The organism is Microlunatus sp. YIM B11417, from assembly GCF_059617205.1.
Map to the genome: position 1 here is coordinate 894168 of NZ_JCAMPJ010000002.1, position 53929 is coordinate 948096.

Below are 53929 nucleotides of genomic sequence, written 5' to 3' on the forward strand. Positions count from 1 at the left end.
GCGACCAGCTCGCGGCGGACCGGCTCCGGTCCGAGCACGTCGACCGAGGCACCGAAGCCGGCCAGTTGCTCGGCGACGGACCGTACCGTGTGGGCGGCCACGACCAGCCTGGTCCGTCCCTCGGCCTCCGCTTCCGTACGGCAGTGCTGGCCGAAGATCCGCTGCAGCACCGGCACCAGGCGGTCCTCGACCTCGATCGTGGCGGCGACCAGGGACCGGCGCCGCTCGAGCTCCTCGGACAACTCCTGCCAGGCGGCGGCGAGGTCGAAGTCGACCGGCCGGTCGGCGGGCTCGTCGGTCGGGCGTACGTCGACCATCCGGTCCACCCGGTAGGTCCGGCGACCGCGTTCGGTCCCGGCGATCAGGTACCAGAGATCGCCCTTGGCGACCACGCCCCACGGACCGACGACCCGCTCCCGGCCCTGATAGCCGAAACGCACCTTGCGGCGCCGGACCACTGCCCGCTGCAGCACCGCGACCGGCTCCGGCCGATCCCGCCGCCGCTCGCCCCAGCCCGCCGGGTCGACCGCGACCGCCTCGGCCGCCTGCTCCGCCTCGGCCCGGAACGTCGCCGGCAACGCCCGGGTCAGCTTGCGCAGCGCGGTCCGGATCTCCGGCGTCAGCGACGCCGCCGGCCCGAGCAGCAGGAACAACGCCTGCGCCTCGGTCTCGGTCAACCCACTGAGATCGGTCCGCGCCCCACCCACCAGCGACCAGCCGCCGCCGCGCCCCGGCTGCGGATAGACCGGCACCCCGGCCGTCGACAGCGCCTCCAGATCACGCCGGGCCGTGGCCACCGAGACCTCGAGCTCGGCCGCAACCTCCGCCGCCGTCACCCGCCCGCGGGACTGCATCAGCAACAGTGTCGCGACCAGCCGATCAGCACGCATGCCCCCAGCATCGCCGACAAAGTGCTCACCCGCTGCCCCCTTCTTCATTCCGCCGACCGGTCACAAAAGCAGCGGTTTCGGCGGCGTGTCGCTGCGGAAGTGACCGGTCGGCGGGAAGGGGGAACGGGGGTGAGCACTTTCCTTGGGTCCGCGGCATCTGCGGTGCGAGGTCCCGGGTCCCAGGACTGAATCGATATCGCGGGTCCGAAGCTCACACTGGGCGCTCGCTGCCGAGCTGAGGCGCTCGTCGGGTGCGGGACGCGAGGCGTGGGGAGGACGCGGGTCGGGGCGGGGACCGGAACGCCAGTGATCGGGTGCCGGTCGGCAGGGTGGGGTCGGGGCGCGGCACACGGGGTGGTGTGCGGGAGGTGCCGAAGGCCGGGTGGACACGGACACGGCTCGGTCGCGAGGGGGTGCGGGCTGGCGGGGAGCAGGCATCTGTGTGGAACATTGAGCGCACCAGACGCGGCCGAATGTTCCACGTTCCCGTTGGCCGCGCTGAGCGGGGACGGGCCTTCGGTCCCTACCGCGACCGGTCACCCGCAGTGACGCGGCAAGGAACGGCCGCGGTTGGGACCTTCGGCTCGTCGGTGCGGGTTACTGGTAGAGGACCTTGGCGATCTTGGGGTCGTCCAGGTTGGTCTTGTCGTACCAGTACGAGCCGGTGTCGATCACCTTCTCCGGCGTCTGGCCCTCGATCGCCTTCACCGCCGACTCGACGGTGGTCCGGCCGATGCCGATCGGGTCCTGGGTGATCGCGCCGGCCATCACGCCGCTCTTGATCGCGTCGATCTGCGCCTTGCCGGAATCGAAGCCGACGATGGTGAGCTTGCCCGGCTCCAGGTTGAGCTCACCGACGGCGTTGACGATGCCGATCGCCGAGCCCTCGTTGGTGCCGTACAGACCCTTCAGATCGGGGTGCGCCGCGATCATGGACTTCGCGATGTCGGACGACTTCAGATGATCACCGTCGCCGTACTGGGTGTCGACGATCTCGATCTTGGGGTACTTCTCCTTCATCCGATTGATGAAGCCGTCCCGCCGCTCGACGGCGGTCGAGTTGACCTGGCTGTGCGCGACGACGGCGATCTTGCCGGCCTCGCCGATCAGGCCGGCCATGTGGTCGGCGGCCAGCGCTCCGGCGGCCTCGCTGTCGGTCTTGGAGATGTTCAGCGGGACGTCCGAATCGCAGCCGGCGTCGAACTCGACGACCGGGATGTTCGCCTGCTTGGCCTGGTCCATCAGCGGGATGCAGGCCTTCGGGTCCAAGGCCGCGAAGCCGATCGCGCCCGGCTTCCGGTCGATCGCCGCCTGGAACATCTGCAGTTGCGCGTCCACCTCGGTCTCGGCGGCCGGGCCCTCGAAGGTCAACTGGTAGCCGAGTTCGTCCGCCTTCTCCTGTGCGCCCTGCTTCACCGCCTGCCAGAACTGATGCTGGAAGCCCTTGGAGATCAGGGCGATCGACTTCTTGTCACCGCCGCCCGCACCGGGATCGCTGCCCTCGGTCACGGTCGAACCGCTGGTGCAACCCGCCACCGACGCCAGCAGTACGGCCAGCCCCGCCACGATGGTTCGTCGCAGATTCATCGCCAACTCCTTTGTTTGGTACGTTCTCTCGTCAACCCGTGCTGCTGCGCCGCTGCCGCAGCGAGTCGGTGAACACGGCGACCAGGATCACCAGCCCGACCACGACGTTCTGCCATTCCGGCTGGATGGCGAGGATCCGCAGTCCGTTGATCAGCACCGACATGATCAGCGCTCCGATCAGCGTACCGACAATCGATCCGCGGCCGCCGAGCAGCGAGGTGCCGCCGATGATCACGGCGGCGATCGCCTGCAGCTCGTACCCGACGCCGAGCTGCGGCTGGGCCGAGTTGAGCCGGGCCGCGATCACCACGCCGGCGACGCCGGTGAACAGCCCGGCCAGGCTGTAGATCATGATCTTCCAGGCCCGGGTGTTGATGCCCGACAGCCGGGTCGCCTCCTCGTTGCTCCCGATCGCGTACGTGTAGCGGCCGAGGATCGTCTGGCTCAGGATCACCCAGGCCAGCGCGGCCATCGCGAACAGGATGACCACCGCCATCGGCAGGGCGACGCCCGGGATGGCCACCGCCAGCGCGATCTCGCGGAAGCCCGGGACGCCGCTGAAGTAGATCGGCCGGACGCCCGAGACGACCAGGGCCAGGCCCTGCGCCACCAGCATCATGGCCAGCGTCGCGATGAACGGCGGCAACCGCAGCAGGGTGATGTTGACGCCGTTGAGGAAGCCCATCAGGGCGCCGGTCAGGATGCCGCCGATCACGCCGAGCGGCAGCGGCAGCCCGGCGTTGACGATCAGGATCCCGGTCACCACGGAGCAGAGCGTCATCCCGGTGCCGATGGACAGGTCGATCCCGCCGGTGATGATCACGAACGTGGTGCCGAGGGCGAGGATCCCGATCACGGCGGTGGAGAGCAGGATGCCGACGATGTTGCTGACCGTGAAGAAGTTGCCGCTGGCGATCGAGAAGAAGATCACCAGCACGATCAGCGAGCCGAACGCCAGCAGTTGCTGCAGGCCGCGCCGGAGCAGTCCGGGGGAGGAGGCTCGCCGGCCCTGTTCCAGGGCGGCGGTGTCGGCGTCCAACGGGGTGCTCACCGGTAGTCCTCCTTCTGCTGCGCGGGTTCGGTGGGTTCGGCCGGTCCGGGCTCGACGGCCTCGATGGTCGCCGGCCCGTGGAACTTGGTGGCCAGCTCCATGATCGACTCCGAGTCGGCCTCGGCGTTGTCCAGGACGCCGGTGATCCGGCCGGCGGCCATCACGGCGATCCGGTGCGACAGCCGCAGCACCTCGGGCAGTTCGGAGGAGATCACGATGATCGACTTGCCCTGCTCGGCGAGCTCGTTGAGCAGCCGGTAGATCTCCTCCTTGGCGCCGACGTCGATGCCCCGGGTCGGTTCGTCGAAGATCAGCACGTCGCAGTCGCGGGCCAGCCACTTGGCGATCACGATCTTCTGCTGGTTGCCGCCGGACAGGTTGAGTGCCGCCGTGTCGATCGACGGCGTCTTGATCCGGAGCAGGTCGACGTAACGGCGCGAGGTGCGCCGGCCCCGGCCGGCGGCGACGAAGCCGAGCGCGTTGGTGTAGTCCCGCAGCGAGGCGAGCAGCACGTTGGAGTTCACCGTCCGCTCCAGCAGCAGCCCGTAGCGCTTGCGGTCCTCGGACAGGTAGCCGATGCCGTGCCGGACCGCGTCGGCCGGGTGATTGATCCGGACCGGGCGGCCGCCGACCAGGATCCGGCCGCCGCTGTGCCGGTCGGCGCCGATGATCGCCCGCGCGGTCTCGGTCCGACCCGCCCCGACCAGGCCGGCGAAGCCGAGGATCTCGCCGCGACGGACCGCGAAGGACACGTCGCGGAGCAGCCGCGGCGTCGACAGCCCGATCACCTCCAGGCCGTACTCCTCGGTCGCCGGCGCCGATTCCGGCCGGGTGTTGGCCGTGATGGTCCGGCCGACCATCTCGGAGATGATCATGGTGTCGTCGACCTCGTCCATCCGGTGGTCGGCGACGTGCCGGCCGTCCCGGAGGATGGTGACCCGGCCGGCGATCCGGCGCAGTTCCTCCATCCGGTGCGAGATGTAGATGATCCCGACGCCGCTGTCGGCCAGGGTCCGGATCAGGCCGAACAGGACGTCGGTCTCCGCGTCCGACAGGGCCGACGTCGGCTCGTCCATGATCAGCACCCGGGTGGCCGGGAACGACATCGCCTTGGCGATCTCCACCATCTGCTGCTGGGCGACCGTGAGCGACCCGACCGGCGCCCGCGGATCCAGCACGATCCCGGTCCGGTGCAACAGCCGGGCGGTCTCGGCGATCAGCTTTCGCTCGCTGGTGAAGACGCCGCCGGCCCGCGGCTCCCGGCCGATGTAGATGTTCTGCGCCACCGTGAGATGCGGCATCAGGTTCATCTCCTGATGGATGATGCTGATCCCCAGGTGCTGCGCGGCCCGTGGGCTGTTGATCATGACCGGCCTGCCGTCGAGCATGATCGCCCCGGCGTCGGCGGTGTAGCCGCCGGACAGGATCTTCATCAGGGTGGACTTGCCGGCACCGTTCTCGCCGACCAGCGCCAGCACCTCGCCGGCGTCGAGCTGGAACGACACGTCGGCCAGCGCCTGCACACCGGGGAAACTCTTCGAGATCGACGTGACCTCGAGCAGTCGACTCACGGAATCACTCCCACCTGCGTCCCCGGGGCGGCCTGACGTATGTCAACGTATCAACGAACGTCGGAATCTCGTAGAGGAGTGGACATGCTGAAGAACCTCGATCCGTTGCTGACCGGACGGTTGCTCAAGCACCTGGACCAGCTGGGGCATGGCGACGTGTTCGGCCTGGTGGACCGTAACTTCCCGGCCTACCGGTACGACCGCCCGGTGATCGATCTGCGCGCCGCGACCACCGAGACCGCCGCCGCCGCGCTGCTCAGCGTGTTCCCGCTGGACTCCTACGTCGATCACCCGGTCCGCCGGATGGAGATCGATGATCAACCGGACGTGATCAACGAGGCCGCGGCCGCACTGCAGCAGGCCGCCGACGCCGCCGAGGGGGCCGCCGTCTCGATCCAGTCGGTGGAGCGGTTCGAGTTCTACCGCCAGGCGGCCGAGGCCCGCTTCTTCGTCCAGACCGGCGAGACGATCCCGTACGCCTGCTACCTGCTCAAGAAGGGCGTCGTCTAAAGGGGTACTGGCGTTACCCGGAACGCCAGGGACTTCCCGGCTCGGGGCGCACGATCTTGACTGGTGCCACGGATTTCGACGAAGGGATCACCACCCATGTCCACCTGGCTCATCACCGGCTGCTCCACCGGCCTCGGCCGCGCCCTCGCCGAGGCGACGCTCGCCGCCGGGCACAACGTCGTGGTCACGGCGCGGGACCCGGCAGCGGTCGCCGACCTGGCCGACGCCCATCCCGACACCGCGCTCGCGGTTGCCCTCGACGTGACCGATCCCGTCCAGCGGGCGGAGGCCGTGCGGCAGGCCGAGGAACGGTTCGGCGGCGTCGACGTCCTGGTCAACAACGCCGGCTACGGCCTTCGGGCCGCGGTCGAGGAGGCGGCCGAGGACGACGTCGAGCGGCTGTTCGCCACCCACGTGTACGGTCCGGTCGCGTTGATCAAGGCCGTCCTGCCCGGGATGCGGGCCCGCCGCAGCGGTGCGGTCGTCAACGTGTCCTCGATCGGCGCCCGGATCTCCCCGGTCGGCTCCGGCTACTACTCGGCCGCCAAGTCCGCTCTGGAAGGGATCACCCGGTCGCTGCGCGGCGAGGTGGCCCCGCTCGGGATCACCGCGATGGTGGTCGAGCCGGGCGGCTTCCGGACCGACTTCGCGGGCCGGTCCTTGACCCAGTCCGCCGAACCGATCGGCGACTACGCCGACACGGCCGGCCGGCGGCGGAAGGAGCACGACACCGTGCACGGGACGCAGCCCGGCGACCCGGCGAAGGCCGCGCGGGCGATCATGGAAGCGGTCGGTGCGCCCGAACCGCCCGCCCTGCTGCTGCTCGGCACCGACGCACTGACCGCGATCCGCGGTGTGCTGCGGGCGGAGCTGGCCGAGATCGACCGCTGGCAGGACCTGAGTGCCGGCACCGACTACTGAGCCCGCGCCGGCCGGCTCGGTCGGCCGGTCGTTGATCATGGTGCTCGGGCTGCTCACCGTGTTCGGCCCGATCTCGATGGACCTCTACCTGCCGGTGCTGCCGGCGCTCGGCGTCGAACTCGGCGCCTCGACCTCGTTGACCCAGGTGACGATCACCGCCTGCCTGGCCGGGCTGGCCTCCGGCCAGTTGCTGGTCGGCCCGCTGTCGGACCGGTTCGGCCGGCGCCGCCCGCTGCTGATCGGCGTCGGCGTGTACATCCTCGCCTCGCTGCTCTGCGCGGTCAGCCCGAACGTCGAACTGTTGATCTTGGCCCGGCTGCTGCAGGGCCTGGCCGGTTCGACCGGGATGGTGATCGCGCAGGCGTCCGGGCGTGATCATTTCGAGGGCCCGCGGCTGGTCCGCTACTACGGCAACCTGGCCGTGCTGACCGGCGTCGCCGCGATCATCGGCCCGCTGCTCGGCGGCTTCCTGGCCGTGATCACCGACTGGCGTGGCATCTTCACCGTGCTGGCCGGCCTCGGCGGCGCGATCTGGCTCGCCGCCATGATCAATTTCACCGAGTCGCTGCCGACGGAGCGACGGACCGCGGGCGGGGCGGACCTGCGGGCCGGGCTGCGCCGGTTGATCACCGACCCCGGCTTCGTCGGACCGGCGCTGATCGTCGGACTGATCAGCGGCACCCTGTTCGCGTACCTCGGCGGCGCGACGTTCGTGCTGCAGGACGGCTACCGGCTGACCCCGCAGCAGTATTCGTACGTCTTCGCCGCCGGCTCCCTCGCACTGGTGATCGGGGGTTTCCTGTCCGGTCGGCTGAGCGCCCGGCACGGGCCGCGCACCCTGCTCCCGTACGGCCTCGTGCTGTCCGCGGCCGGTGGAGCCGGGATCCTGGGCACCGCCCTGCTCGGCCTGCCGCTGCCGGTCATGATCATCTCGATCGTGGCGCTGACCGGCGGTGCCGGGGTCACCAGTCCGCCGGCGACCGCCCTCGCCCTGGCCGGCCACCCGCGGATCGCCGGCACCGCGGCGTCGCTGCTCGGCCTGACCCGGTACGCGATCGGTGCCGTCGCTGCTCCGCTGGCCGGAGTGGCCGGCGGCACGTCCGCCGTACCGCTCGGCCTGATCGCCCTCGGCTGCACGACGTTGGCCGGACTGGCCGCCCTGCTGCTGCGCGGGCGGCCGTGAGCGGCTGACGCCTGTCGGTCCGCTCAAGCCGGCGGGCCGGCGGCCACCTCGCGCACCATGACGCAGTTGCCCAGGCCTTTCGGCCGGTCGTAGCTGAAACCCTCGCGCTCGTACATCGCTCGGGTGCCGTTGTAGAGGAACGACGAGTTCTTCTTCCGGACTCCGCGGGTGTCGTGCGGGTAGCCTTCGACGATGCCGCCGCCGGCCCGGGCGATCAGGTCCACCGCGCCGCGCAGGGCGAGCGCCGCCAGACCCCGGCCGCGCTGGCCCCGCTCGACCAGGATGCAGGTGATCCGGTAGTCGGGGAGTCGGGTGGCCGTGGCGAGATACTCCTTGCGGTGATGGATGCCGGGCAGCTCCTCGGGCGTGCCGTACTCGGCCCAGGCCACGGCCCGCTCGCCGTCGTAGACCAGCGCCGCGTGGGCGATCCCGTCGGCCACCAGCCGCTCCTTGCGTGTCCGGGCGTCCACACCGACGTCCTCCGCGCAGGCGGGATGGAACTTCGTGCACCAGCAGCCGGCGAACATGCCGCCGTTGCGTTCGACGAGGGCGGCGAAGTCGGCGAACGTCTCCGGAGTGAGCGCCTTGATCGTGAAGTCGGCCATGGCGGCACGGTAGAACCGATTCCGGACGTTCGGCGTCCGATTACGGATCAGGCCGGATCGATCGTGAGCAGGCCGCCGACCGGGACCTCGACGGACCAGGGGCCCGGCACCAGCCGAAGTCGATCTTGACTCAGCCGCCGGCCCTGGCAGTCCTGCACGGTGGCGACGACGTCGCGCTCGTCCGGGCTGATCAACGCCACCTGGGCGGAGGGATCGGCGTTGGCCAGCAGCAGCCGCTTCCCGGTGGGCAGCTGAACCGGCAGCGGGGCGTAGCGGCCGACGATCTCCAGCGTCGGGCCGGCGGCGGTGACCACGGGATAGACCAGGTCTGGGCGGGACGGCGCGAAGTGGCCGTGCTGCAGAACGTCGGCGTGTTCCGTGACGAAGCCCAGCCAGAACCGCATCACGGCCAGTTGGTCCGGGGTCTGCTCGGTGAGATCGACCGAGATCTGCGGTACGGCGAACAGGGTGTTGATCAACTGCACCGCGACCTGCTCCGGCCGCTCGGTGGGGTGCCACATCATCATGTCGGCATGGACCGCCAGCGGACCTGCGATCAGCCGAAGATCAACAGTGCGCTGCCGGTTGTGCGCCGCGCTGAGCGGGCAGTCGCCGGCCCTGATCATGGACGCGTGCCGCCACAGCCCCGGGCTCACGTACGGCTGCCGCAGTTCGACCATCGGCGCCTTGCCGGTCGCGTGCAGACGATCATGGAGCTCCGCCAGCAATCGGTCGACGCCCTCGGTGACGGTGGCACAGTCGGCCTCCGGTCCGGCCGGCGGCGGGTTCTCGACGGCGAACTGGTCGACGAAGTCGATCTTGAGACCGTCCATGCCCCACTCGGTCACGGCCCGGCTCAACCGGTCCGTGATCATGGTCCGGATCGTCGGATAGCGCGGATCGACGACGCCGGCGTCCATGGCGTCCCGCTCCGCCAGCAGGTACGGCTGCACGGTCGGCCACAGCGCGGTCTGCCGGCCGACGAACGGGATCGCGTACCAGAGCAGGTAGGTGAGCCCGGCCCGGTGCACGGCGTCGACGTGCCCGGCCAGGTCCGGGAACGCGGCCGCCGACGGCTCCCACTCGCCGACGAACCCGTACCCGCGGCCGCGGTCGGTGCTGTGCCAGCCGTCGTCGACGATGATCATCGTGCAGCCGAGATCGCCTGCCGGAGCCGCCTGCCGTTCGACGCTGGCCGCGGAGACGTGCTGGTGCATCGTGTACCAGGTCGAGTAGACCGGCGTCCGGGCCGCGACCGGAGCCTCCTCGGCCGGATACCGTTCCCGCCACCAGTCGGCGACGCCGGCCAGGGTGTCGGCGAAGTGCCGGCCGCTGCGGTCGAGCCGCAGCACCAGGCCGGACTCGGGCGTTGCGGTCTGCTCCACCCAGAACCCGAACTCGCCGGTCTCCTCGATCACCCCGGACCGGATCCGGACCGGCGCGACCGCCTCGGCGACCGCGGCCGTACAGAGGGAGCGGTCGCCGGTCCCGATCAGGGACGCGACCGGCGCGCCCTTCTCCAACGCCGAGGTCCGCGGACTGCGCCAGTACGGCGGCAGCCCACGGTCGCTGCTGTCCGGAGTCCAATAGGCGACGACGTCGGTGGCCGACTGTTGCCAGGCGGCCCGGATCACCGTGGTCCCGCGCGGCGTCAGCCGGACCTCGGCCACGCCCGGCCCGGCCGGGACGACCACGGCCTCGACCTCCGACCGACTGGTGACCTCGAGCTCGAGCGACCCACCGGGCCCGAGGTCCACCGCGACCTTCCGCTGTCGTTCCGGACCCTCGTCACCCGTCCCGTTCGCGGTCCCGTCGTGCGGTTGCCAAGGCTTGGTGCTGGTCATCGCCGTCCTCGCGTCGCCGAAAGAGTTGCCCAGGTTACGGAAAGACGCCGACGGCCCGGAAGACATAGGGTCGAGGGGAGAGATCACCGGCAGCTCCCACTCCGACCACGGTGAGGTGGATTTCCGTGAACGATCATGCCGCTCAGCACGAACCTGCGGATCTGGCCGGACTGGCCACCGAACTGCTGACCCAGGCCGGTTCGGCCACGGCCCGCCGGGCTTCCCGGACGTTGATCTCCGGCGCGGCCCAGCGGGCGACGCTGACCGCCCTGCTCAAGGACGCCGAACTGGGCGAGCACTTCGCGCCCCCGGCGGCGTCGTTGCAGGTGATCAGCGGGGAGGTGGAGTTGTCCGTCGGCGAGCGGCGCCAGCCGATCCGGGCCGGCGAACTTGTCGCCGTACCGCGGCAGCGACACGGCCTGCGGGCCCTGACCGACGCGGCGATCCTGCTCACCGTCGCGGTCGACTGAGGCCGCTCGCGGCGGTCGCGGGGCGCGGGCGCCGCCCGTCCGGTGCCGCGGGCCCGGTCGATTTGCCCTCGCTGGACGTCTCTGCCAAGATTGTCGGGTTGCTCCGACGGGGTCGCCGGGGTGCGTTGCGCTGCCAGGGGGAGCGTGAGCACCGAACCGTGAGACCTCAAGGCCCGATCCGATTGGGTCGGCGCGTCGACAATCCCGGCAAGGCTGAGCCTAGCCATGCTGTGCCGGGTGCGCGCGACACGCCCGACCTCGGGGGTCGGAGCACGGTGGCAGAACCCAAGCCGGTTAGTACGACAGTAAGGACGATGACGTGGCGGGACAGAAGATCCGCATCAGGCTCAAGGCCTATGACCACGAGGTGATCGACTCCTCGGCGCGCAAGATCGTCGACACGGTGACCCGTACGGGGGCCAAGGTTGCCGGCCCGGTGCCGCTGCCGACCGAGAAGAACGTGTTCTGCGTGATCCGTTCTCCGCACAAGTACAAGGACAGCCGGGAGCACTTCGAGATGCGCACCCACAAGCGGCTGATCGACATCATCGATCCCACCCCGAAGACGGTCGACTCGCTGATGCGGCTCGATCTCCCGGCCGGTGTCGACATCGAGATCAAGCTCTAAGGACTGCAACCGATGACCGCCAAGAATGCAGAACGCAAGGTGAAGGGCCTGCTGGGCACCAAGCTCGGCATGACCCAGCTCTGGGACGAGAACAACCGTGTCGTACCGGTGACCGTGATCCAGGCCGGGCCGTGCGTCGTGACCCAGGTCCGCACCGACGAGTCCGACGGCTACGCCGCCGTCCAGATGGGCTTCGGCGCCGTCAAGGCCAAGCAGGTCACCAAGCCGTCCGCCGGTCACTTCGACCGCGCCGGCGTGACCCCGCGCAAGCACCTGGTCGAGATCCGCACCACCGACGCCGGCGAGTACAGCCTCGGTCAGGAACTGACCGCCGAGGTGTTCGCCAGCGGCGAGGTGCTGGACGTGACCGGCGTCAGCAAGGGCAAGGGCACCGCGGGTGTCATGAAGCGGCACGGCTTCGGCGGCCTGCGGGCCAGCCACGGTGTGCACCGCAAGCACCGCGCGCCCGGCTCCATCGGTGGCTGCGCCACCCCCGGTCGCGTGTTCAAGGGCCTGCGGATGGCCGGCCGGATGGGTGCCGAGCGGGTTACCGTGCAGAACCTCACCGTCCATTCGATCGACACCGAACGCGGCCTGATCCTCATCGAGGGCGCGATCCCGGGCGCTAAGGGCGGCCTCGTCGTCCTGCGCACCGCCGCCAAGAAGGCCGGCAAGGAAGGTGGTGCGGCATGACCGCCGTTCAGAACGAGACCAGGACGATCGACGTGCTCGACGCGTCGGGCGCCAAGGCCGGTTCGGCCGAGCTGCCCGCGGAGCTGTTCGACGTCACCGCCAACATCCCGCTGATCCACCAGGTCGTCACCGCCCAGCTGGCGGCGGCCCGGCAGGGCACCCACTCGACCAAGGGTCGCGGCGAGGTGCGCGGCGGCGGTTCGAAGCCGTACCGGCAGAAGGGCACCGGCCGCGCCCGGCAGGGCTCGATCCGCGCCCCGCAGTACGCGGGTGGCGGCATCGTGCACGGCCCGCAGCCGCGCAGCTACGCGCAGCGGACCCCCAAGAAGATGATCGCCGCCGCACTGCGCGGGGCGCTCTCCGACCGGGCCCGCGGTGGCCGCGTCCACGTCGTCAGCGACCTGGTCTCCGGCGACACCCCGTCCACCAGGACGGCGGTCGCGGCGCTGGCCAAGATCACCCAGACCGACCGGGTGCTCGTGGTGCTGCACCGCGACGACGACCTGGCCTGGCTGAGCCTGCGCAACGTGCCGACCGTGCACGCGCTGGCCGTCGACCAGCTGAACGCGTACGACGTGCTGGTCAACGACTCCGTCGTCTTCACCTCGGCCGCGCTGGCCGCCTATGTCGGCCGCACCTCCGGTGCCGCCGAGGCCGCCGACAGCCAGCCGTACGGTGACGGGTCCTACGTCGGCGACAACCCGCCGGCCGGGTACGACATCAAGGGCAACGAGGACTCCAAGAAGTTCCACACGCCCGAGTCGTCGCACTACGAGCGCACGGTCGCCGAGGTGTGGTTCAACAGCGTCGAGGCCGCTGAGGCCGCAGGCTTCGCCCCGACCAAGGGCGACGCCGGAGCCAAGGAGAAGTCCGAATGAGCAACCCAGTGAAGTACCGCGATCATCGCGACGTGCTGCTCGCTCCGGTCGTGAGCGAGAAGAGCTACGGCCTGCTGGACGAGAACAAGTACACGTTCCAGGTCACCCCGGACGCCAACAAGACCGAGATCAAGATCGCGGTCGAGACGGTGTTCAAGGTGAACGTGATCGGCGTGAACACGATCAACCGCAAGGGCAAGCGTCGCCGCACCCGCAACGGCTGGGGCAAGCGCCCGGACACGAAGCGCGCGATCGTCACCGTCGCCGACGGTGAGAGCATCGACATCTTCTCCGGCGCGGTCTGAGCGAGAGGACGAGACGAGACATGGGAATCCGCAAGTACAAGCCGACGACGCCCGGCCGCCGTGGCGGTAGCGTCGCCGACTTCGTCGAGCTGACTCGCTCCACCCCGGAGAAGTCGCTGCTCGTGCCCAGCCCGAAGACGGGCGGCCGGAACAACACCGGTCGGATCACCACCCGGCACATCGGCGGCGGCCACAAGCAGTCCTACCGGCTGGTCGACTTCCGGCGGTACGACAAGGACGGCGTTCCGGCCAAGGTCGCTCACATCGAGTACGACCCGAACCGCACCGCCCGGATCGCGCTGCTGCACTACGCCGACGGCGAGAAGCGCTACATCATCGCGCCGCAGGGCCTGAACCAGGGTGCCGCGGTCGAGGCCGGCGAGAGCGCCGACATCAAGCCGGGCAACAACCTTCCGCTGCGCAACATCCCGGTCGGCACCACGGTGCACGCCGTGGAGCTGCGCCCGGGCGGCGGGGCCAAGCTGGGCCGGTCCGCCGGCGCCAGCATCCAGCTGGTCGCCCGCGAGGGCAAGAACGCCACGCTGCGGATGCCGTCGGGCGAGATGCGGATGGTTGACGTCCGCTGCCGCGCCACGGTGGGCGAGGTCGGCAACGCCGAGCAGTCCAACATCAACTGGGGCAAGGCGGGTCGCGCCCGGTGGAAGGGCAAGCGCCCGGTCGTCCGCGGTGTCGCGATGAACCCGGTCGACCACCCGCACGGTGGCGGCGAGGGCAAGACCTCCGGTGGTCGTCACCCGGTGTCCCCGTGGGGCAAGCCGGAAGGCCGGACCCGGAACAAGAACAAGGCGAGCAATCGCCAGATCGTCCGCCGTCGTCGCACCGGCAAGAAGCGCTGATCAGGAGTTTGTGAACAATGCCACGCAGCCTGAAGAAGGGTCCCTTCGTGGACGAGCACTTGGCCAAGAAGGTCGAGGCTCAGAACGCCAAGGGCAGCAAGACCGTGATCAGGACCTGGTCCCGGCGCTCGATGATCGTGCCCGACATGATCGGCCACACCATCGCTGTGCACGACGGACGCAAGCACGTTCCGGTCTTCATCAGCGACTCGATGGTGGGTCACAAGCTGGGCGAGTTCGCGCCGACCCGGACCTTCCGGGGCCACGAGAAGGACGACCGGAAGTCCCGGCGGCGGTAAGAGGAGAAGGAATCAATGAGCAACGCAGAGAAGGCCCGGCCGAGCCGCCGCGCCACCCTCCTCGGTGACCGCCCGGGTTCGTACGCGATCGCGAAGCAGGTCCGGATCTCGGCCACGAAGGTGCGCCGGGTCGTCGACCTGGTCCGCGGGCTGCCCGTGAACGAGGCCCTGGCCACGCTGCAGTTCGCCCCGCAGGCGGCGAGCGAGCCGGTGTACAAGGTGGTGGCCAGTGCCGCCGCCAACGCCGAGCAGACCGACAACCTGCGCCGCGACGACCTCTACATCTCGCAGGCGTTCGTCGACGAGGGCATGACGATGCGCCGCATCCGGGCCCGCGCGAAGGGCAGCGCGAGCCGGATCCTGAAGCGGTCCAGCCACATCACCGTGGTAGTCGAGCCCAAGGAAAGCAAGGAGGCCTGAGGACATGGGTCAGAAGATCAATCCGCACGGCTTCCGGCTGGGCATCTCGACCGATCACAAGAGCCGGTGGTACGCCGACAAGCAGTACGCCGACTACGTGGGCGAGGACGTCAAGATCCGCGAGGCGCTGACCAAGGGCCTGGAGCGGGCCGGCATCTCCTCGGTGGAGATCGAGCGGACCCGGGACCGGGTCCGGGTCGACATCTACACCGCGCGGCCGGGCATCGTCATCGGCCGTAACGGCGCCGAGGCGGAGCGGGTCCGCGGGCAGCTGGAGAAGCTGACCGGCAAGCAGGTGCAGCTGAACATCCTCGAGGTCAAGAACACCGAGACCGACGCGCAGCTGGTCGCCCAGGGCGTTGCGGAGCAGCTGGCCTCCCGGGTCGCGTTCCGCCGGGCCATGCGCAAGGCGCAGCAGTCCGCGATGCGGTCCGGCGCCAAGGGCATCCGGATCCAGTGCTCGGGTCGTCTCGGCGGCGCCGAGATGAGCCGGTCCGAGTTCTACCGCGAGGGCCAGGTGCCGCTGCACACGCTGCGGGCCGACATCGACTACGGCTTCTTCGAGGCCCGGACGACCTTCGGCCGGATCGGCGTGAAGGTCTGGATCTACAAGGGCGACGTGGCCGGCACCCGTGCCGAGCGCGCCGCGCAGAAGGCCGCCCGTTCCGCAGCCGGTGGCAACCGCCGCCCGGGCCGCGGTCGCGGTGACCGTCCGTCGCGCGCCGACCGCGTGGAGCGGGGCGGCCGCCGTCGGTCCGACGCCGCCCAGTCCGAGGCGAGCTCCGCGCCGGCTGAGGCCGCGGAGGCCGCGACGACCACCGCAGGACAGGAGGCGTGAGCCATGCTGGTGCCCCGTAAGACGAAGTTCCGCAAGCAGCACCACCCGAAGCGTGGCGGCCAGGCCAAGGGCGGCACGTCCCTGGCGTTCGGCGACTACGGCATCCAGGCGCTGGAAGGCCACTACGTCACCAACCGGCAGATCGAGTCGGCGCGTATCGCGATGACCCGGCACATCAAGCGTGGCGGCAAGGTGTGGATCAACATCTTCCCGGACCGCCCGCTGACCAAGAAGCCGGCCGAGACCCGGATGGGTTCCGGCAAGGGTTCCCCGGAATGGTGGATCGCGAACGTCAAGGCCGGCCGGGTCATGTTCGAGCTGTCGGGCGTGACCGAGGACGTGGCCCGCGAGGCCATGCGGCTGGCGATCCACAAGCTGCCGATGAAGGCGCGTTTCATCAAGCGTGAGGGTGGTGACAACTGATGGCGAAGACCACCACCGCAGCGGAGCTGCGCGGCCTGAGCCGCGGTGACCTCGATCAGAAGGTCAAGGAGCTGAAGGAGGAGCTGTTCACGCTCCGCTTCCAGGCCGCGACCGGACAGCTGGAGTCGCACGGCCGGCTGCGTGCGGTCCGCAAGGACATCGCACGGATCTACACCGTGCTGCAGGAGCGGGTGCTCGGCATCGTCGATGACCCGGACCTGGTGGACGAGGACGATTCGGCCGTGGCCGAGGAGACGGTGAAGGCCTGAGATGAGTGACGTGAACACCGAGAACACCACGGCCGAGGCTCCCGTGCGGGGCCGGCGCAAGGTCCGTGACGGCTACGTCGTCAGCGACAAGATGGACAAGACCGTCGTCGTCGCCGTCGAGGATCGGGTGAAGCACCGCCTGTACGGGAAGGTGCTCCGCCAGACCGCCCGACTGAAGGCCCATGACGAGGAGAACAGTGCCGGCGTCGGCGACCGCGTGCGGATCATGGAGACCCGCCCGCTGTCCGCCACGAAGCGCTGGCGGCTGGTCGCCATCCTCGAAAAGGCCAAGTGATTCGTCCCGCGTTGCGGATGTCTGAAAGAAGGAACGGATGATTCAGCAGGAGTCGCGACTGAAGGTCGCCGACAACACCGGTGCCAAGGAGATCTTGTGCATCCGGGTTCTCGGTGGATCCGGTCGCCGCTACGCCGGGATCGGGGACACCATCGTCGCCACGGTGAAGGACGCCATCCCGGGTGGCAACGTGAAGAAGGGCGAGGTCGTCAAGGCGGTCATCGTCCGTACCGTCAAGCAGCGGCGGCGGGCCGACGGCTCCTACATCCGGTTCGACGAGAACGCCGCCGTGATCTTGAAGGCCGACGGAGACCCGCGGGGCACCCGCATCTTCGGTCCGGTCGGCCGCGAACTCCGCGAGAAGCGCTTCATGCGCATCATCTCGCTCGCGCCTGAGGTGATCTGAGAATGGCTGAGAAGAAGACGACGAACCGCGCGCAGACCAAGCTGCACGTCATCAAGGGCGACCGGGTCAAGGTCATCGCGGGCAAGGACAAGGGCGCCGTCGGCGAGATCATCGCCGTCGACCCCGGCCGGCAGCGGGTGACCGTGTCCGGTGTGAACATCGTCAAGCGGCACCTGCGCGACACGTCCGCGCAGCCGCAGGGCCGGCAGACCACGAAGGGCGGGATCGTCTCCTCGGAGGCTCCGATCCACGCGTCCAACGTGCAGCTGCTGGTCAAGAACGCCGATGGCGACGAGGTCGTCACCCGGGTCGCGTACGAGCGCCAAGAGGTGACCAAGCGTCGCCCGAACGGCGAGGAATACAAGGGCTACCGCAGCGTACGGATCGCGCGGAAGACCGGGGAGGAAATCTGATGAGCGCGACCGCGACCGAGGCCGCCCAGCCGCGGCTGAAGCTGCGCTACCGCGAAGAGATCACCAAGGCGCTGCAGGAGGAGTTCAACTACGCGAACCCGATGCAGCTGCCGCGGCTCCTCAAGGTCGTCGTCAACATGGGCGTCGGCGAGGCGGCTCGGGACTCCAAGCTGATCGACGGTGCGACCCGCGACCTGGCCACGATCACCGGGCAGAAGCCGCAGGTGACCCGGGCCCGCAAGTCCATCGCGCAGTTCAAGCTCCGCGAGGGCATGCCGATCGGTGTCCACGTGACGCTGCGCGGCGACCGGATGTGGGAGTTCGCCGACCGGCTGCTCACCCTGGCGCTGCCCCGGATCCGTGACTTCCGCGGCCTGTCGCCGAAGCAGTTCGACGGCAACGGGAACTACACCTTCGGTCTCACGGAGCAGGTCATGTTCCACGAGATCGACCAGGACAGGATCGACCGGGTCCGCGGCATGGACATCACCTTCGTGACCTCGGCCAAGACCGACGACGAGGGGCGCGCGCTGCTGCGGCAGCTCGGCTTCCCGTTCCGGCAGAACTAAAGGAGATCGGCGATGGCGAAGACCGCGCTGCGCGTCAAGCAGGCCCGGAAGCCGAAGTTCGGCGTCCGTGCGTACACCCGCTGCCAGAAGTGCGGCCGGCCCAAGGCCGTGCTGCGCAAGTTCGGGCTGTGCCGGGTGTGCCTGCGTTCGATGGCGCACAAGGGCGAGCTGCCGGGCATCACGAAGTCGTCCTGGTAAGCCGTACGCCCCTCAACTGACCAACGGCGCAGGTCCCCGGCACCGCCGCGGGAAACCACGCTGAGAAAGAAAAGATGACGTTATGACGATGACAGATCCGATCGCGGACATGTTGACCCGGTTGCGCAACGCCAACCAGGCCTACCTGGACGCGACGACGATGCCGCACAGCAAGATCAAGGTGGGGATCGCGGAGATCCTGGTCAGTGAGGGCTACATCGCCTCGTACTCGGTGGACGACGCCCCGGAGGGCCAGGTCGGCAAGCAGCTGACCCTGACCCTGAAGTACGGGCAGAACCGCGAGCGGTCCATCGCCGGCGTGCGGCGGATCTCCAAGCCGGGTCTGCGGGTGTACGCCAAGTCGACCGGGCTGCCCAAGGTGCTCGGTGGTCTGGGCATCGCCATCATCTCGACCTCCGGCGGTCTGATGACCGACCGGCAGGCACACAGCGCGAGCGTGGGTGGGGAAGTCCTCGCCTACGTCTGGTGACGGAACGAGACAGGAAGGAATCGCCATGTCACGCATTGGCAAGCTGCCGATCACCGTTCCGTCCGGCGTCGAGGTGAACATCGACGGCCAGCAGGTTCAGGTGAAGGGTCCGAAGGGCACCCTGCAGCACAAGGTGGCCGAACCGATCACGGTCGCCCGGAACGACGAGGGCCAGCTCGAGGTCTCCCGGCCGAACGACGAGCGAGTGAGCAAGTCGCTGCACGGCCTGACCCGGACGCTGGTCAGCAACATGGTCACGGGTGTGACCGAAGGCTACGAGAAGAAGCTCGAGATCGTCGGTGTCGGTTACCGGGTGATCTCCAAGGGCCCGGCCGAGCTCGAGTTCGCGCTCGGGTTCAGCCACCCGGTGCACGTGAAGGCGCCGGAGGGCATCACCTTCACCGTCGAGTCGGCGACCAAGTTCGCGGTGCAGGGCATCGACAAGCAGCGGGTCGGCGAGGTCGCAGCCAACATTCGTAAGATCCGCAAGCCGGAGCCGTACAAGGGCAAGGGCGTGCGGTACGCGGGCGAGCACGTCCGCCGCAAGGCTGGAAAGGCTGGTAAGTGATCATGGCTGTTTCGCTGACTCACCGGAAGCACACGGCGAGCAAGACGGCTTCCCGGCTGCGGCGCCAGCTGCGCGTGCGCAAGAAGGTCTTCGGCGACCCGGCCCGTCCGCGGCTGGTCGTCACGAAGTCCGCCCGGCACATCTCGGCTCAGGTGATCGACGACACGGTCGGCCGTACGCTCGCGTCGGCCTCGACCATGGAGGCGACGCTGCGGGCCGCCGACGGCGACAAGTCCGACAAGGCCAAGCAGGTCGGCCAGGCCATCGCCGACCGGGCCAAGGCCGCCGGCGTGACCCAGGTCGTCTTCGACCGGGCCGGTCACAAGTACCACGGCCGGATCGCGGCGCTGGCCGACGGCGCCCGTGACGGCGGCCTCGGGTTCTGAGACACGACGAGAGTAAGGAAGAGCGATGAGTGCACAGCAGCGCCGCGGTGGCGGTGGCGGTGAGCGTCGCGGTCGGGACGATCGTCGTGGCCAGGCGCAGGACAAGAGCAATTACATCGAGAAGGTCGTAGCGATCAACCGGGTCGCCAAGGTCGTCCAGGGCGGTCGCCGGTTCAGCTTCACCGCGCTGGTCGTCGTCGGCGACGGCGACGGCACGGTGGGTGTCGGCTACGGCAAGGCGAAGGAGGTGCCCGCCGCGATCGCGAAGGGTGTCGAGAACGCCAAGAAGCACTTCTTCAAGGTCCCGCGGATCCAGGGCACCATCCCGCACCCGGTGCAGGGCGAGAAGGCGGCCGGCGTGGTCATGCTGCGCCCGGCGTCCCCCGGTACCGGCGTGATCGCGGGCGGTTCCGCCCGCGCGGTGCTGGAGTGCGCCGGCGTCCACGACGTGCTGGCCAAGTCGCTCGGCTCGGCCAACGCGATCAACGTCGTGCACGCCACCGTCGAGGCCCTGCAGTCGCTGGAGGAGCCGGAGCAGGTGGCGAAGCGCCGCGGCAAGTCGGTCGAGGACGTCACCCCGGCCGCCATCCTGAAGGCTCGGGCGGAGGTGCACGCGTAATGCCCAGGCTCAAGGTGACGCAGGAGAAGTCCGGCATCGGCCGGGCACAGAATCAGCGCGACACGCTCCGTTCCCTGGGGCTGAAGCGCATCGGTGACGTCGCCGTGAAGGAAGACCGCCCGGAGATCCGGGGCATGCTCTCCACGGTGACCCATCTGATCAAGGTCGAGGAGGTCGACTGATCATGGCCGAGAAGACTGCAGACAAGAAAGCTGCAGCCGAGGAGGCCCAGGTGCAGGGTGGTACGGGTCTGCGGATCCACCACCTGCGTCCTGCCCCCGGCGCCAAGAAGGCCAAGACGCGGGTCGGCCGCGGCGAGGGCTCGAAGGGCAAGACCGCGGGTCGCGGCACCAAGGGCTCCAAGGCTCGCAACAACATTCGGCCGGGCTTCGAGGGCGGCAACCTGCCGCTGCATCGCAAGATGCCGAAGCTGCGCGGGTTCGTGAACCCGTTCCGGACCGAGTACCAGGTGGTCAACCTGGACCGGCTCAGCGCGCTGTTCCCCCAGGGCGGCACGATCGGTGTCGACGAGCTCGTCGCCGCCGGCGCGGTCCGTCCGGGCCGTCCGGTCAAGGTGCTCGGCACCGGCGAGATCTCGGTCGCGGTGCAGGTGAGCGCGCACGCGTTCTCCGGCTCCGCGAAGGACAAGATCGCGGCCGCCGGAGGCTCGGTCACCGAGCTGTAGTAGGCGCTCGTACACGTGACTTCGGTGCCGGCCGACCCCTTGATAGGGTCGTCCGGTGCCGTTGTCGGTGTTGGCAACGAAGTCGGCGCTGAACTGGCGGCGGTGGACAGAGATTGGGAGGGCGAGGAGTGCTCAAAGCGTTCGCGAACGCATTCCGGAGTCCGGATCTGCGGAAGAAGATCCTCTTCACGCTGGGCATCCTGGCGTTGTTCCGGCTGGGTTCGATCATTCCGGTGCCGAACGTCAACGTGGGTCGGGTCGAGTTCTGCAACAACCAGGCTCAGAGCAGTGACCAGGCGGGCATCTACTCGCTGATCAACCTGTTCTCCGGCGGGGCGTTGCTCCAGTTGGCGATCTTCGCCCTCGGCATCATGCCGTACATCACGGCGAGCATCATTCTGCAGCTGCTCACGGTGGTCATCCCCCGGCTCGAGGCGCTGAAGAAGGAAGGCCAGTCCGGCCAGACGAAGATCACCCAGTACACCCGGTACCTGACCCTGGTGCTGGCGCTGCTGAACTCCACCGCCTTCGTCACGCTGGCGGCGAACGACCAGCTGTTCCCGGGCTGTAGCGGCATCCTCTACTCGACGCCGGCCAGCGATCCGGACGGCTACATCTTCCCGATCGTCGTGATGATCCTGACCATGACGGCCGGCACCTCGATCATCATGTGGATGGGTGAGCTGATCACCGAGCGCGGTGTCGGCAACGGCATGTCCGTGATGATCTTCACCCAGGTCGCGGCCGTCATCCCGACCGCCCTGTGGGGCCTGCGGCTGACCAAGGGCTGGGTCACGTTCCTGGTGGTCATCGCGCTCGGCCTGGTGATCATGGCGGCCGTCGTGTTCATCGAGCAGTCCCAGCGCCGGATCCCGGTGCAGTACGCCAAGCGGATGGTCGGCACCCGGGTGTTCGGCGGTACGTCGACGTACATCCCGATCAAGGTCAACCAGGCCGGCATCATCCCGGTCATCTTCGCGTCGTCGCTGCTCTACCTGCCGACGCTGTACGCCCAGTTCCGGCCGAACACGCCGGAGTCGGAGTGGATCACCGCCAACTTCGTCCGCGGCGACCATCCGGTCTACCTGGTCACGTTCTTCCTGCTGATCATCTTCTTCGCCTACTTCTACGTGTCCATCACCTTCAATCCCGAAGAGGTGTCGGACAACATGAAGAAGTACGGCGGATTCATCCCGGGCATCCGGGCCGGCAAGCCGACCGAGAACTACCTCCGGCACGTGCTGTCCCGGCTGATGTTCCCCGGATCCCTCTATCTGGGCCTGATCGCCCTCATCCCTTCTGCGGCGTTTATCCTTTTCGAGGCCAACCAGAACTTCCCGTTCGGTGGCACCTCGCTTCTGATCATCGTCGGCGTTGGACTGGACACGGTGAAGCAGATCGAAAGCCAGCTCCAGCAACGCAACTATGAAGGGTTCCTACGCTGATGCGTCTGTTGATCATGGGTCCGCCCGGGGCGGGCAAGGGCACACAGGCGAAGCGGATCGGCGAGCACTACGCCGTCCCGGCCATCTCGACCGGCGACATCTTCCGCAGCGAGGTGCAGGCCGAGACCGAGCTCGGCCTGAAGGTGAAGCAGATCCTGGACTCCGGCGGCTACGTCGACGACGAGTTGACCAACCAGATCGTGGCGCACCGGCTGGAACAGCCCGACGTCGATCCCGGCTTCCTGCTGGACGGCTACCCGCGCACGATGCCGCAGGTCGCGGCACTGGACCAGATGCTGACCGAGCACGGCCGCGCCCTGGACGCGGTCCTGGCGCTCGAGGCCGACCTCGACGAGCTGGTCGCCCGGCTGACCAGGCGGGCCGAGATCGAGGGCCGCTCGGACGACTCCGAGGAAGCGATCCGGATCCGGCAGCAGAAGTACATCGACGAGACCGCGCCGCTGCTCCAGGGCTACGCCGAACGGGGCCTGCTGGTCACCGTGAACGGCCTGGGCACCGTCGACGAGGTCTCCGAGCGCATCTTCAAGGCCCTCGCCGACCGCGGCTGACCCCCTCCCGCCCAGCCGCGACCGTTGCCAGCGTCCCGGCTACATGGCGCGATTTCTCTTCGCACGGACCGGTTAAGCGATTGACCGACGCCCAGGTGCCCGTCAGAAGAGAAATCGCGTCAGCGGTGACGTCGGCCTTTCCGTGCACCGAACCGCCCGAGTTGGGGACTCTCGCGACAGCTATCCCTTCAGCGCTCCGCTGGTCAGGCCGCGCATGATCTGGCGGTTCAGGATCACGAACAGGATCAGCAGCCCGAAGACGTTGATGCAGATGCCGGCGAAGAGCGGGCCGTAGTTGACCTGGCCGTACTCGCCGCTGAAGTTGAGCAGGCCGGCCTGGATCGGGCGCAGGTCGGGGTTGGTGGTGAAGGTGAGGGCGATCAGCAGGTCGTTCCAGATCCGGAGGAACTGCACCAGGCCGATGGTGAACAGGGAGTTGCGGACCATCGGCAGCCCGATCGCGAAGAACGAGCGGAGCATGCTGGCGCCGTCGATGGTGGCGGCCTCGAACACCTCCCGCGGGATCGCCCGGAAGTAGGCGGCCATCAGGAACACGGTGAGCGGCATGCCCAGGCCGGTGTAGGTGATGATCATCGGCCAGTAGGTGCCGCTGATGCCCAGCTTGAAGTACGCCATGAAGAGCGGGATCAAGATCATCTGGCCGGGGATCATGATCCCGGAGACGAACAGCAGCAGGGTCAGGTTGCGGCCGCGCCAGCGCATGATCTCGATCGCGAACGCCGCTCCGACACCGAACAACAGGGTCAGCGTGAGCGACGGGGCGGTGACGATTGCCGAGTTGAGAAAGTTGCGGGCGATGTTGCCGGTGGTCCAGGCCTGGACGTAGTTGTCGACGTTGAGCGACTGCGGCAACGCGAAGGTCGACTCCTGGATGAACTCGCGCTGGGTCTTGAAGGAGCTGAGGAACAGCCAGAGCACCGGGTAGATGCCGATCACCATCAGGACGGCGATCCCGATCCAGGCCGGGATGGCGGTACGGAGCCGGCGGGCGGTGAGCCGGCGGCGGCGCGGTGCCGGCGGACGGCGGGTCGTCGCCGGCTGGGCCGGCCGGTCGAGATCGAGCGTGGTCATGATCAGGCCTCCGTCCGGTCCCGGCGGGCCGGGCCGAAGATCACCAGCGTGACGACCAGGCAGATCACCGTCAGCACGACGGCCAGCGTGGAGCCGTACCCGTAGTCCTGGAAGGTGAAGGTCGTCTTGTACATGTAGAGGGTCAGCGGCTGCGTCGACGTCCCCGGTCCGCCGTTGGTCAGGGCGAACACCGAGTCGAACACCTTCAGCGTGCCGTTGAAGCTGAAGATCACCGCCGACAACAGGACCGGCGCCGACAGCGGCAGGATGATCTTGCGGACCAGCTGGAGCCCGTTCGCGCCGTCGATCCGGGCCGACTCGAGCAGTTCCTCCGGGATGTCCAGTAGTCCGGCGTAGAGCAGCACGGCGAAGAAGCCCATCGAGCCCCAGAGTTCCATGATCACGATCACGATGAACGAGGTGTCCGGCTGGCTGAGCCAGTCGACCGACGAGATCCCGAACAGGTTCAGGCCGGCGTTGACCGGGCCGGTCTGCGGCGCCACCTCGAACAGCCGGGTGAACAGCAGGGCGACCGCGACCGTCGGCAGCACGGTGGGGAAGAAGATGATCGCGCGGACGAACGCGGATGATCTTCTGAGCACGAAGACGTAGAACAGGGCCAGCAGATAGCCGAGCAGCACCTGGCCGACCGTCATCACCACCGAGTACTTCAGGCTGAACAGGATCGCGTTGCCGAGTTCGGCGTCGCTGAACAGGGCGGCGAAGTTGCCCAGGCCGACGAAGTCGAAGCCGCGCATGTTGCCCTCGAAGAAGGACAACCCGAACGACCAGACCACCGGCACCAGCTTGACCAGGGTGTAGCAGAGCAGTGCCGGTCCGAGCAGGATCAGCACGGTCTTCTTGTCGGCGAGGACGGATTTCATCTTCCTCAGCGCTTCTTCGCCAGGTCCTCGTCCACGGCAGCCTGTACGGTCTCGGCGAACTGGGCCGCCGTCATCCCGCCGGTGACCAGCGGGACCGCGCTCTCGCCGGCCGCGGCACCGGCACGCTGCCCGAGCGGCTGCTCGAACCAGGTCAGCGTCTCGGTCGTGCCGTTGATGATCTTCTGCAGATCGGCGGTCAGCGGCGGTACGTCCTTGATCGGCTGATTGGTCTTGAAGCCGGAGATCACGCCCTGGTTGTTCATCGCGCTGGAGCCGAAGTTCTCCGCGATGCAGGTCAGCCAGCCGCCGACCTCGTCGTTGTAGAGCTTGGTCGACAGCGCGGTCGGTGCGCCGGTGTTGGCCGGATATTGATCAATGCTGCCGGCGCCGCCCTCGACCGCCGGGAACGGCATGAACCCGATCGCCTCGGCGCCGAGCTTGTTCAGTTCCGGGTCGTTGATGCTGGCCAGCATCCAGCTGCCGTTGTACATCATGCCGGCCTCGCCGGTGAGCAGCTGGTTGGTCGCGGTCTGGATGTCCATGGTCGCGGTGCCCGGGCCGAGATACTTCTGCAGCTGGGCGACCTGCTCGATGCCCGCCACGTACTGCGGATCGGTCAGCTTGGCCTTGCCCTCGCCGACGTCCTTCATCGCGTTCGGGCCGATGGAGCGGAACAGGTAGTTGCCGACCCAGCGCAGGATCGTCCAGGCCTGGTCGCCGGAGACGACGACGGCCTGCTTGCCGGACCCCTTGATCTTGTCCGAGGCGGCAATCAGGTCGGTCCACGTCTTCGGCTCCTCGATGCCGAGGTCGGCGAACATCTTCTTGTTGTAGAAGATCCCCTCGATGTTGAACTGGTACGGCAGCGACGCGAACCGGCCGCCGTAGATGTTCTTCACCGTGGACGCCGCCGCCGGCAGCACGTCGTCGATCACGCCGAGCTCGGTGAGCTTCTTCTCCAGGTCCAGCGTCACCTCGTCGTCGCCGATCGCACCGCCCGGCTTCAGTTCGGAGGTGGACCCGATGAACATCTCCGGCAGCGCATCCTGGCTGGCCAGCAACGTGATCCGCTGGTTCACCTCGCCCTGCGGCAGGGTCTCGATCTTGAGCGGCATCGCCTCCTGCTGGGCGGCGCACTCCTTCTCCGAGAGCCGGGTGATCTCGTCGCGGATCTGCGAGCCCTCGTTGGCCGCCAGGTAGTCGAAGGTCTCGCCGCCGCTCGCCGTACCTCCTCCGCCGCCGCAGGCGACCAGCGAGAAGATCGCTGCCCCCGTCGCGACCGCGAGACCGACTCTGCGCGGGCGCGTCGCCATCAACGTTGAAGACACAGTTCCTCCTTGAATGGTGTGCGTCGGCGATGTGAATATATACGCGGCAACGCATTTTCATGCCCTCTCACGGTATGGCGGTGGCGCTGGCCATGTCAAGGAGAGTTCCGATCCGGCACTATGCTCCCCGGATGAGCGCGTCGATCGCGAGGCAGGGGACCGAGATCCGGCTGGCGGTGTTCCGGCTGTCCAGGCGGCTGCGGTTGGAGAAATCGGACGGCGAACTGAGTGACACCCAGTTCGGCGTGCTCGCGGTGCTCAATCGGCACGGGCCGCACACGCTGTCGTCATTGGCTGAGCGGGAACGGGTCACGGCGCCGTCGATGAACCGGACCGTCAACTATCTGGAGGAACGCGGCTACCTGCGCCGCGACGCCGACACAGACGACCGCCGGCGCTCGAACATCGTGATCACCGACGCCGGCGCCGCTGTGGTCCGGGAGACGATCGCCAAGCGCGACGCCTGGCTCACTTCCCGGATCCGCAAGCTGCCCGCCGAGCAGCGCGCGGTGCTGGTCCAGGCGGCCGAGATCCTCGACCGCCTGGCCACCGAGTAGCCTCCCGATCCCTGAGCTTGTCGGGGGTGAGCCCGGGGTGGCCTGCCCTTCGACAGGCTCAGGGGACGTGGTCCGCGACGATGTGGAGCACCCAGTCCTCCTCGTCGGGTGCACTGACGTCGTGCCGGCCGGCAGTCAGTTCCGCGATGCCGTGGCTCTCCCCGGTGCGCGGGTTGAACCATTCGGCGCGGCCGGCCGGAGTGGTCAGTGCGGCCGTACCACCGCAGGGGAAGTAGAGCAGGTACTCCTCGTCCTCGGCGGCCAGGCAGTAGACAAGATCATCGGCGGTGTCGATCAGGCGATCGTTCGGGCGCATCCGCCAGAACCGGACACCGCGGGACTCGATGAACTCGGCCTGCCGCCTGATGTCGGCGTAGATCGGCGGCACCCCGTCCAGGCCGAACTTGACCGTCTCGCCGAGCTGCCCGCCGATGACGGTCGGGTAGTGCCGGTCGCAGCGGCCCATCGCGTACCCGCCGGTGAGGGCGATCCAGTAGAGCCGCCGTTCCGCGTCGTAGCGTCCGTTGTTGCCGGCGGTCATCTCGCCGATCACGACCGGCCGGCCGAACTTCCACATCAGCTCGCCGAAGGCGTTCATGGCGCGATACCAGTCCCGTTGATCATCCTTCGGGTAGTTCCGCGGGTCCTGGGTGACGATGAAGTTGTTGTACGCGGTCGTCACCATCAGTTCCTGCCGGCCGGCGTCGCCGAACGACTTGAGCCGCCCGTACGGATCGCGCCGGTTCAGGTAGTCGGCCCAGTACGCATACCAGGCGGCGGGGATCGCCGGGTCGATGAAGGCCTGCGGCAGCCGCTCGTCGTTGATCTTGGCCAGATTGCCGTTCTCCGAACCGAGTGACCAGATCACGTTCCAGAAGGCGCCGTAACGGGCCCAGGTGTAGCGGACGTAGCGCCGGGTGTGTTCCACGTGCGTCTCGTTGTCCAGGTCGAACATCGGGTACCAGCCGACGCCGGCCTCGCTGCCTTCGAGCCAGCCGCCGTTCGCCACGTTGACCGGGTGGTGGTCCCACTCCCGCGGCCGGACCACCGAGTTGTCGTAGAGCAGTTCCATGGCGAAGAAGATCCCCTTCTCCTTCGCATACCGCAGTTGTCGATCATGGCGCTGGTAGAACTCCAGGTTGAACCGATCCTTGTCGATCTTGTTCGTCTCCGGGTCGATCACCTTCCAGGGCCAGCGGAACGAGGTGTCGGTGATCGTCGACTGCCGGGCGTACAGCTGACCGATGTCGATGATCAGGTTGATCTTGTGCTCGGCCAGGATGTCCAGGTACGTCAGCCAGTCGGCCTCGCTGGGCTGCTGGAAGTCGACGTCCTCGAAGGTCAGCTCGCCGTCCCGCTTCCCGGGCGGCGGCTGGTAGGTCGTGGTCGCGGCGACCTCGGCCTTGCGGGAGCGGTTGGCCACGTGCGGATACCAGCCGTCGTTGGCGATGAACGGGTAGCTGCCGTCCTGTCGCTGGAACCAGTTGCCGAACGTCCGGCTCACCTGCAGGGCTCCGGCCGAGACCGCCGGGGTGCAGCGGAACTCACCGGCAGTGATCAACTCCGGGTCAGCGGCCTCGGTGCGGTACGTCCAGGTCCCCTCCTCGGTCGGGGCGAACCGGACCCGCCAGACGTGCCGGCCGTCCTCGACCCCGTCGTAGAAGCCGTCCACCCGGTGCTCCTCGCCGGCGCCGGCGAACACGGCCCGGACGTCCACGTCGAGGAACGGATTCTGATACTCGGCCGAGGTCGACAGCGTCGCCTCGAACACCTCCCACTTGGCGATCTTCGACACCGAAGTCATCCTTTCCAGAAATCAGTTAGCCATGCTAATGAGCTAGTCTAACCGACTATCCATGCAGGAGTGCATAGAGAGCGAGCGGACTGGGGCCGTGGACCACACGCGCCCCGAGCCTGGGCCACACGAGCCCCGAGCCTGGGCCCACACGAGCCCCGAGCCTGGACCCACACGAGCCCCGAGCCTGGACCCACACGGGCCCTGAGCCTGTCGAAGGGCCAGGCCCGAACGGACGTCCTTCGACAGGCTCAGGACGCGGCGGGTCGGCCTGCAGCGGGCTCAGGGGCGCGGCGGGTGGTCCTTCGACAGGCTCAGGACGCGGTGGTCGCCTTGGCTCGGGACGCGGTGGTCGCCTTGGCTCAGGGGCCGTCGTGGGAGTCGCGCGCCCTGAGGTAGCGGGCGTTCAGGTAGCGCTGCTCGGGGAGGCTCGTGGTCAACTGGGCGGCTCTTCGGTAGGCCTCGGCGGCAGCGGGCAGGTCGCCGGACCGCTCCAGTAGATGGGCACGGACGGCGTGGGCTCGGTGGTGGCGCTGCATGGCCTTGTCCCGCAGCAGTTCGTCGATGATCATCAGGCCCTGCTCCGGACCGAGCGCCTCGCCGACCGCGACGGCCCGGTTCAGCGTCACGGCTGGGCTCGGTGCGACCCGGTCCAGCATCCCGTACAGCAGGCTGATCTCCAGCCAGTCGACGTCGGCGGCGGTCGGAGCCTCGGCGTGCACGGCGGCAATGGCCGCGGACAGCTGATAGCGGCCGACCGGGCCGTACGGCAGCACCCGCTCCAGGATCGCGACGCCCTCGGTGATCAACGCCCGGTCCCACCGGCTCCGGTCCTGTTCGGCGAGCGGGATCAGATCGCCCGCGGCATCCGTACGCGCAGCGGCCCGGGCCTGGGTGAGCAGCATCAGGGCCAGCGCCCCGGCCACCTCGTCATGATCAGGCAGCGCCGCCCGGAGCTGCCGGGTCAGCCGGATCGCCTCGCTGGTCAGGGTGATGTCCAGCAGGTCCTCGCCGCCGCTGCGGGTGTAGCCCTCGTTGAACATCAGGTGGCAGACGTCGAGCACCGCCGCGATCCGCTCCGGCCACTCGTCCGGCCCGGGCAGCTCGAACCGGGCTCCGGCCTCGCGCAGGGTGGCCCGGGCCCGGGTCAGTCGTTGCGCCATGGTGCGGGCCGGCACCAGGTAGGCGGCGGCGATCTGCTCGGTGGACAGGCCGGCCATCGACTGCAGCGTGAGCGCGACCTGGGACGGCCGGCTCAGGCTCGGATGGCAGCAGAGCAGGATCAACCGCAGGGTGTCGTCGGCGTCGGACCCGCGCGGATCGTCGGCGGCCGGAGCCAGGTCGGCGTCGCTGGGCCGGGCGGTGCCGACCGTGGTCTCCCGGCCGGCCCGGGCCTGGTCGGACCGGAACCGGTCGATCAGGCGCCGGGACGCGACTCGGATCAGCCAGGCCCGCGGATTGTCCGGTACGCCCTCGGTGGGCCACTGGGCGGCCGCGGCCTCGGCGGCCTCCTGCGCCGCGTCCTCGCAGTCACCCAGATCCCCGTACCGACGGAGCAGGGCCGCCAGGACGTGCGGCGACTCGCGCCGCCACACGTCACCGATCGGCCCTTCGACAGGCTCAGGGCGCGAATCGACAGGCTCAGGCGTCGCCACCGGGACCCATCAGCGGCCGCAGCTCCACGGTCTCGCCGGGACCGGAGAACCGGCTGGTGATCTCCTCGGCGCGGGCCTGGCTCTCCACGTCGATCAGGAAGAACCCGGCCAGGTGCTCCTTCGCCTCCGAGTACGGGCCGTCGGTGACCAGGGGCTTGCCGTCGGCCCAGCGGAACAGCCGTGACGTCGCCGGGTCGCCGAGCGCCTGGCCGCTGACCAACTCGCCGTTCGTGTGCAGTTCGGTCAGCAGCTGGTCGAAGTCGGCGTTGAGAGTGTCCCGCTGCTCCGCGGTCAACTCCTCGTACTCGGGCAGGAAGTTGGGCGTCGGGTGTCCCCACGGCTGCGGGTTGGAGTGGATCAGGATGAGGTACTTCATGGCTTCTCCTCGGTGGTCACGGCGCCGGCTGGCGGCCTCTTCGTCTGCGACGTCGGTGCCGATCCGCCCCCGTCGACATCGTCGACGAGATTCAACAGAAGATTTCCGGCCGCGGCCCAGTTCCGGGCCCCTTCGGCCAGCGGCGCGCCGTTCAGGGTGGCCCGGTTCTCGGCGACGGCTTCCAGCAGGGCCGGCACGGTCCAGCCGAGCTTGACGGCGACCGTGATGATCATGGCCCGCCGGATCGCCGCCGCGTCGAGCAGCCCGCCGGCCTGCCGGTAGCCGGTGGCGTAGCCGTCGGCGATCTGCTCGAACAACTCCGGCAGCAGGTGCGGCGCCAGATGGTGGTCATAGATCGCCTCGAGGGCCAGGCAGGCCGGATCCAGGCCGACCGGTCCCACGCCGGCGTAGGCCCAGTCGATCACCACGGTCTCGCCGTCGGCGTCGAACAGGTTGCCGGGATGGAAGTCGAAGTGGGTCAGCGTCCGCGGCAGGCCCTCGACCCGGTCCAGCCAGGTCGGCAGCCTGGCCCACAGCGCGTTCATCCGGTCCGGCGCGTCCGGGGCGAACAGCCCGGCGGCCAGGGCCGGTTCCCAGATCCCGGGCCGGCTCAACGGCTCGCCGTCGGGCCGGTGCAGGCCGACGTGCTCCCGCAGCCAGGTCCGGGACAGCTCGGGCATGGCCAGCAGCGGGGACTCGGTGAGCGCGCCCTGGGTCCGGCCCAGCTGGGCGGCGACGGTGCGGTAGCGGTCCGGGGCCCAGCGTGCGCCGTACACACCCGTCAGGTGTTCCAGCCAGAGCGCCACCGTGCCGTCCGGCCGGTCGAAGACGCCGTGGCAGCGGACCGGCCGGATCCCGCCGGGCACGCCGTCCAGCGCCGCCCGGAGCCGGCTGTCGGGTGCGAGCAGGTCGGCCTCGCGGCGCCAGTAGTAGTTGCTCGCCGGGTCGGCACTGGTCGGCCAGCGGTGATCGCCGGAAGAACCGCAGTGGATCTGCTTGAGCACCATCGGGCCGCCGGGCAGGTCGACCCGCCAGACCCCGACGGTCGCGCCGGTGATCGGTTCGTAGAGCACTTCGGAGGGGTACGCCACGCCGACCATCCTCCCGTCCTCGTCCGGCACACGGATTAACCAGGCTGAAATGATGCCCTAACCGCCACGACACCAGGCCCGCTGACGATGGCAGTGACGACGGCAGCGGGCTCGTCGGGGAGGAGGACGGACCATGATGTCCGATTGGACGACCGACCTGGACTGGTCGAAGAGCGCACTACTCGTGGTGGACCTGCAGAACGACTACTGCCACTGGCAGGGTGCGGAGGTCCTGAACGGCGGCGATGTCACCCGGCGGACGGCAATCCTGCCGGCCGTACAGCGGCTGATCGACGCCGCGCACCGGGCCTCGACCCCGGTGATCTTCATCCGGACCGAGCACGATCACACCACCACCTCGCCGGCCTGGGCCTACCGACGGCGGGATGTCCGGAACCCGTTCTGCGTCACCGGGACCTGGGGCGCCGAGTACTTCGGCGTGGAGCCGGGCCCGGACGACCTCGAGATCACCAAGCACCGGTTCAGCGCCTTCGTCGGTACCGATCTGGAGCTGCGGCTGCGGGCGCTCGGCCGGGAGACCTTGATCATCGCCGGGGTGGACACGAACGTCTGCGTCGAGTCGACGATGCGGGACGGCTACATGCACGACTTCTCCTGCGTCCTGGTCACCGACGCGACGGCCGCCGGCACCGTTGAGGAGCACGAGGCCTCCTGCGCGACCCTGGGCCGCTACTTCGGCTGGACGGCCAAGACCGCGACCGTGGCGGCGATGCTGGACACGGTCGCACCCTGGAAGCCTGGCCTGGCGGAGGCCCTCGCCGCCTGTTGATGAGCGTGACACCCGCTTCGCAGGTTCCTGACACGAGAAGAAGGGGTGTGGAGGATCTCGGCGCGCTGCGGGTCACGCCGGATCGACTCCACACCCCTTGCAGCTTCAACTGTACGTGCTCCGGGCAAGGCCGTCAGGCGGTACGGGAAACTCGTCGAGAAAATCTCCGCGGGAGGCCGGCGAGGCAGGTGCGAGGATCGCGGCATGGCCGAACCTGCTGCTGCCGAGACGCCGGAGATCCTGCCGATCGGGCCCGGGTTGCGGCTGCGCCGGTTCGATCCGGACCGTGCGGCGCCGGGGCTGCTGGCCGAGCTGCTCACCTGGTACCAGGACGAGGAGACCGTCCGGCTGGTCGACGGGCCGGGCGCCGCGCCGTACGACGAGGACCGGCTGCTGCGGATGTTCCGGCACCTGCGTGATCATGGTGAGCTCTATCTGGTGGAACGCCTGGCCGGCACCGAGTGGCGGCCGGTCGGCGACGTGACGTTGCAGACCTGGGCGGTGCCGATCGTGCTGGCTCCCGCGGCGCGCGGCCGGGGGATCGGGCGGGCGGTGATCACGGCCATGATCGAACGGGCTCGGGTGCTGGGCCGCTCGACGGTCGAGGTCAGCGACGTCTACGACGGCAACGAGGCGTCCCGACGACTCTTCGAGTCACTCGGCTTCGTCGCCGGGCAGCGGACCGAACTCGGCCGCCGCTACACCTTGGTGATCAGCTGACGCCGGCGGATTGCCCTGCGGAATGAGGGCATTGGCATTTGCCGCCGTCGATCGGTGGCTGAGTCGGACGTGCCGTTCCTAGGGTGCTGCCAGGACCACATCCGCGGGCGCGCTGATCAAGGAAGCGGTGGGCATGGCACGGACCTTCGACACGGTTGCCCTGCGGCGACCGTTCACCACCGGCGAGGTCCGGCAGTATCGCCGGCAGGTGGTGGATTCGGAGGATGCGAACCCGGGTCGGCAGATTCCGACGGGTCGAGTCCTTGCCTGGTTCGCGGCACTCGTCTGTGTCCCGTTCCTGGTCGGACAAGTGGCGGCGGTGGGATTCGGGGCGTCCTTCGAGGGAGCCGTCGCCGTCGGCGTCCTGATCTTCGTGCTCGGGCTGGCCAGCGGGTTCGTTCTGCTCCGCGAGCCCGGCACGACCGGCCTGGAGCCGTGGCGGGAGCAGCTGCGGTGTCTGGAGTTCGCCGCCGCGAACCAGCTCGAGTACGCGCCCCGCACCGATGCCCCGAACTATCCGGGCATCATCTTCCGGACCGGCTTCAACCAGCAGACTCTGCAGCGGGTCTGGTCCGCCTCCGGCGCGTTCCTCGACTGCGGAATCCAGCGATTCCTGGCCGGCCCTGCCCATGACGAGCGACTGCACTCCTGGCGGTACGTGGCCTTCCAGTTGCCGGGCCCGCTGCCGTACCTGCTGCTGAACTCGCGGGTCGACGAGAAGTACTCCGGTGATCTCGGCGAGTTCGGTGCGGCGGACCGGGTCCGGATCCTCGACGGCGTGCTCGACGAGCACTTCACGTTGTACTGCCGGACGGAGGACTGGAGCGACGCCTTCTATGTCTTCACCCCCGACGTGATGGCCCTGCTGATCGATCATGCGCACGACCTCGACGTCGAGGTCGCCGAGAACTGGTTGTTCTTCTACTCGCGGTGGCACCTGGTGCCCAGCGACCCGCGAACCTGGCACCGGATCGCCGTTCTGGAGGAGAGGATCGTCCCCTTGATCGGCGCGAAGGCCCGCGGCTACGAGGACCGGAACTTCCGATGATCATGATGAGGCGTCCGGTGATCATCCTGTTGGCCGCGATCCTGATCTTGACCGGGTGCGTCGCGACGTCGCCGCCGAGCCCGAGCCCGACGACGCCCGCGCCGACGACGGAGAGCCCCGCACCGGCCCCGGCCCGCTATGACGGACCGGGGAAGCCGCGGTTGCCGCTGACCGAGGCCTGGCGGAACGACTCGCAACCGTTGATCACCATCGGGCGCGCCGAGGCGGTCGAGGGCTCGCTGGTGATCACCGGCTGGGGCAGCGGGCGGGCCGAGGAGGAGTCGGTGGTGCTGGACCGCGAGCGCGGCACGGTCCGGTGGCGGGCCGGACGGTTGCCCATGGAGTTCACCCTCGACGCCGAGGACCGCCCGCAGGCCCGGCTGAGCACCCTCGCCGGCTGGGCCGTCGAGCACGCGACGGACGGCATGCTGATCCTTCCGTACCACCTCGGGCCGTGCCGGGACGGCGGCCACGCCTGCCCGGCGGCGGAGCTGAAGCCGTACCGCGAGCACGGGCTGGTCGGCTTCTCGCTGGCCGACCGGCGGCAGGTCTGGCATACCGCGCCGGTCCGCAGCGCCGAGCCTCGCGGGGACCGGCCGCAGACCTCCGGCTTCCAGACGTACCAGGTCGTCGGCGCCACCTCGTCCACGGTGCTGGTCACCCTCGGCGTGGCCGGCAACTACTTCGCCGACCTGGAGTGGGATTCGGCCCAGCGGCAGCCGAAGACGATCGCCTACGACTCGGCGATGGGCCGGGAGGTGTGGCGTCGCGAAGGGTTCGTGGCCGAGCAACTCCTCGTCAACGACATCGTGATCGGCCTGGAGCGGTCGGCCCGCCCGGGCGCGACCGGCGGAGTTCCGGTCCGGGTCGATGCCGTGCTCGGCACCCGGCTGTGGGCGATGCCGGCCGAGACCAGCGTGCGCTGGACCGACGTCAGCCGCCAGGGCGGGGTCGTCGCCGAGTCCGACCGGCTCCGGGGCTCGGCACGGCAGTTCCTGGTCCTCGGGTACGGAGAGCCGCAACCGCTGCCGGCGCCCGCGCCGGACGGCACCGGCTGGACGACGCCCGGGCACCCCGGCCCGCTGGCCTGGCGCGTGGTGCCCCGGTCGGGATCCTCGCCGGAGGGCCCGACGCTGCAGGCGATCGACCTCGACGGCGACCTCACGGTCGGCGCGACACCGCTGCCGGACGCTGCTGTCGCGGTCACGTCGGGCTGGTCCGACTACGTCTGGGTGAGCCTGGCCTCCGGCCGGGTGCAGGCCTTCGACCGGACCGGTCGGCCGCGGTCGCCCGGCCTGACCGGTGCGGTACGGCTGGTGGGCTTCGACCAGGCGTTGGTCACGCTGCCGAACTCGACCCGGCTCCGGTTGCTGGACCTCGGTTGAGCCGGATCAGCAGATGCTGTCGTTCGGCTTCGGGTTGCCGAGCCCGAACAGGGGCCGGAGCCGGAGCCCGACCCAGGTGCCGCCGAGGGCGAAGACGGCCCAGAGCCAGCCGTGCAGGCTGCCCCGGCTGATCCCGCCGAGGTAGGCGCCGATGTTGCAGCCGCCGGCCAGCCGGGCACCGATGCCCATCAGGATGCCGCCGAGCAGCGCGGCGACGGCGGTCCGCCAGGGGATCCGGGTGTGCAGCTTCCAGGCGCCGGCCGCGGCCGCGGCGATCCCGGCGCCGATCATGATCCCGACGTCGGTCAGTGTCGTCTTGTCCTGCCAGGCCGACGCGGCGAGCGCCTTCGCGTTGGCCGGCTGCTGCCAGAAGGTCCACAGCTCCGGCTGGAATCCCAACAGCTGCAGGAACTTCGCGCCCCACAGGCCGAACGCGTACGTGACGCCCCAGGTGCCGCCGGAGACCAGGAAGACCGCACCCGCCAGCACGCCGAGCACGACGGCGCCGACCAGGATCGGCCAGGAGCCGCGGACGATCCGGCGCAGCCCCTGCGCCGTCGGTACGACATCGGTGGGCGGCGGGTTCCGGCGCCGCTGGACCACCCGGGTCACTACGACGATGATCACCAGCGCCGCGATGGTGATCGCCCAGGCGCCGAACCAGCCCACGTGATCGGCGAGCGCGATGCCGGGCACCTGCGGCCAGCCGGTGAAGGCCGGGTAGCCGGCCGTGTAGATCACCGAGCCGGCGATGAACCCGAGCAGGGTGATCACGATCGAGGTCTGCCCGGACCCCACCGCGAACAGGGTGCCGGAGGCGCAGGCACCGCCGAGCTGCATGCCGATCGCGAACACCGCCGCACCGAGGAACAGCGGCAGGCCGATCTGGCCCGGGCTGGTGTTCGGGGTGGTGCCGAACAGGGTCGAGCCGGTCGCGGCGATCAACATCACCAGCGTCGCGGCCGTGCCGAGCAGCAGCGCGTGCGCCCGCAACCCCTGCCCGTTGCCGACCGCGATCAGCTGCCGCCAGGCCGACGTGAAGCCGAACCGGGAGTGGAACAGGGCGAACCCGAGGCCGATCCCGATGATCAACAGCAGACCTTGCGGCAGCCCGTGCACGGCGGTGACGTACGAGGCGACGCCGACCGCGAGCAGGCCGAAGATCAGCAACGGCACCCGGCGGACCGGCTGCTGCGGCTCCGGGACCGGAGCGGCGCAGGAGGTGGCCGCCGGGGTGATCACCGAGCGCAGCCGGGGCAGTTCGAGGGACGAGGTCATCGTTCGCGTTTCCTGGTGGCGGGAGAGGATTCGGTCCGTACGACAGTAGGCGAGCCACGGGCGGGGAAACCGGCTTCTCGGAGGATGAGACATCGGGTTAGCCTTCCGGGGTGGACTACCCGGAGACGCGCCGCGACGACCTGATCGAGACCCTGCACGGCCGGCCGATCGCCGACCCGTACCGCTGGCTGGAGGATCCCGACTCGGCCGAGACGGTCGACTGGGTCTCCCGGCAGAACGAGGTCACCGAGGCGTTCCTGTCCGGGCTGCCCGGCCGGGACTGGTTCCGTCGGACGATGGGCCGGATCCTGGAGCGGCCGCGGGCCGGCACCCCGGCCAAGCGCGCCGGCCACTACCTGGTCGGCCGCAACGACGGCACCCAGAACCAGGACGTGATCTTCGTCGCCGACTCGCTGCCGGAACTGCTCGAGGGTGGCCGGGTGATCATGGACCCGAACCTGCTGGCGGCCGACGGCACGACCGCGGTGACCGGCTACACGGTGTCGCCGGACGGCACCACGATCGGCTTCTCGATCAGCGAGGGCGGCAGCGACTGGCGGAGCTTCCTGCTCCGTGACCTGTCCACCGGCGAGGACCTCCCGGACGACGTACGGCAGGCGAAGTTCAGCGTGCCGGAATGGCTGCCGGACAGCCGTTCCTACCTGTACGTGCACTTTCCCGGCGGTGGCCGGGCCGAGGGCACCGAGACCGCGGCGCAGGGCGGCGGCCAGCTGAAGCTGCACCGGGTCGGCACTCCGCAGGACCAAGATCAACTGATCCTGGAGTTCCCGGACAATGATCAACTGCTGTTCTGGGTGGAGACCTCCCACGACGACCGCTACCTGATCATGCACCTGGTGCAGGGGACCGAGAACCGGAACCGGCTCTGGGTCTATCCGATCACCGACACCGACGGGGTCAGCGGGCTCGGCGAGCCGATCAAGCTGATCGACCGGCCGGACGCGATGTTCGCCTTCGTCCGGGTCGACGGCGACGCGATCGTGCTGCACACCGACCTGGACGCGCCGCGCGGCCGGGTGGTCCGCTGCCCGATCGCCGCCCCGGAGGCCGAGGCGCTGCCGGACTTCACCGAGGTGGTGCCGGAGCGCGCCACCACGCTGTCCACTGTCGTCGCGGCCGGCGACGGGCTGCTCGTCGAGGTGCTCGAGGACGCCCAGCCGGTGGTGCTCCGGTTCGCCCTGGACGGCACCGAGCTCGGTGCGCTGGACCTGGCCGGCGGCGCGCTGAACGCGCTCAACGGCGAGGCCGGCGAGCGGGAGGCGTTCGCCGGGCTGTCCACGGTCGTCTCGCCGAACCGGGCCTACACGATCGACACCGAGACCGGAGTCACCGAGCCGCTGGACGAGCTGGTGATCAACACCGGCGAGACCTGGACGCCGCCCGAGTTCACGATCAGTCGGCACCGCGCGGTCAGCGCGGACGGCACCGAGGTGCCGTACTTCTTGATCAGGTCCGGGGATGATCAAGGAACGGACGGGCCGCAACCGACCCTGCTGTACGGCTACGGCGGGTTCAAGATCCCGATCTTCGCCTCCTACCGGGCGATCTGGCCGGCCTGGCTGGCCGCCGGCGGCGTACTGGCGATCGCCAACCTGCGCGGCGGCGGCGAGTTCGGCACCGACTGGTACGACGCCGGCCGGCTGGACGCGAAGCAGAACGTCTTCGACGACTTCATCGCGGTCGGCGAGGACCTGATCAAGGCCGGCGTCACGAGCAACGACCGACTGGCCCTGCACGGCGGCAGCAACGGCGGTCTGCTGGTCGGCGCGGTGCTGACCCAGCGGCCCGACCTGGCCGCCGCCGCACTGCCGGCCGTGGGCGTGCTGGATCTGCTGCGCTTCCACAAGTTCACCGTCGGGGCGGCCTGGGTGTCCGACTACGGCAACCCGGACGACCCGGACGACTTCGTCACCGCGCTGGCGTACTCGCCGCTGCACAACGTCCGGCCCGGCACCAGCTACCCGGCGACGCTGGTGATCACCGGTGATCATGACGACCGGGTGGTGCCGCTGCACAGCCACAAGTTCACCGCGACGCTGCAGCAAGCGCAGTCCGGCGAGGCCCCGGTCCTCACCCGGATCGAGACCAACGCCGGCCACGGGATGGGCAAGCCGACCGCGAAGATCGCCGAGGAGAGCGCCGACCTGCTGGCCTTCGCCGCTCACTTCACCGGGCTGGCGCCCTGACCCGATCCGGCCCGGCCGCCCGAGCAGAGTTCGGGCGACCGAGTCGGAACTGACCGCATCCGTTGCGCCGTTCGCACGCGAACTGGGTACAGACACCCAGACGCCGAGTCTGATTCGGCGGCGCGCGACGAGAGGATGCGGTGACCGTGGACGTACCCGACGACGTGGTGCTGATCGACGAGACCGGTCGGTCCAGTGGGCGGATGGACCGTGCGACCGCACACCATGCGGCGACCCCGAGACACCTCGGCTTCTCGCTCTACCTGCTCGACGACGCCGGCAACGTCCTGGTGACCCGGCGGTCGCTGGCGAAACGCAGCTGGCCGGGCGTCTGGAGCAACAGTTGCTGCGGCCATCCGCGGCCCGGTGAGCCCTGGCATCTGGCCGTGCGCCGACGGCTGCGGGAGGAACTCGGCATCAGGGTGCGGGACCTCGACTGCGTGCTGCCGGAGTTCAGCTATCGGGCGCGGGATGCCGGCGGGATCCTGGAGGACGAGTGGTGCCCGACCTTCGTCGGCCGGGTCGCGCCCGGCTCGGCGGCGCCACGGCCGGATCCGGAGGAGGTCGCCGAGCTGGCCTGGACGCCTGCGTCGGACCTGATCGGAGCCGTGGCCGCAGCGCCGTACGCCTTCAGCCCGTGGTCGGTGCTGCAGTTGGCCCAGCTGGGATCGCACCTGCGCCGACGTGCGACCGAGTCGGCCGTCCGTCAGGAGATCCGGTGAGCCGGCTGTCTGCCCGGCCCGTGCCCACGCCGCTGCGTGCGGTCGCGCCGGACGCGGAGGACGGCTACCTGGACCAGGTCGACGCGCGCCTCGAACGGGCCGTGCAGGATCTCGCTGTCTCATGGTCCGAGGCGATGCAGGGCGACCGGGAGGTGCCGGTGCTGGGCCGGTTCGACCTCCCCGACCTGCTGCACCAGACCCTGTCCGCGGGTGGCAAACGGATTCGTCCGGTGATGGCCCGGCTCGGCTGGCGCGCCGCGGGCGGGCAGCCGGAGACAGCGGGCGCCGAACAGGTGGTGGTCGTCGGGGCGGCGCTCGACCTGCTGCACGCCTTCGCGCTGATCCACGACGACGTCATGGACGCGTCCGCACGGCGTCGCGGCGAACCGACCATCCACGTGCTGGCCGCGTCGCTGCACGAGGCGGCCGGCGGCTCCGGCGACGACCGGCGGTTCGGCGAGAACATCGCCATCCTGCTCGGCGACCTGGCCCTGGCCGAGGCGGCGCACCTGGTCAGCGAGTTGCCCGGGCCGCTGCGGCGGCGGTGGCAGGCCATGATCGTCGAACTGGTCTGCGGTCAGCGGGCCGACCTGACCGGAAGCGCCGTACCCCGCTACGACGTCGCGACCGCCGAACAGATCGCCCGGCTGAAGTCGGGTTGCTACACCGTGCTGCGGCCGCTGGAACTCGGCGCGGCGGCGGCCGACGCGTCTCCGGCGGCGCTGGCGCTGCTCTCCCGTTACGGGGAGGAACTCGGCGCAGCCTTCGCGTTGCGGGACGATCTGCTCGGCATCTGGGGCGATCCCCAACTGACCGGCAAACCGGCCGGTGACGACCTGATCTCGGGAAAACCGACGATGATCATGGCGCTGGCCGCGGACCGGCTGTCCGGGCCGGCTCGAGACCTGGTCCGCCGGACCGGCGGCCGCGGGATCGGCGCCGACGTCGTGGCGCGGTTCCAGGAGGAGCTCCGCCGGGCCGGGGTGCCGGACGAGGTCGAGCGACGGATCGAGCAGCATGTGGCCGCCGCCGTCGACGCGCTCGACCCGGCGGCTCTCGAACCGGCCGCGGTGCACGACCTGGTCCGGATGGCCCACCGGGTTGCCTGGCGGGACCGATGAGCCGGGTCACGGTCATCGGAGCCGGCCTGGCCGGGTTGGCCGCCGCCTGCCGCTTGGCTGGGCTCGGACACGACGTGACGGTCGTCGAACGGGACCGGCAGGTCGGCGGGCTGGCCGGCCGGCTGGTCCGGGACGGCTTCTCGTTCGACACCGGGCCGACGGTGCTGACCGCTCCCGGGCTGGTGGCCGAGGTGCTCCGGTCGGCCGGTGCCGACCCGTTGCGCGAGTTGGACCTGCGCCGCCTGGACCCGGCCTATCGAGCCGTGTACGACGACGGCAGCGAGATCCGGGTCCGGTCCGGAGTCGCGGCCCTTCGGGCGGAGATCGAGGCGACCTGCGGCCCGCGTGACGCCGCCGCCGTGGACGGCTTCGTCGCTTGGCTGCGCGAACTGTGGGAGCTCGAGCTCCCGCACTTCATCGACGCCGACCTTGACAGGCCGATCGACCTGCTCCGGTCGCCGGCCGCGCTGGCCCGGCTGATCCGGCTCGGCGGCTTCGGCCGGCTCGGGCCCGCGGTCGCCCGGTTCTTCGCCGACCCGCGGTTGCGCCGGCTGTTCAGCTTCCAGGCCCTGTATGCAGGGCTGGCGCCGGACCGCGCCCTGGCGATCTATGCGGTGATCACGTACCTGGACACCGTCGAGGGAGTCTGGTTCCCGGCCGGCGGCATGCACGCGGTGCCCGAGGCACTGGCACGGGCGGCCGTCGCGGCCGGGGCGACCCTCCGGCTCGGCGAACCGGCGACCTCGATCCTGCGACGCGGCGACGGGCGGGTGGCCGGCGTGGCCGTGGCCGGCGACCGGGTCGCTGCCGATGCGGTGATCTGCACCGTCGATCCCGGCCACGCCTACGGGTCGCTGCTGCCGGAACTGCCGGCGCCCCGCCGGCTCCGCCGCGGCCGGTACGCGCCGTCCGCGGCGGTCTGGCATGTGGGCGTCCGCGGCACCGTCGACGACGGTGCGGCGCACCACAACCTGCATTTCGGGCAGGCCTGGGCCGACGCCTTCGGCGAACTGATGGACCGCGGCCGGCTGATGTCGGACCCGTCCCGGCTGGTGACCGTGCCGTCGCTGCACGATCCGGCCCTGGCGCCGCCCGGCTGCACCACCCTGTACGTCCTCGAACCGGTGCCCAACCTGACCGGCGCCGCGACCTGGACGGAACCCGACCGGGGCCGGCTGAAGGATCGCCTGCACCGGTTCCTCGGCGCCGCCGGCTATCCGGACGATGTGCAGACCGAGGAACTCGTCACGCCGCCGGACTGGCAGGCCCGCGGACTGTCGGCCGGCACGCCGTTCGCCCTCGCGCACACCTTCGGCCAGACCGGCCCGTTCCGGCCGCGGGCCGTGGACCCGCGGCTGCCCGGCCTGTTCTTCGCCGGGGCCGGCACGACGCCGGGCGTAGGCGTCCCGATGGTACTGATCTCCGGGCGCCGGGCCGCGGACCGCGCCGCCGGCTACCTGACCGGGTCCCGCCGGACCGCCCGTGCGGACGATCATGTCGGCGCCTGACCTGCGCGCCGGCTACCGGCAGTGCGCCGGGCTCACCCGCCGGTACGGCACCACCTATTTCTGGGGAGCGGCGATCCTGCCGCGGTCCCGGCGGCGGCATGTCCATGCGGTGTACGCGCTGTGCCGGTTGGCCGACGACATCGTCGATCTCGGACCGGTCACCGACCGCGAGCAGCGGCTGGCCGCGTTCGCCGCCGACTTCCGGGCGGTCCTGGCGGGAGCTCCGGCCCCGACCCCGGTGCTGGCGGCGGTCGCCGACACCGTCCGCGAACGGCGGATCGACCCGGAGTGCTTCGACCGGTTCTTCCGGGCGATGGCGATGGACCTGACCGTCGACCGGTACGCGACGTGGGACGATCTGCTCGGCTACATGGAGGGGTCGGCCGCCGTGATCGGCGAGATGATGCTGCCGGTGCTCGAGCCGCTGGACGCCCGGGCCCGGGAACCCGCCCGATCACTCGGCCTGGCGTTCCAGCTGACCAACTTCCTGCGCGACGTCGGCGAGGACCTGGACCGGGGCCGGGTCTACCTACCGCAGGACGAACTGGCCGCCTTCGGCGCGGATCCGGAGGAACGCCGGACCGGGACTGCCTGGCGCCGTCTGATGGCGTACCAGATCCGCCGAAACCGGGAGCTCTACCGGGCCGCCGACGCCGGGATCGCCATGCTGCCGCCGGCCTCGGCCCGCTGTGTCGCGACCGCCCGGGTGCTCTACGCCCGGATCCTGGACCGGATCGAGGCCGCCGACTATGACGTGTTCGCCGAGCGGGCCCGGGTGCCCACGGCCGGCAAGGCGTTCACGGCCGCGCGCATCCTGATCGCCGGGCCACCGCGCCACCACCATCCCGAGGAGCCCCGATGTCGCTCAGACCGTTGACCAGCCGACTGCCCGCCCAGTTGCCGCGCTTGCCGTTCGCCCGCCGTCCGCAACCGCGGTGGGGTTCGTTCCGGCCCACTTGGCGGCAGGCCCGGCCGCGCCGCATCGCCGACGCGCTCGGGGTCGCCGAGCGGCGGAATCCGGGCGGCTGGTACGTGGCCGGTCGCAGCGACGAGGTGCGGCCGGGGATCAGCCTGACCCGGACCATCGCCGGCCGGGAGGTGGTGCTGTGGCGCAACGACGACGGCGTGCTGCGGGCCGGGCCCGGCGCCTGCCCGCATCTCGGCGCGCTGCTCGACGGCTGCCCGGTGCTGGACGGTGCCGTGGTCTGCCGCTGGCACGGCCTGGCGCTCGGTCACACCGAGGACGGCGCCGCGGGCCATGGGCCGTGGCGGCCGTACCGCGGTTACGACGACGGCATCCTGGTCTGGGTCGGGCTGCCCGTCGAGGGCGAGCCGGAGACGCCGGCGCCGGTGCTGCCCGAACGGCATCCCCCGGCCGAGTCGGTCGTTGCGGTGATCGGCCGGCGCGGTCGCTGCGAGCCGGCCGACGTGGTGGCGAACCGGCTGGATCCCTGGCACGGCGCCTGGTTCCATCCGTACTCCTTCAGCGATCTCGAGGTGGACGAGGAGGCCAGCACCGACGAGCGGTTGGTCGTCGAGGTGACGTTCCGGCTGAGCCGCACCTGGGGCGTGCCGGTCCGGGCCGAGTTCGTCTGCCCGGACGCACGCACGGTCGTGATGCGGATCATCGCGGGAGAGGGCGTCGGCAGCGTCGTCGAGACGCACGCCACGCCGATCACGGCACCGGGAACCGAGCAGGCGGTGACCGTCATGACCGAGGCCACCATCGCCCACTCCGACAGGCCCGGCTTCGGCCTCGCCCGGCTGGCGGCCCCGCTGCTCCGGCCGGGGATGCGGCACGTCGCGGGCCGGCTCTGGGTCGACGACCTCAGCTACGCGGAACGCCGGTTCGCGCTGCGCCGCCGCGGGACGTTCCCGGGCTGACCCGCCGCACCAGGCGCCGTAACCGGCCGGGCCAGCGGTGCCGCCCGGCGGTCGGCACCGTCCACAGGTCGTGCCCGCGCACGCCCCATCCGGCCAGCAGCGCGTTCGCCGCCTGCCAGCCGGTCGTCGCGGCCCGCTCCATCAGGGCCACCGGGTACGGGCAGCGAACCTGGTCGCCGGCCAGCACGATCCGCGGGTCGGGCGTGGTGACCTCCGGCCGGTCCCGCCAGGGCGCGAGCCCGATCAACGGGCAGTCGGCGTCGACCCGCCACCGGTCGTCGAGGATCGCGGCGGCCGCGGTCTCCGGATAGACGGCCGACAGGGCAGCCCGCAGCTCCCGCTGCAGCCGGAGCCGGTCGACCGGCTCCCGCAGCGCGTAGGCGTGCAGTTCCACCACGGCGCCGCCGGTCCGCGCGGCCCACCGTCGGGCGCCGTCCTCGTAGCGCTCCAGCAGGCTGATGTTGTCCAGCGGGCCGAAGCCGCTGGTGCCGAGGAACGGCGGCCGCTCCGGCCGCAGCGGCCGGTCGAGCCAAAGCCGCCAGACCGCGAACGGAGGTGCGGTCGGCGAGCCGGTGACCCGGTCCCGCCATTCCGGATCGAGACCGGACGACCCCGCGGCCAGCTCCGCGGTCCCGCTCGGGCCGGCCGCCAGTACGGCTGCATCGGCTCGGAGGGTTCGGCCGTCCGCGTCCGTCACCGTGACCTCGGTGGCCGCCACGTCGAGCGCGACGGCGGTCCGGCCGGTCTCGATCCGGACGCCGAGCCGGGTCAGGTAGTCCGCCAGCGGTCGCCACAGGGCGGTGTCGAAGTCGTCGCGGGGTACGTCGAACAGCAGTCCCTCGGCCGACCCGAGGAAGTAGCCGTGCAGCATCGCGACCAGCTCTCCGGCCGCGAACGTCTCCGGCGGGGCGAAGAAGCTGCGGGCGAAGACCTCGAGAGCGAGATGTCGGGCGTCGGCGGGAAACCGCAGCCGGTCCAGGAACTGCGCGGCACTCTGCCCGTCCAGCTCGGCGAAGGTGTCCGGGAAGTCGACGTCGAGCAGGCCGAGCGCGGCGTCCAGGTCCACCCGGAGGAGATCGGCGGCCGCGAAGCTGGGGCTCAGGGCCACGAAACCTGCGATGTTCAGCGGCGGCGTGCGCGGCACCCGCGCGAACGAGTCCGTAGGGCCGCCGTTCAGCACCAGCGGGTAGTCGGCGAGCGGCCGCAGCCGGGTCAGCCCCGGATCGGCTCGGCCCAACAACATCCGCAGGTTGTAGTACTGCCGGAAGAAGGCATGGAAGCCGCGGCTCATCGTCGCCGGCCGGCCGGCCACCTCGACCGGCCAGGACGCGACCCGGCCGCCGAGCCGGTCGGACTGCTCCCAGAGGGTGACGGACGCGCCGCGCTCGGCCAGCCCGGCTGCCGCCGCCAGCCCGGCGATCCCGCCGCCGACGACGAGCACGGACCGGGCGGTACGGGGTCGGCCGGCCGGCGCCGGCCAGCGCTGCGCCAGCGGATCCCGGCCGGGCCGCCAACGGTCAGCTTTCATGATCATCCGCGGTCCCCGTCGCCCGTGGCCTGCGGCCTCGGATCACGTGCAGGATGTCGCGCTGCCAGCCCGAGACGGTGCGGTGCCGTACGTCGCCGTACCCGGTGCGGATGAGTCTGGTGGCGAAGTCGGCCACCGGCTCGAAGTCGATCACGCTGCGCCACAGGTAGCGATAGAGCTCGGGGTGGCCGGACAACGCGACACTGAGCGGCTGGACCACCAGCCGGCACACCGCCGTCCAGCGGCGTCGGGCCGCCACGGATCCGGCCACGGAGTATTCCTCCGCCACCAGCACCCCGCCGGGCCGGAGCAGGTCGTACACCTGGCGCAGCACCGCGTCCCGGTCCTCGACGTTGCGGAACAGGTAGGCCGCCAGCACCCCGTCCGCCCAGCCCTCCGGCAGGCACGCCCCGACGTCCTCGGCAGGCGCCCGGACGAAGCGCACACCGGCCGGCCAGGACTTCCGGCGGGCCCGCTCGACCATCCCGGCGGACGCGTCGAGCCCGACCACCTCCGCGGCCAGCCCGCGCCGGTCCAGCTCACGCACCAGGGCCCGGGTCGAGGCTCCCGACCCGCAGCCGAGGTCGACCAGCCGGAGCGGCCGGTGCCCGGCGCGCGGTCCGGCGGCCTCGAGCAGCGCGGCCGCGGCGGTGCCGAGGTGGCGGTGGTAGCCGGGGTTCAGGCCGACCATGAGGTCGTAGCGCCGGGCCGCCCGGTCGAACCCGGTGGCCACCTCGCTCCGGTCGAGGCGGGTCATGCGGCAGGCCCCGCCGCTCGCCGCGGAGCGCTGCTGCGGCGCCGGTCGCCGATCCGGCGCCAGACCAGAATCGTCAGGGTGACCATGGCGAAGCCGAACCCGAAGTCCTCCACCGGGATGTCCCAGGGCAGCCGCAGTCCGAGCGTCTGCCGTTCGTCGTACCGGACGATCGGGTCGCTCAGCTTGGTCAGCCAGCCGTCCACCGGGACCTGGAAGGCGAAGACGATGATCATGGTGAGCCAGTACTGCCGGGTCCGGAAGATCCCGGTCCGCCACCAGAGCAGCTCGACCATGATCACCGCGGCCACCGCGATCACGGTGAGCAGGGTGTACTCGGGGACCGGCCAGCCGTCAGGCATCCGGGCCACCCCGGGGACGGGACCGGCGCCGGTCGACGGCCGCCAGGACCCGGCCCACGGCCTCGTACGTGAGCAGGCCGCAGAGCGGGATGACGACGAAGAACGCCAGCTCCTCGATCGGCATGCCCAAGATCACCTGGACGCCGGTCACGTACCGCGGGTTGTAGTCCCAGTGCCCGCGGAGGATGCCGACGATGTCCCAACAGCTGAAGATGATCACGACCGGCGCAAGGCTGAGCGCGAGCCGGAGCGGCCGCCGGTAGACCCTGGCCCGCAGCACGAACTCCAGCGGCAGTGTGATCAACAGGCAGGCGCCCAGCAGCAGCAGGTACTGGAAGGACTGCATCGGGTCAGGCCGCCGCGCGGGCCGACCGCTGGCCGAGAGCTGCGGCGGCCAACCCCACCACGGCGGCGACCGCGGCCGCCGCGGCGACCACGACGGACTCCGGCTGCGCGGTACTGCGGCCGAGCGCGATCCAGGCGAGCCCCCAGCTCATGGCGACCACGATCGGCCACCGATTCCGCAGCCGGAGCCCGATGATCATGGCGATGGCGGCGACCACGACAAGGACCAGGACGGCCAGACCCTGCGACAGCAGCCCGTCCGGCCGGCCACCGGCGGCGACCAGGACGGCCGCCACGTTGGCACAGGTGGCGACCGCGACCCAGCCGAGATAGAGGCCGAACGTCCCGTCGACCAGGATCCGCTCCGGCCAGCCCGACGGCGGCGTCCGCTCGAGCCGCCGGACGAGCATGATCAGGTCGACCAGGAGGGCGATGATCACGACCACGCTGGCCCAGAGCCAGCCCAGTTGCACCACCAGCAGCCAGGCGCCGTTCAGGACCAGCGAGCCGGCGACCCAGGGCGCGGTCGAACGGGTCCGCTCGTCGGCCGAGCGCCACTGCCAGACCACAGCGCCGACCAGTCCGAGATAGATCACCGACCAGATCGCGAACGCCGGTCCGGCCGGGGCGAGCAGCGTCGCGGTGGCCGACAGCGCACCGCCGGCCGAGCGTTCGACGGCCGTGCCGAGCAGCCCGCTGCCGAACAACAGCGCAACCAGGCAACCCGCCGCCGCGGCCGTGACGGCGACCCGTCGTGCGCCGTCCAGCATCCCGTCCATCGCCGTCCCCTTCGTGCCGAGTGACCCTGTGCTGCTGTTCGGCTGGAGTACCCCGATCGGATGCACCGGAATCGCACGGCGGGATCCGGGCGGGGTCACGGGAGGGTGCCGCGCACCTCGCTGTTCGTGGAGTGGGCGAGTTGGCCGTCCCGGGGTTCGACCGAGACGTCGACGATCCGGTAGTTGTCGGGAATCATCCAGCTGGGGACCGTGAAGGTTCCGCCGCCGGTGCCGGACAGCCCGAGCGACCGCATCTGGACGCCGTCGGTGTTGATCAGCCACACCTCGAGGTCGGCATCGTGGACCTCGACGCCGGACAAGGTGACCCGGAGCTGCAGGCCGTCGGGTGTCTGGACGAGCGTGGCCTCGCCCGTACCCGACTTTCCGGGCAGCGGCTGAAGGGCCACCTCGGAGACCACCGTCTCGGACGGTGCCTGGAGGGCTCGCACCGCGACGGTCCCGAGAACGCCGATCAGGATGCCGACGAGCGCGGCGACCAGTCCGTACGTCCAGCGACGACGCGCGCCCGATCGCCCGGCCCGGGCCGGGACGGCCGGCTCGGGGACGGGAGCCGCGGGCGGTTCTGCCGGTTCCTCCGCCGACGCGGGCGCGGCGGCCAGGTCGGCGACGATCGCGTCCCACAGGCCGGCGGGCGGTGCCGACAGGGGCGACCCGGTCCGATCCGGATCCGCGATCTCGATGTAGGAGCGAAGCTCGGCCAGCTCGCCGGCACAGCGGTCGCACTCGGCCAGATGGGCCTGTTCCTCAGGGGTCAGGGTCTCGGCGGGGTCGAGAGCGTGGGCCGCGAGACGTTCGGCGTCGAGGTGATTCACCGGCTCTCTCCTCCCCTCAGTCTCGATCGGAGTTGCAGCAAACCGCGTCGAGCATGACTCTTCACGGTGCCCAGGGGTAGGTTCAGCGACTCGGCGATCTGGCTCTGCGTCTGGTCCTCGTAGAACACCTTGCGGAGGATGGTCCGGCGCGGCTCGCCCAGCCGCTCGATCTCGGCGGCGATCAGGACCCGGTCGACGGCGGTGTCGATCTCGGAGGCGCGGGTGTCGTCGCGTTCGCCGGCAGCCTGACCGCCGACCCGCTCCCGGAGTTGCCGGGCCCGGTCCCGCTGTCGGATGGTGTCGGCGATCCGGTGCCGGGTGATCCCGATCAGCCAGGCTCGCAGCGGGCTGGCGTCGGGTCGGTAGTTGGCGCGGCTGCGCCAGGCCGAGGCGAAGACCTGCTGAGTGACGTCTTCGGCGTCCTGCTGGTCCCGGAGCGAGGCGAGCGCGATCGAGTACACGATCGAGGACCAGCGCCGGAAACACTCGGCGAGCAACGCGATGTCGTCGCCGCCGGAGAACGCGACGCCGAGAGCATCGTCGTCCATCCCGGTGATGGCGTCGTCGGCGCCGGCTCCTGCCACGAGCGAAACAGTAGCCGCCCCGGCGGGCTGGGCGTGGCCGACACCGCGGATCAGGTCCGGCCGGTCGCGGCTCGGTCGTTGCCGTTCCATGCCCGCGCCGGTCCTCGTGAGCTAGCGGCCGATGGCCGGGTCGGGGCTGGCCGTGACGATCAGGTTGTCGCGGTAGCCGGACCGCGGGTCGTACGGGCCGCCGCAGGTGATGACGACCAGGCGCGGCGGGCCGGCCCGGTCGAACAGCTCGCTCGCCGGCAACCGGGATCTCCGCCGGTACTCGGTGCGGTCCACCCGGTAGCCCCGCCGGCCCGCGGTGGTGGTGACCTCCAGCCGGTCGCCGGGCCGGAGTCGGTCGAGGTCGGCCAGCGGCCCGATGCCGTACCGGCTGCTGTCCACGTGGCCCGCCAGCACGGCCGATCCGCGCGCCGAGCCCGGCGCGGCACCGAAGCGGTACCACCCGAGCACGGCCGGGTCGTCGGGGAGCTCCATGAGTCGGTCGGCCGTGGTCCCGACCGGCCGGACCGCCAGGTCCAGCCCGATGGCGCCGACCGTGAGACGCAGGGGCAGCGGGGGAGTGCTCGCCCGGGGCAGCGATGCCGTGGTCCGCGGAACGCGCGGACGGTTCAGCGCCGGGGACTCCGCGCCGGGCGACACCGGCGCCGAGCTTGCCGGGCCGGCGCCGGTGGTGCCCTCGGCCGCCCCGTCCGCCGGCGATCCCGCGGCCGGAACGGCGGAAGGCCCCTGGCCGCCGGCCACAAGGGCCAGGCCGACGATCAGGGTCAGCACCGATCCGGCCAGCAGCGCGGCCGGCCGGATCGGCACCGCAGGGGGGATCGTCACGGACGCACGGCCGCAGTGGCCAGCCGAACCGAGACGGCGACGCCGACGAGCGCGAGCACCGCCAGCGCCGCGCCGACCAGCGGCAGGGCGTCGGCGACGGCTGCCTGGCCGCCGGTCCCGCCGGGAACCCCGCCGGGCTCGCCGTGCAGGCCGGTGATCGTCTGCGAGGCGAGCTTGAGGTTGCCGTCCTCGGCACGACCCCAGGCGTAGACGATCGTGCTGACGCCCTCGGCAAGCTCGAGTTCGGCTGGGCCGATGACGGGCTTGTCCTTGCCGGCCAGCGTGACGTCGGCCGACACCGTGCCCGCCTCCAGGTCCGCCGTGGCCTGGTCGGGGTTGGCCAGCTCCTCGAAGACGGGCTTGCCGCCCGCCCGGATGTCGACGGCGGGCGCCGCGGCGGTGTGCCGGACGGTGAGCCGTGCCTGCCCGGCCTCGAGTCCGGACACGTCGTTGACGTACGGGGTCAGGGTCGGGTCGCCGTCGGCATCGAGGTGAGCCACCACGGTGAGATTCGCCCCCGCCGGAACCTTGACGTTCTCGGCCTCGATCAGGGCCTTGCCGTCCGCACCGTCGCCCGGCGCCACGACCTTGAGGTCGTACGTGCCGGCCGGCAGCTTCTGCGGATCGGTCAGGGTTCCCGGCTCGAAGTCGGTCAACAAGGCGTCGCCGTTGGCGTACACATCGACCGGCGTGTCCGGCACCGCGTGCAGCACGGACACGGTCGCCGTCTCGGCCGCCTGAGCGGGCGGGCCGACCGCCGCCGCGGCCGCGGTCAGCAGCAACAGCGCCGCGGCTGCCCGAATGGTTCGATCTCTCTTCACGACTGCCTCCTGGAAGGGAACTCTGTGGTGCCAGGAGTTCCGCTCCGCAGGGTCAGCCGGATGCAGGCAGTCCGAGATCGGGACGTCGGGCCCGGTCAGGCCGGCGCCTGGTGGGCCATCAGCTCCACGTAGTGCGGGTTGTACATGACACCGAGCACGTTGCCGAACGGGTCGACGACGGACGCGGTGTTGAAGCCGGACTCCCGCTTGGTCAGCGCCTCGTGCAGTGTGGCGCCGTGGTCGAGCAGCCGCTGCAGGGTGCCCTCCAGGTCGTCGACGTGCCAGAAGACGACGGCACCGCCGGGGTGCTGTTGCGGCTGGCCGGGTGCGTAGCGGCGGTCGATCAGACCCAGCTCGTCCTCCAGGTCGCCGAGCCGGAACTCGATGTAGGCGGCTTGCTGCGGCGGGTGCGGATAGCGGTAGTACGGCTCGACGCCGGTCAGCTCGGCGTACCAGCGGGCCGCCGCCTCGAGGTCGTCGGCGTAGAAGGAGACGGTGGCGAATCCACGGAGCTTCACGGGCTCCGTTCCCGGGTTCTGGTTCATGACTCCATTCCAACGCCCAAAGTGCGCACCAACTGAGCACTTTCCGGAGACTTTCTAGAGTGGTCGCGTGACGAGGTGGTACGACGAGCCGGCGACCATGATCAACGGCGGCGGGCTGACCATGATCATCATGCCCGGCCGGGGCGGCAAGATCGTCTCGCTCCGGGACTCCGACGGTGTCGAGTGGCTGCTCGGCCCGCCCGACCCGCTGCCGCCGCCGGCCCGGCCCGGGGACGACTTCGAGCAGGCCGAGATGTGCGGCTGGGACGAGTGCGCTCCGACCATCGACGCGGGCCGGCTGGCCGACGGCACCGAGCTTCCCGATCATGGTGAGCTCTGGACGGCGACCTGGTCGGCGAGCGCGGACGGTTCGGCGTTGCAGGCCGCCGGATCCGTGCTGCCGTACGGATTCCGCAGGGAGGTCCGGCCGGCGGAGACCGGCCTGGAACTGCGCTACCGGGTGACCGCCGAGTGTGAGCTGCCGTTCCTCTGGGCCGCCCATCCGCAGTTCCTGGCGCCGCCCGGGACCATGATCGAATTCCCGGCTGGGATCGATCGGGTGATCGACGTCTATCCGGAGGAGGGATCGGAACGGCCGTGGTCCACGGACTCGGCCATGATCGACTCCGTGCCGCCGGGCACCGGGCGCAAGGTCTACCTGCCGCCGGACGAGACGGTGGGGACCGTCGCGCTGCGCCGGCCGGACGGGCGGGCGCTCCGGCTGTCCTGGGATCCGGCCGTGCTGCCGTACCTCGGAGTCTGGTACGACCGGCACGCGGTCGCCCGGGCCGACGTGATCGCGCCGGAGCCCAGCACCGGCTTCTACGACTCGCTGGCCGCCGCGGTGGAGCGGGGCCGGGTGGCCACGGTGGCCCCGGGTCGGCCGCTGGAATGGAGCCTTTTCGTCGACTTCGAGCGAGGATGAGGCGATGTCGACCGATGAGCGCACGGAGACGTACCGCCGCTGGACCGGGTCCAAGCGCGGCGAGGCGCGGCGGAACGATCTGCTGGAGAAGGTGACCGCCGATCTGGCGACCAACGGGCTGGTCGACTTCTCGCTGCGCCGCGCGGCCCGGGCGGCCGGGACGACGCACAAGGTGCTGCTCTACTACTTCGAAGGTCCGGACGAGCTGCTGGCCGAGGCCCTGTTCCGGCTCCGGGACCGGCGGGCCGTCGGGCTGCGCGCGGTCACCGAACTGCCGGCCGAGTGGACGCTGTCCCGCCGGCTGCGCGAGGTCTGGCCGCGGCTGGTCGAGGCCGAACGCGACTTCTGGGTGATCACCCAGTCGATCGGCCTGCTGCTGTACGACCCGGAGCGCTATCGGCACCTCGGTCGTGACCTGGGCGACCAGTACCACGACGTGCTGATCGCGATGTGCCCGCCGGCCTGGTCGGCCGGGCGCAAGGAGGAGATCGCGGCGCTGATGATCGCGGTGTTCCGTGGCCTGCTGCTGGATGCCCGGGCCCGCGGCACCTCGCTCGAGGACCCGCCGGCGATCCGGGCCCTGCTCCGCACGCTGGAGCGCGAGGAGGCTCTCGACAAGAAGTGAACCGCGTGGTTCACTTAACGGGTCGGGATCAGAACTCCGAGCCGTGGGGGACACCATGCACACCATCGATCTCAGCTGCGGGACCATCGACTACCTCGACACCGGCGGCGACGGACCCACTGTGGTCCTGCTGCACGGCCTGCTGATGGACCAGACCCTCTGGGGCGGCGTCGTCGCCGAGCTGGCCCGGGACCATCGCTGCATCGTGCCGGTGCTGCCGCTCGGCGCGCACCGGCACCCGGTGCCGGACGCCGACCTGTCGCTGGCCGGGCTGACCGGGCTGGTCCGGGAGTTCCTGGACCGGCTCCGGCTGCCCGGCGTGACGCTCGTCGGCAACGACACCGGCGGCGCCCTGGTGCAGCTCGTCGCTCAGGCGGGCAGCCCGTGGCTCGCCAGGATCGTGCTGGCCTCCTGCGAGGCGTTCGACAACTTCCCGCCCGGCGCGACCGGCAAGACGCTGATGCTGACCGGGAAGCTGCCGCCGGTGCTGTTCGGCCTGTTCATGCAGCAGTTGCGGCTGCGGCCGTTCCGCCGGCTGCCGATCTCCTTCGGCTGGCTGACCCGGTACGGCGACGCCACCGTGGCCCGCTGGCTGGAGCCGCTGCTGACCCGGCCGGAGATCCGCGACGATGCCGTACGGCTGCTGCGCACGATCGCGCCCGAGGCCG

Annotated in this window: 65 protein-coding genes (2 of these 65 only partly in view); 41 read left to right on the forward strand and 24 right to left on the reverse strand. The window is 70.4% G+C overall.

The window, feature by feature from the left end; genetic code table 11:
* The 4 genes from AC6CCG_RS14555 to AC6CCG_RS14570 form a co-directional block, all read right to left on the reverse strand.
* Positions 1–890 carry the 5' portion of a helix-turn-helix transcriptional regulator gene (locus AC6CCG_RS14555; RefSeq protein ID WP_496655265.1) on the reverse strand. It extends 37 nt beyond the left edge of the window, so the window shows 890 of its 927 coding nt (coding positions 1–890); its start codon is at positions 888–890; the stop codon falls past the left edge of the window.
* A gap of 597 nt (positions 891–1487) precedes the next feature.
* Positions 1488–2477: an ABC transporter substrate-binding protein gene (locus AC6CCG_RS14560; protein ID WP_496655266.1), complete on the reverse strand. Its 990-nt coding sequence runs from the start codon at positions 2475–2477 to the stop codon at positions 1488–1490.
* 31 nt (positions 2478–2508) lie between these two features.
* The gene (locus AC6CCG_RS14565) at positions 2509–3528 is read right to left on the reverse strand and encodes an ABC transporter permease (protein WP_496655267.1); all 1020 of its coding nucleotides are present in this window, start codon (positions 3526–3528) and stop codon (positions 2509–2511) included.
* Positions 3525–5099 carry a sugar ABC transporter ATP-binding protein gene (locus tag AC6CCG_RS14570; RefSeq protein ID WP_496655268.1) on the reverse strand — a complete coding sequence of 525 codons (1575 nt, stop codon included), beginning with the start codon at positions 5097–5099 and terminating at the stop codon, positions 3525–3527. Before AC6CCG_RS14570 ends, AC6CCG_RS14565 begins: the two co-directional genes overlap by 4 nt.
* Positions 5100–5183: 84 nt before the next feature.
* Here AC6CCG_RS14570 and AC6CCG_RS14575 point away from each other — a divergent pair, with 84 nt between their 5' ends.
* The 3 genes from AC6CCG_RS14575 to AC6CCG_RS14585 all read left to right on the forward strand — a co-directional run bounded on the left by AC6CCG_RS14575 (position 5184) and on the right by AC6CCG_RS14585 (position 7713).
* Complete coding sequence (locus AC6CCG_RS14575) at positions 5184–5609, forward strand: RbsD/FucU family protein (RefSeq protein WP_496655269.1); 426 nt, start codon at positions 5184–5186, stop codon at positions 5607–5609.
* A gap of 96 nt (positions 5610–5705) precedes the next feature.
* Positions 5706–6530: an oxidoreductase gene (locus AC6CCG_RS14580; protein WP_496655270.1), complete on the forward strand. Its 825-nt coding sequence runs from the start codon at positions 5706–5708 to the stop codon at positions 6528–6530.
* Positions 6511–7713, forward strand: a complete 1203-nt coding sequence (locus AC6CCG_RS14585; protein ID WP_496655271.1) for a multidrug effflux MFS transporter — start codon at positions 6511–6513, stop codon at positions 7711–7713. The genes AC6CCG_RS14580 and AC6CCG_RS14585 overlap by 20 nt, the downstream gene beginning before the upstream one ends.
* A 23-nt stretch (positions 7714–7736) precedes the next feature.
* Here AC6CCG_RS14585 and AC6CCG_RS14590 read toward each other — a convergent pair whose 3' ends face one another.
* Positions 7737–8318 (reverse strand): GNAT family N-acetyltransferase, encoded by a 582-nt coding sequence (locus tag AC6CCG_RS14590; protein WP_496655272.1) that lies wholly within the window; start codon positions 8316–8318, stop codon positions 7737–7739.
* A gap of 47 nt (positions 8319–8365) precedes the next feature.
* The gene (locus AC6CCG_RS14595; RefSeq protein ID WP_496655273.1) at positions 8366–10162 is read right to left on the reverse strand and encodes a glycoside hydrolase family 36 protein; all 1797 of its coding nucleotides are present in this window, start codon (positions 10160–10162) and stop codon (positions 8366–8368) included.
* 125 nt (positions 10163–10287) lie between these two features.
* Here AC6CCG_RS14595 and AC6CCG_RS14600 point away from each other — a divergent pair, with 125 nt between their 5' ends.
* From AC6CCG_RS14600 to AC6CCG_RS14715, 24 genes are all read left to right on the forward strand, one after another.
* Positions 10288–10632, forward strand: coding sequence for a cupin domain-containing protein (locus AC6CCG_RS14600; RefSeq protein WP_496655274.1), 345 nt, complete (start codon positions 10288–10290; stop codon positions 10630–10632).
* Positions 10633–10951: 319 nt separating this feature from the next.
* Positions 10952–11260 carry a 30S ribosomal protein S10 gene (rpsJ, locus tag AC6CCG_RS14605; protein WP_012923688.1) on the forward strand — a complete coding sequence of 103 codons (309 nt, stop codon included), beginning with the start codon at positions 10952–10954 and terminating at the stop codon, positions 11258–11260.
* A gap of 12 nt (positions 11261–11272) precedes the next feature.
* Positions 11273–11953 (forward strand): 50S ribosomal protein L3, encoded by a 681-nt coding sequence (rplC, locus tag AC6CCG_RS14610; RefSeq protein WP_496655275.1) that lies wholly within the window; start codon positions 11273–11275, stop codon positions 11951–11953.
* Positions 11950–12831 (forward strand): 50S ribosomal protein L4, sunset domain variant, encoded by an 882-nt coding sequence (rplD, locus tag AC6CCG_RS14615; protein WP_496655276.1) that lies wholly within the window; start codon positions 11950–11952, stop codon positions 12829–12831. The genes rplC and rplD overlap by 4 nt, the downstream gene beginning before the upstream one ends.
* Positions 12828–13136 (forward strand): 50S ribosomal protein L23, encoded by a 309-nt coding sequence (rplW, locus tag AC6CCG_RS14620; protein ID WP_152361910.1) that lies wholly within the window; start codon positions 12828–12830, stop codon positions 13134–13136. The genes rplD and rplW overlap by 4 nt, the downstream gene beginning before the upstream one ends.
* A gap of 20 nt (positions 13137–13156) precedes the next feature.
* The gene (gene rplB, locus AC6CCG_RS14625; RefSeq protein WP_496655277.1) at positions 13157–13993 is read left to right on the forward strand and encodes a 50S ribosomal protein L2; all 837 of its coding nucleotides are present in this window, start codon (positions 13157–13159) and stop codon (positions 13991–13993) included.
* A 17-nt stretch (positions 13994–14010) separates the two neighbouring features.
* Positions 14011–14292: a 30S ribosomal protein S19 gene (rpsS, locus tag AC6CCG_RS14630; RefSeq protein ID WP_179751158.1), complete on the forward strand. Its 282-nt coding sequence runs from the start codon at positions 14011–14013 to the stop codon at positions 14290–14292.
* A 15-nt stretch (positions 14293–14307) separates the two neighbouring features.
* A complete protein-coding gene (gene rplV, locus AC6CCG_RS14635; RefSeq protein ID WP_496655278.1) occupies positions 14308–14712 on the forward strand; it encodes a 50S ribosomal protein L22 in 405 nt (134 codons plus the stop codon).
* A gap of 4 nt (positions 14713–14716) precedes the next feature.
* A complete protein-coding gene (rpsC, locus tag AC6CCG_RS14640; protein WP_496655279.1) occupies positions 14717–15550 on the forward strand; it encodes a 30S ribosomal protein S3 in 834 nt (277 codons plus the stop codon).
* A 3-nt stretch (positions 15551–15553) separates the two neighbouring features.
* Positions 15554–15973, forward strand: coding sequence for a 50S ribosomal protein L16 (gene rplP / locus AC6CCG_RS14645; protein ID WP_496655280.1), 420 nt, complete (start codon positions 15554–15556; stop codon positions 15971–15973).
* Positions 15973–16242 carry a 50S ribosomal protein L29 gene (gene rpmC / locus AC6CCG_RS14650; RefSeq protein WP_496655281.1) on the forward strand — a complete coding sequence of 90 codons (270 nt, stop codon included), beginning with the start codon at positions 15973–15975 and terminating at the stop codon, positions 16240–16242. Before rplP ends, rpmC begins: the two co-directional genes overlap by 1 nt.
* A gap of 1 nt (position 16243) precedes the next feature.
* The gene (gene rpsQ, locus AC6CCG_RS14655) at positions 16244–16537 is read left to right on the forward strand and encodes a 30S ribosomal protein S17 (RefSeq protein WP_496655282.1); all 294 of its coding nucleotides are present in this window, start codon (positions 16244–16246) and stop codon (positions 16535–16537) included.
* 37 nt (positions 16538–16574) lie between these two features.
* A complete protein-coding gene (rplN, locus tag AC6CCG_RS14660) occupies positions 16575–16943 on the forward strand; it encodes a 50S ribosomal protein L14 (RefSeq protein WP_152361902.1) in 369 nt (122 codons plus the stop codon).
* A 2-nt stretch (positions 16944–16945) separates the two neighbouring features.
* A complete protein-coding gene (rplX, locus tag AC6CCG_RS14665; protein ID WP_496655283.1) occupies positions 16946–17356 on the forward strand; it encodes a 50S ribosomal protein L24 in 411 nt (136 codons plus the stop codon).
* Complete coding sequence (rplE, locus tag AC6CCG_RS14670) at positions 17356–17925, forward strand: 50S ribosomal protein L5 (protein WP_496655284.1); 570 nt, start codon at positions 17356–17358, stop codon at positions 17923–17925. Before rplX ends, rplE begins: the two co-directional genes overlap by 1 nt.
* Before the next feature lie 12 nt (positions 17926–17937).
* The gene (locus tag AC6CCG_RS14675) at positions 17938–18123 is read left to right on the forward strand and encodes a type Z 30S ribosomal protein S14 (protein WP_179751141.1); all 186 of its coding nucleotides are present in this window, start codon (positions 17938–17940) and stop codon (positions 18121–18123) included.
* Between the two features lie 82 nt (positions 18124–18205).
* A complete protein-coding gene (gene rpsH / locus AC6CCG_RS14680) occupies positions 18206–18613 on the forward strand; it encodes a 30S ribosomal protein S8 (RefSeq protein ID WP_496655285.1) in 408 nt (135 codons plus the stop codon).
* Between the two features lie 25 nt (positions 18614–18638).
* On the forward strand, positions 18639–19181 hold the full coding sequence (gene rplF, locus AC6CCG_RS14685; protein ID WP_496655286.1) for a 50S ribosomal protein L6: 543 nt from the start codon (positions 18639–18641) through the stop codon (positions 19179–19181).
* A gap of 2 nt (positions 19182–19183) precedes the next feature.
* Positions 19184–19567: a 50S ribosomal protein L18 gene (gene rplR, locus AC6CCG_RS14690; RefSeq protein ID WP_496655287.1), complete on the forward strand. Its 384-nt coding sequence runs from the start codon at positions 19184–19186 to the stop codon at positions 19565–19567.
* Positions 19568–19592: 25 nt separating this feature from the next.
* A complete protein-coding gene (gene rpsE, locus AC6CCG_RS14695) occupies positions 19593–20186 on the forward strand; it encodes a 30S ribosomal protein S5 (RefSeq protein ID WP_496655288.1) in 594 nt (197 codons plus the stop codon).
* Positions 20186–20368 carry a 50S ribosomal protein L30 gene (gene rpmD / locus AC6CCG_RS14700; RefSeq protein WP_152361894.1) on the forward strand — a complete coding sequence of 61 codons (183 nt, stop codon included), beginning with the start codon at positions 20186–20188 and terminating at the stop codon, positions 20366–20368. Before rpsE ends, rpmD begins: the two co-directional genes overlap by 1 nt.
* 2 nt (positions 20369–20370) lie before the next feature.
* On the forward strand, positions 20371–20871 hold the full coding sequence (gene rplO, locus AC6CCG_RS14705) for a 50S ribosomal protein L15 (protein WP_496655289.1): 501 nt from the start codon (positions 20371–20373) through the stop codon (positions 20869–20871).
* A gap of 128 nt (positions 20872–20999) precedes the next feature.
* Entirely contained in the window at positions 21000–22316 is a 1317-nt protein-coding gene (gene secY / locus AC6CCG_RS14710) for a preprotein translocase subunit SecY (protein WP_496655290.1), read from the forward strand.
* Entirely contained in the window at positions 22316–22885 is a 570-nt protein-coding gene (locus AC6CCG_RS14715) for an adenylate kinase (protein ID WP_496655291.1), read from the forward strand. Before secY ends, AC6CCG_RS14715 begins: the two co-directional genes overlap by 1 nt.
* A gap of 180 nt (positions 22886–23065) precedes the next feature.
* Here the strand turns inward: AC6CCG_RS14715 and AC6CCG_RS14720 are convergent, their stop codons facing one another.
* The 3 genes from AC6CCG_RS14720 to AC6CCG_RS14730 are packed head-to-tail and all read right to left on the reverse strand — an operon-like array spanning position 23066 to position 26189.
* Positions 23066–23977, reverse strand: a complete 912-nt coding sequence (locus tag AC6CCG_RS14720; protein ID WP_496655292.1) for a carbohydrate ABC transporter permease — start codon at positions 23975–23977, stop codon at positions 23066–23068.
* A 2-nt stretch (positions 23978–23979) separates the two neighbouring features.
* Positions 23980–24861: a carbohydrate ABC transporter permease gene (locus tag AC6CCG_RS14725; RefSeq protein WP_496655293.1), complete on the reverse strand. Its 882-nt coding sequence runs from the start codon at positions 24859–24861 to the stop codon at positions 23980–23982.
* A 5-nt stretch (positions 24862–24866) separates the two neighbouring features.
* On the reverse strand, positions 24867–26189 hold the full coding sequence (locus AC6CCG_RS14730) for an ABC transporter substrate-binding protein (protein ID WP_496655294.1): 1323 nt from the start codon (positions 26187–26189) through the stop codon (positions 24867–24869).
* A 131-nt stretch (positions 26190–26320) separates the two neighbouring features.
* Between AC6CCG_RS14730 and AC6CCG_RS14735 the strand changes: the two genes are divergently transcribed.
* Positions 26321–26746, forward strand: coding sequence for a MarR family winged helix-turn-helix transcriptional regulator (locus AC6CCG_RS14735; RefSeq protein ID WP_496655295.1), 426 nt, complete (start codon positions 26321–26323; stop codon positions 26744–26746).
* A 58-nt stretch (positions 26747–26804) separates the two neighbouring features.
* Here AC6CCG_RS14735 and AC6CCG_RS14740 read toward each other — a convergent pair whose 3' ends face one another.
* The 4 genes from AC6CCG_RS14740 to AC6CCG_RS14755 form a co-directional block, all read right to left on the reverse strand.
* The gene (locus AC6CCG_RS14740) at positions 26805–28541 is read right to left on the reverse strand and encodes a DUF5060 domain-containing protein (protein WP_496655296.1); all 1737 of its coding nucleotides are present in this window, start codon (positions 28539–28541) and stop codon (positions 26805–26807) included.
* A 362-nt stretch (positions 28542–28903) separates the two neighbouring features.
* Positions 28904–30136 carry an RNA polymerase sigma factor gene (locus AC6CCG_RS14745; RefSeq protein WP_496655297.1) on the reverse strand — a complete coding sequence of 411 codons (1233 nt, stop codon included), beginning with the start codon at positions 30134–30136 and terminating at the stop codon, positions 28904–28906.
* A 46-nt stretch (positions 30137–30182) separates the two neighbouring features.
* Positions 30183–30572 carry a YciI family protein gene (locus AC6CCG_RS14750; RefSeq protein ID WP_496655298.1) on the reverse strand — a complete coding sequence of 130 codons (390 nt, stop codon included), beginning with the start codon at positions 30570–30572 and terminating at the stop codon, positions 30183–30185.
* Positions 30569–31663: a phosphotransferase gene (locus AC6CCG_RS14755; RefSeq protein WP_496655299.1), complete on the reverse strand. Its 1095-nt coding sequence runs from the start codon at positions 31661–31663 to the stop codon at positions 30569–30571. Before AC6CCG_RS14755 ends, AC6CCG_RS14750 begins: the two co-directional genes overlap by 4 nt.
* Before the next feature lie 133 nt (positions 31664–31796).
* Between AC6CCG_RS14755 and AC6CCG_RS14760 the strand changes: the two genes are divergently transcribed.
* The 4 genes from AC6CCG_RS14760 (at position 31797) to AC6CCG_RS14775 (ending at position 35606) form a co-directional block, all read left to right on the forward strand.
* Positions 31797–32453 carry a cysteine hydrolase family protein gene (locus AC6CCG_RS14760; RefSeq protein WP_496655300.1) on the forward strand — a complete coding sequence of 219 codons (657 nt, stop codon included), beginning with the start codon at positions 31797–31799 and terminating at the stop codon, positions 32451–32453.
* A gap of 204 nt (positions 32454–32657) precedes the next feature.
* On the forward strand, positions 32658–33173 hold the full coding sequence (locus AC6CCG_RS14765) for a GNAT family N-acetyltransferase (protein WP_496655301.1): 516 nt from the start codon (positions 32658–32660) through the stop codon (positions 33171–33173).
* A gap of 133 nt (positions 33174–33306) precedes the next feature.
* Positions 33307–34221, forward strand: a complete 915-nt coding sequence (locus AC6CCG_RS14770; RefSeq protein WP_496655302.1) for a hypothetical protein — start codon at positions 33307–33309, stop codon at positions 34219–34221.
* Positions 34218–35606 carry a hypothetical protein gene (locus AC6CCG_RS14775; RefSeq protein WP_496655303.1) on the forward strand — a complete coding sequence of 463 codons (1389 nt, stop codon included), beginning with the start codon at positions 34218–34220 and terminating at the stop codon, positions 35604–35606. The genes AC6CCG_RS14770 and AC6CCG_RS14775 overlap by 4 nt, the downstream gene beginning before the upstream one ends.
* A 6-nt stretch (positions 35607–35612) precedes the next feature.
* Here AC6CCG_RS14775 and AC6CCG_RS14780 read toward each other — a convergent pair whose 3' ends face one another.
* Entirely contained in the window at positions 35613–36884 is a 1272-nt protein-coding gene (locus AC6CCG_RS14780; protein WP_496655304.1) for a YeeE/YedE family protein, read from the reverse strand.
* A gap of 110 nt (positions 36885–36994) precedes the next feature.
* On the opposite strand from AC6CCG_RS14780, the gene AC6CCG_RS14785 reads away from it, so the two are divergent.
* The 6 genes from AC6CCG_RS14785 (at position 36995) to AC6CCG_RS14810 (ending at position 44326) form a co-directional block, all read left to right on the forward strand.
* The gene (locus AC6CCG_RS14785; protein ID WP_496655305.1) at positions 36995–39091 is read left to right on the forward strand and encodes a prolyl oligopeptidase family serine peptidase; all 2097 of its coding nucleotides are present in this window, start codon (positions 36995–36997) and stop codon (positions 39089–39091) included.
* A gap of 146 nt (positions 39092–39237) precedes the next feature.
* Positions 39238–39813, forward strand: coding sequence for an isopentenyl-diphosphate Delta-isomerase (idi, locus tag AC6CCG_RS14790; RefSeq protein ID WP_496655306.1), 576 nt, complete (start codon positions 39238–39240; stop codon positions 39811–39813).
* Positions 39810–40934 carry a polyprenyl synthetase family protein gene (locus tag AC6CCG_RS14795; protein WP_496655307.1) on the forward strand — a complete coding sequence of 375 codons (1125 nt, stop codon included), beginning with the start codon at positions 39810–39812 and terminating at the stop codon, positions 40932–40934. The genes idi and AC6CCG_RS14795 overlap by 4 nt, the downstream gene beginning before the upstream one ends.
* The gene (locus AC6CCG_RS14800; RefSeq protein WP_496655308.1) at positions 40931–42442 is read left to right on the forward strand and encodes a phytoene desaturase family protein; all 1512 of its coding nucleotides are present in this window, start codon (positions 40931–40933) and stop codon (positions 42440–42442) included. The genes AC6CCG_RS14795 and AC6CCG_RS14800 overlap by 4 nt, the downstream gene beginning before the upstream one ends.
* A complete protein-coding gene (locus tag AC6CCG_RS14805) occupies positions 42429–43319 on the forward strand; it encodes a phytoene/squalene synthase family protein (protein WP_496655309.1) in 891 nt (296 codons plus the stop codon). Before AC6CCG_RS14800 ends, AC6CCG_RS14805 begins: the two co-directional genes overlap by 14 nt.
* Positions 43301–44326 (forward strand): Rieske (2Fe-2S) protein, encoded by a 1026-nt coding sequence (locus AC6CCG_RS14810; protein ID WP_496655310.1) that lies wholly within the window; start codon positions 43301–43303, stop codon positions 44324–44326. The genes AC6CCG_RS14805 and AC6CCG_RS14810 overlap by 19 nt, the downstream gene beginning before the upstream one ends.
* Here AC6CCG_RS14810 and AC6CCG_RS14815 read toward each other — a convergent pair.
* The 10 genes from AC6CCG_RS14815 to AC6CCG_RS14860 form a co-directional block, all read right to left on the reverse strand.
* Entirely contained in the window at positions 44271–45860 is a 1590-nt protein-coding gene (locus AC6CCG_RS14815) for an FAD-dependent oxidoreductase (protein WP_496655311.1), read from the reverse strand. The genes AC6CCG_RS14810 and AC6CCG_RS14815 overlap by 56 nt on opposite strands.
* Positions 45844–46611 carry a class I SAM-dependent methyltransferase gene (locus tag AC6CCG_RS14820; protein WP_496655312.1) on the reverse strand — a complete coding sequence of 256 codons (768 nt, stop codon included), beginning with the start codon at positions 46609–46611 and terminating at the stop codon, positions 45844–45846. The genes AC6CCG_RS14815 and AC6CCG_RS14820 overlap by 17 nt, the downstream gene beginning before the upstream one ends.
* Positions 46608–46970: a lycopene cyclase domain-containing protein gene (locus tag AC6CCG_RS14825; RefSeq protein WP_496655313.1), complete on the reverse strand. Its 363-nt coding sequence runs from the start codon at positions 46968–46970 to the stop codon at positions 46608–46610. The genes AC6CCG_RS14820 and AC6CCG_RS14825 overlap by 4 nt, the downstream gene beginning before the upstream one ends.
* Positions 46963–47316 (reverse strand): lycopene cyclase domain-containing protein, encoded by a 354-nt coding sequence (locus AC6CCG_RS14830; RefSeq protein WP_496655314.1) that lies wholly within the window; start codon positions 47314–47316, stop codon positions 46963–46965. Before AC6CCG_RS14830 ends, AC6CCG_RS14825 begins: the two co-directional genes overlap by 8 nt.
* Before the next feature lie 4 nt (positions 47317–47320).
* On the reverse strand, positions 47321–48094 hold the full coding sequence (locus tag AC6CCG_RS14835; protein WP_496655315.1) for a TspO-related membrane protein: 774 nt from the start codon (positions 48092–48094) through the stop codon (positions 47321–47323).
* A 95-nt stretch (positions 48095–48189) separates the two neighbouring features.
* Positions 48190–48927 (reverse strand): anti-sigma factor domain-containing protein, encoded by a 738-nt coding sequence (locus AC6CCG_RS14840; protein ID WP_496655316.1) that lies wholly within the window; start codon positions 48925–48927, stop codon positions 48190–48192.
* On the reverse strand, positions 48924–49601 hold the full coding sequence (locus tag AC6CCG_RS14845) for a sigma-70 family RNA polymerase sigma factor (RefSeq protein ID WP_496655317.1): 678 nt from the start codon (positions 49599–49601) through the stop codon (positions 48924–48926). The genes AC6CCG_RS14840 and AC6CCG_RS14845 overlap by 4 nt, the downstream gene beginning before the upstream one ends.
* Positions 49602–49622: 21 nt before the next feature.
* Positions 49623–50345, reverse strand: a complete 723-nt coding sequence (locus AC6CCG_RS14850; protein ID WP_496655318.1) for a class F sortase — start codon at positions 50343–50345, stop codon at positions 49623–49625.
* On the reverse strand, positions 50342–51166 hold the full coding sequence (locus tag AC6CCG_RS14855; RefSeq protein WP_496655319.1) for a DUF4397 domain-containing protein: 825 nt from the start codon (positions 51164–51166) through the stop codon (positions 50342–50344). The genes AC6CCG_RS14850 and AC6CCG_RS14855 overlap by 4 nt, the downstream gene beginning before the upstream one ends.
* A gap of 95 nt (positions 51167–51261) precedes the next feature.
* The gene (locus AC6CCG_RS14860; RefSeq protein WP_496655320.1) at positions 51262–51711 is read right to left on the reverse strand and encodes a VOC family protein; all 450 of its coding nucleotides are present in this window, start codon (positions 51709–51711) and stop codon (positions 51262–51264) included.
* A 67-nt stretch (positions 51712–51778) separates the two neighbouring features.
* Between AC6CCG_RS14860 and AC6CCG_RS14865 the strand changes: the two genes are divergently transcribed.
* The 3 genes in view from AC6CCG_RS14865 to AC6CCG_RS14875 are tightly spaced (at most 55 nt apart) and all read left to right on the forward strand, a layout consistent with a single transcriptional unit that may run on beyond the window.
* Positions 51779–52636, forward strand: coding sequence for an aldose epimerase family protein (locus AC6CCG_RS14865; RefSeq protein WP_496655321.1), 858 nt, complete (start codon positions 51779–51781; stop codon positions 52634–52636).
* 4 nt (positions 52637–52640) lie between these two features.
* On the forward strand, positions 52641–53261 hold the full coding sequence (locus tag AC6CCG_RS14870) for a TetR/AcrR family transcriptional regulator (RefSeq protein ID WP_496655323.1): 621 nt from the start codon (positions 52641–52643) through the stop codon (positions 53259–53261).
* Between the two features lie 55 nt (positions 53262–53316).
* Positions 53317–53929, forward strand: the 5' portion of a protein-coding gene (locus tag AC6CCG_RS14875) for an alpha/beta fold hydrolase (RefSeq protein WP_496655324.1). The gene runs 254 nt beyond the window's last position; the window shows 613 of its 867 coding nt (coding positions 1–613); it begins with the start codon at positions 53317–53319; its stop codon lies beyond the right edge, outside the window.

Bases quoted from the DNA above. Each gene is read 5' to 3' on its own strand.
- AC6CCG_RS14575 (WP_496655269.1), top strand. From the start codon at position 5,184: ATGCTGAAGAACCTCGATCCGTTGCTGACCGGACGGTTGCTCAAGCAC.
- AC6CCG_RS14825 (WP_496655313.1), bottom strand. From the start codon at position 46,970: ATGCCTGACGGCTGGCCGGTCCCCGAGTACACCCTGCTCACCGTGATC.
- AC6CCG_RS14560 (WP_496655266.1), bottom strand. From the start codon at position 2,477: ATGAATCTGCGACGAACCATCGTGGCGGGGCTGGCCGTACTGCTGGCG.
- AC6CCG_RS14860 (WP_496655320.1), bottom strand. From the start codon at position 51,711: ATGAACCAGAACCCGGGAACGGAGCCCGTGAAGCTCCGTGGATTCGCC.
- rpsQ (WP_496655282.1), top strand. From the start codon at position 16,244: ATGAGTGACGTGAACACCGAGAACACCACGGCCGAGGCTCCCGTGCGG.
- AC6CCG_RS14780 (WP_496655304.1), bottom strand. From the start codon at position 36,884: ATGACCTCGTCCCTCGAACTGCCCCGGCTGCGCTCGGTGATCACCCCG.
- AC6CCG_RS14835 (WP_496655315.1), bottom strand. From the start codon at position 48,094: ATGGACGGGATGCTGGACGGCGCACGACGGGTCGCCGTCACGGCCGCG.
- AC6CCG_RS14765 (WP_496655301.1), top strand. From the start codon at position 32,658: ATGGCCGAACCTGCTGCTGCCGAGACGCCGGAGATCCTGCCGATCGGG.
- AC6CCG_RS14845 (WP_496655317.1), bottom strand. From the start codon at position 49,601: ATGGAACGGCAACGACCGAGCCGCGACCGGCCGGACCTGATCCGCGGT.
- rpsC (WP_496655279.1), top strand. From the start codon at position 14,717: ATGGGTCAGAAGATCAATCCGCACGGCTTCCGGCTGGGCATCTCGACC.
- rplD (WP_496655276.1), top strand. From the start codon at position 11,950: ATGACCGCCGTTCAGAACGAGACCAGGACGATCGACGTGCTCGACGCG.
- AC6CCG_RS14775 (WP_496655303.1), top strand. From the start codon at position 34,218: ATGATCATGATGAGGCGTCCGGTGATCATCCTGTTGGCCGCGATCCTG.
- AC6CCG_RS14870 (WP_496655323.1), top strand. From the start codon at position 52,641: ATGTCGACCGATGAGCGCACGGAGACGTACCGCCGCTGGACCGGGTCC.
- AC6CCG_RS14720 (WP_496655292.1), bottom strand. From the start codon at position 23,977: ATGACCACGCTCGATCTCGACCGGCCGGCCCAGCCGGCGACGACCCGC.
- AC6CCG_RS14810 (WP_496655310.1), top strand. From the start codon at position 43,301: ATGTCGCTCAGACCGTTGACCAGCCGACTGCCCGCCCAGTTGCCGCGC.
- rplE (WP_496655284.1), top strand. From the start codon at position 17,356: ATGAGCGCGACCGCGACCGAGGCCGCCCAGCCGCGGCTGAAGCTGCGC.
- rplN (WP_152361902.1), top strand. From the start codon at position 16,575: ATGATTCAGCAGGAGTCGCGACTGAAGGTCGCCGACAACACCGGTGCC.
- rplV (WP_496655278.1), top strand. From the start codon at position 14,308: ATGAGCAACGCAGAGAAGGCCCGGCCGAGCCGCCGCGCCACCCTCCTC.
- AC6CCG_RS14595 (WP_496655273.1), bottom strand. From the start codon at position 10,162: ATGACCAGCACCAAGCCTTGGCAACCGCACGACGGGACCGCGAACGGG.
- AC6CCG_RS14725 (WP_496655293.1), bottom strand. From the start codon at position 24,861: ATGAAATCCGTCCTCGCCGACAAGAAGACCGTGCTGATCCTGCTCGGA.
- AC6CCG_RS14820 (WP_496655312.1), bottom strand. From the start codon at position 46,611: ATGACCCGCCTCGACCGGAGCGAGGTGGCCACCGGGTTCGACCGGGCG.
- AC6CCG_RS14590 (WP_496655272.1), bottom strand. From the start codon at position 8,318: ATGGCCGACTTCACGATCAAGGCGCTCACTCCGGAGACGTTCGCCGAC.
- AC6CCG_RS14770 (WP_496655302.1), top strand. From the start codon at position 33,307: ATGGCACGGACCTTCGACACGGTTGCCCTGCGGCGACCGTTCACCACC.
- rplO (WP_496655289.1), top strand. From the start codon at position 20,371: ATGGCCGAGAAGACTGCAGACAAGAAAGCTGCAGCCGAGGAGGCCCAG.
- AC6CCG_RS14675 (WP_179751141.1), top strand. From the start codon at position 17,938: ATGGCGAAGACCGCGCTGCGCGTCAAGCAGGCCCGGAAGCCGAAGTTC.
- rpsE (WP_496655288.1), top strand. From the start codon at position 19,593: ATGAGTGCACAGCAGCGCCGCGGTGGCGGTGGCGGTGAGCGTCGCGGT.
- AC6CCG_RS14805 (WP_496655309.1), top strand. From the start codon at position 42,429: ATGTCGGCGCCTGACCTGCGCGCCGGCTACCGGCAGTGCGCCGGGCTC.
- rplP (WP_496655280.1), top strand. From the start codon at position 15,554: ATGCTGGTGCCCCGTAAGACGAAGTTCCGCAAGCAGCACCACCCGAAG.
- rplB (WP_496655277.1), top strand. From the start codon at position 13,157: ATGGGAATCCGCAAGTACAAGCCGACGACGCCCGGCCGCCGTGGCGGT.
- rpsS (WP_179751158.1), top strand. From the start codon at position 14,011: ATGCCACGCAGCCTGAAGAAGGGTCCCTTCGTGGACGAGCACTTGGCC.
- rpmD (WP_152361894.1), top strand. From the start codon at position 20,186: ATGCCCAGGCTCAAGGTGACGCAGGAGAAGTCCGGCATCGGCCGGGCA.
- AC6CCG_RS14735 (WP_496655295.1), top strand. From the start codon at position 26,321: ATGAGCGCGTCGATCGCGAGGCAGGGGACCGAGATCCGGCTGGCGGTG.
- rplF (WP_496655286.1), top strand. From the start codon at position 18,639: ATGTCACGCATTGGCAAGCTGCCGATCACCGTTCCGTCCGGCGTCGAG.
- rplW (WP_152361910.1), top strand. From the start codon at position 12,828: ATGAGCAACCCAGTGAAGTACCGCGATCATCGCGACGTGCTGCTCGCT.
- rpmC (WP_496655281.1), top strand. From the start codon at position 15,973: ATGGCGAAGACCACCACCGCAGCGGAGCTGCGCGGCCTGAGCCGCGGT.
- AC6CCG_RS14800 (WP_496655308.1), top strand. From the start codon at position 40,931: ATGAGCCGGGTCACGGTCATCGGAGCCGGCCTGGCCGGGTTGGCCGCC.
- AC6CCG_RS14760 (WP_496655300.1), top strand. From the start codon at position 31,797: ATGATGTCCGATTGGACGACCGACCTGGACTGGTCGAAGAGCGCACTA.
- AC6CCG_RS14815 (WP_496655311.1), bottom strand. From the start codon at position 45,860: ATGATCATGAAAGCTGACCGTTGGCGGCCCGGCCGGGATCCGCTGGCG.
- AC6CCG_RS14750 (WP_496655298.1), bottom strand. From the start codon at position 30,572: ATGAAGTACCTCATCCTGATCCACTCCAACCCGCAGCCGTGGGGACAC.
- rpsH (WP_496655285.1), top strand. From the start codon at position 18,206: ATGACGATGACAGATCCGATCGCGGACATGTTGACCCGGTTGCGCAAC.
- rplC (WP_496655275.1), top strand. From the start codon at position 11,273: ATGACCGCCAAGAATGCAGAACGCAAGGTGAAGGGCCTGCTGGGCACC.
- AC6CCG_RS14715 (WP_496655291.1), top strand. From the start codon at position 22,316: ATGCGTCTGTTGATCATGGGTCCGCCCGGGGCGGGCAAGGGCACACAG.
- AC6CCG_RS14580 (WP_496655270.1), top strand. From the start codon at position 5,706: ATGTCCACCTGGCTCATCACCGGCTGCTCCACCGGCCTCGGCCGCGCC.
- rplX (WP_496655283.1), top strand. From the start codon at position 16,946: ATGGCTGAGAAGAAGACGACGAACCGCGCGCAGACCAAGCTGCACGTC.
- rplR (WP_496655287.1), top strand. From the start codon at position 19,184: ATGGCTGTTTCGCTGACTCACCGGAAGCACACGGCGAGCAAGACGGCT.
- AC6CCG_RS14830 (WP_496655314.1), bottom strand. From the start codon at position 47,316: ATGCAGTCCTTCCAGTACCTGCTGCTGCTGGGCGCCTGCCTGTTGATC.